Here is a 57,333-nt window from a genome sequence, read left to right on the forward strand (position 1 = left end):
CTTCCATATGCTGTTGAATCTTGCGATAGGCGGGAATTTCGATGGTGAACCGACGGAAGAGACGATGTTCCCTCAATCCATGGATGTGGATTATGTACGTGTGTATGATTTGACGGGAAGACCGTATCAAACGCCGGAACTGCCGGAATTTGAACAAGCTCCACTGCCTGACGATGCGAAGCAGCCACTCGAAGACGGAAACCTCATGTACAATACCGGATTTGATCAGGAATGGGAAGACGTTGACGGGATTCCGGGAGTGGAAAATACGGATTATTGGTATTTCTTGACCGTCCCTGATTTTGGAGGGAAGGCCAATGTAGCCCTTGATCAGATCGAGGGAAGAAATTTTGCCAAAGTGGATGTGGAAGAACCGGGAAGCCAGCCTTATTCCGTTCAGCTCATCCAGGACGTATCACTCGGAAAGGGCCGTTACTACCGGGTATCCTTCGATGCAAAATCGAGCGGATCACGGAAGGTCAATGTGAAAGTCGGCGGGGGTGAAAAGAGGGGATACAGTGCCTATTCAAACAGTGAATCTTTTTCACTGAAAGATGGGGTGGAATCCTATGAAATGGTGTTCCAGATGACCGAGGAAAATGATTTGGAAGCCCGTGTGGAATTTAATCTCGGATTGTCCAAGCTACCTGTGTGGCTCGGAAATATCCGGGTGGAAGAGATCCCGCCTGTCGAAGTGGATCCGGATGCTTCCAAACCTGAACTGCCGACGGGGAACCTTATTTATAATGGGACGTTCGACCAGGGATTCCCTGACCGCCTTCTTTATTGGCATCTGGCAGGTTCCGGGAAAACCTTGGGAGTGGATCCTGACGAGCGGGTATTCTCAGCAAAGCCTTCCAGCGAAACGGAAGAGGCCGGGCTGGTGCAAAAAGGCATCCAGCTTAAGGAATTGAATGAATATGAATTGATGTTTGACGGAGTGGCAGAAAGTGGTCGTGATATTCAGGTCGAGATGAGAAGCAAGGATGGGGAAAAGGTGTACGCAACGGAAACGATCCCTCTCACCGCTGATTGGGAGAAGCATGCCATGACGTTCACGATGCCGGATGTGACGGATATGGAGTCACAGCTGGTGATTGATCTGGGTGGCAGTACGGATGAAGCGAAGATCGATAACCTCTCGTTAAAGAAGAAAGCGGGACCTCCTGGTGCAAACGTCATCCAGAACGGATCGTTTGATTCCGATTTAGAATTCTGGGCAAATTACATCCATTACGATGCTTCTGCAGGTATTTCTTCTGAAGACGGACAGGCAAAAATCTCGATTGGAAACGAAGGAAACGAAATATGGGGTGTTCAGCTATTCCAGGAAGGACTGAAGCTTAAGCCGGGAGTGGAATACACCCTTTCCTTCGATGTGAGTTCGTCAGTCGACCGGACGATGGAAGTGACGATTGAAAATGCTGCGTATACGCGCTATTTATCAGAAGTCGCTCAGCTGGGTGGAGAGATGACGCATTATGAGTATACATTTACGCCACCGGTGGGCGAGGACACGAGTCTTAAATTCCTGATTGGGAAGAGTAGTGGGTCGCCGATTGGTGCTCATGATGTAGTGATTGATAATGTGGAATTGAAGTAGGAGTGGGGGCACGGCGTCTTGTTTTGGGGGCGCTGTGTTTTTTTGTGGATAAACTTGACTGAGCGCTCGGTCTGGACGGGGCGGGGCGGGTTTTGTCGGCAATGGAGAACGGTCAAGATCCACTCCCTTCACCTCCAAAAAAAGAAGCAGCCGAGTCGGCTGCTTCTTTCCCTTAGGACATCGCTTTTTCCGGCTTGATCGGATGCAATCGTCCGTCTTCATCCCGGAACACGATGTGCTCACGCCCGAATCTTGTCGGTGTATCGATTCCCGCGGCTGCGGCCAGGTTGTACAGGCCTTCGCGAAGGGAGATGATGTAGTTGCAGACGCGAAATGATTTTTCTTCGACGATCAGTGCCCGCTGCAGTTTCTTGTCAGTGGTGGCAACGCCGACGGGACAGTTGTTCGTGTGGCATACTTGAGCCTGGATGCAGCCTACGGAGAACATCAGTCCCCGGGCTATGTTGACAAAGTCTGCACCGAGGGCGAGTGCAAAGGCAATCTTGTCGGGTGTTAACAATTTTCCGGAAGCGAAGATTTTCACTTTATCCCTGACGCCGTATTTCACCAGGGTGTCGTGAAGGAAGGGAAGGGCGGATTTGATTGGGACCCCTGCAGAAGCCGCTAGTTCCTGATACGATGCACCTGTTCCTCCTTCTCCGCCATCCACGGTGATGAAGTCGGGGTGTTTTCCGGAAGTGGCCATGTAGGAAGCGAGGCTTTCAATATCATTCGTGTTTCCGACGACCAGTTTGATCCCGACGGGTTTGCCGCCGACTTCCCTGAGCTGTTCGATGAAATCCAGCATCTGTTCGTTGTTGCTGAACTCTTTGAAGCGGTTGGGGCTGTCGATGGATTTCCATGGCTCGACGTTACGGATGTTGGCAATCTCCTGTGTCACTTTTTTTCCGTCAACGTGACCGCCGCGCGTCTTTGCGCCCTGGGCAAGTTTCAATTCGAAGGCTTTCACCTCTTTGAGATCACTCTTTTTCTTGAATTCTTCCCATGAAAATTCGCCGTCCTTCGTTCTGACGCCGAATAAGCCCGGACCGATCTGGCAGATGATGTCGACTCCGCCTTTCAGGTGATGCTTGGATAATCCGCCTTCACCGGTGTTCATCCACGACCCGGAAGCAAGGTTTAACCCGGTTGAAAGAGCGGTGATGGCCTGCTCACCGAGGGAGCCGTAGCTCATGGCGGACTGACCGACGAGTCCTTTCACTTTAAAGGGATGCCTGCACGTACGTTCACCGATGACAGGGGCATCTTCGTCTTTCAGGAGAAAGGGATCGGCTTCAGTTTCTTCACGGTGTTCCCTGCGGCTGAGCAGATTATCTTTATCGATTTTGTAGATTTTGGTGTTTATTTTTTGTGAGTTGTCGATGCGGAGTTCGTCCCGTTGGACAGGGAAAAGGGTGTTTCGTATGTAGTAGCCTTCCTTTTCGAAGTCCCGCTCGGAACCAAAGCCGAGCATCCGGGATTTGTATTTACCCGCCATGACGGTATTCGTGTATTCAAGTCTCGAGAAGGGCTTTCCTTCGTTGTCATTATGAAAGAGGTATTGTCTCAGTTCTGGACCGATCTTCTCGAGGATGTACCTCATTTTTCCGAGAACCGGAAAGTTCCTCAATACCGCATGCTCCTTCTGTTTTTCATCGGTCATCCATAAATAAAAAATAAGGGCAGCTGGGATAAGCAGTGCGAGTACGATGATGATAAGGAGAATCCACTGAATGATGGATATGCTGTTCATTTTCATTCCTCCAATAGGGAAAAGGAGCCCTTTTACAGGCTCACTTCTTTGTTAAAATAGTCGTTTCATGGCCTTGCGTAACGGTGGCATCTCGGCTTCATGCTTCTTGAAGAATTTCTTCATGACATGCTTTGAATAACCGGCTGCCTGTTCGAAGTTGATCTTACCGGGTAGAGGTGGCTGATCTTCGATGACACAATCGATGATGACCGGCTTATTGGATTTCGCTGCCATTTCAAAGGCAGGCTGAAGATCCTCATGTTTGATGACACGATAGCCTTCCCCTCCACATGCTTTGGCGAACTGGGCGAAATCGATGTCCTGAAGATCCGTTTCATATTCCAGGTGGCCGATGGATTCCTGTTCGTACTTAATCATGCCGATTTTACTGTTGTTCATGATGACGACGATGATCGGCAGCTTATATTTGACCGCCGTGACGAAATCATGCATCACCATGGTGAACCCGCCGTCTCCGCAGACGGCGATGGACTGGCGCTCAGGCTCTGCCAGACCACTTGCGATCGCCCCTGGTAGTCCGCATCCCATGGTCGCCATCCAGCTGGAAATAATCATTTTCTGGTTGGTCATCTTGAAGTGTCTGGCGGTCCAGACGGTCACATTGCCGACATCGACGGACAGGACCGCATCGTCGTCTGCAATCTTCTGGAGGGCCGCAATGACTTGAGGAGCCTTCATGGGCATCGTCGCTTCGACTTCGTCTTTTTCAACATGCTTCCACCAGTTCTTCATATTGTTCTGGCATTCTTCCAAAAAGGATCGGTTCTCTTTGAGGGGAAGCTGTTGATTCCATCGTTTCAACACAAGGTTCGAATCTCCGACGATCCCGACGCTAACGGGATATCTCTTTCCTATTTGTGCCGGATCCGCATCGATCTGAACGGCGGGCGTATCATCGGGAAGAAAATCACGATACGGGAACGACGTACCGATCATGATGAGAAGATCTGCTTCCTCCATGGCTTCATATGCAGGTTTCGTCCCGATTTGACCGAGCTGTCCGAGATTATGGGGATGCTTGTCAGGGAATATTCCTTTAGCCGGAAGCGTAAAGATGACCGGAGCCGCGATCTTTTCAGCGAAAGCTTCAAGTTCACGGGCGGCATGCCTGGATCCCGTCCCTGCAAGGATGACCGGACGCTGTGCTTTATGTACATATTCCATTCCGGTCTTCATATCTTGTTCAAGGGGAGCGGCGATGGTCGCAGCCGGGATACTGGACGTGTCTTTTATGGTGTCCTTGATTTTTTGCCCGGGGATGTCGTCGGGGATGATCAGAACGGATACCCCTTTTTTTGCATAAGCGGTCCTGATGGCCTGATTCATGAGATCGGGAAGTGATTCAGGTGATGAGACCCGTTCACAGTAGACGGAAACGTCCGCAAACACCCGGTCCAGATGAACTTCCTGGAAGGAATCCATTCCAAGCTCTTCTGTCGCGACCTGTCCGGCCAAAACCAATACGGGTGCTCCGTCGGCCTTTGCGTCATACAAGCCATTTAACAGGTGGATAGCACCGGGTCCGCCAATGGATAAACATACCCCGATATTTCCCGTGAGTTTTGCATATGACGAGGCGGCGAGTGCCCCGACTTCCTCATGTCTGACCTGGATGAACTCGATTTCCTCTTTTTCACTTCGCAGTACGTCGACAAAGTGATTGATGGAATCACCGGGAAGACCGAATACATGCTTGATCTTCCATTGTTCCATGATGTCGGCAGCTGCCTGCCCTGCGAGTTTATGTCCCATAGTTGAACCTCCTTTTAGTGTATAGTGATTTTTTACCACTGATGGGGATTTATTAAACGTGAGGGGAGAGGGTGGTTGCGGAATTTGTCTAGAGATGTAGAAAGGTCGATATCCTCCAGCGAGATCTTTCCGAACGCAAAAAAAGCAACCGATCCACGATCAGTTGTTGCTTTCTGCTAACACCACTTCCACTCCGAAATGATCCGATACGACAGGTTTATTACCATCGTTAAAGATGACCTGGGATGAAGTGACATCTATTTTTGTACTGGAGAGGATAAGATCGAGCCGTAAATCGACTGTATTCTCATCCCAACCGGCAATGTTTCCACGGACGGTGATGCCGCTGTCCCGTTCAAGAGCTTCCCCGAATGTATCTGTGAGTCCTTTGGAAAGGAGATAATCGTACCCTTCATCACGAACCAGGGCATTGTTATTGAAATCGCCCATAAGGAAGAAAGGGGATTCCGGGGTGACCTGTTCCATTAAGGAGTCTACCTGGTACTTGAATGGTTCTTCCTCGTCCGTCCACCAGCCGAGGTGGCAGGAGTAGAAGGTAAGGGGCTTATCATGATAAGAAATGGTGGCCCCTAAGATTTTTCGGGTTTTCCAATAGGATTGATCATGGCTTTTCGAGACGAAGAAGCGATGTTCCTCCACGATGGGGTGCTTTGTCAAAATGGCGACGCCCTCTTCGTAGACATCGTAGCCGATATGAGCGAAGTCCCAGACGAGTGTATAATCTGTCACGCCTCGCTTATCCAGTTCCCCAAGGAGGACAAGGGCGAAATTGTCTTTTTTGACCAAGCCATGGACGATTTCGCTTTCGATCAGCTGACTGACTTCCTGAAGGGCGATGACATCGTAGGATTCCTCTGCGATGTCATCGGCTAGAATTGAGATCTTATCGAGCTGGTTGTCTTCCTGCCAGGAGTGACAATTAAGCGTCAGTAATTTCATGTCTTACGCTCCCAGCAGATCTTGAATGTCCGACTTGATGACGTCTGCTTTCGGACCGTATATGGCCTGGACGCCTTTATCTTTCAGGATGAGGCCGAGTGCCCCGTTTTTCTTCCATTCCTGTTCCGTGCCGACAAGGCTTGTGTCTTTTACCGTTACACGAAGACGGGTCATGCAGGCATCGACGTCTACGATGTTTTCTTTCCCGCCAAGCATGGCAACGACTTTTGGCGCGATGGAATCGGCACTGACCGACCCTCCGCCTGTTGAAGCTTCATCTTCAATATAATTTCCATTACGACCCGGTGTCGGGAAGTTGAACTTCTTGATCAGGAAGTTGGCAACGGCAAAGTTCAGACCAAAGAATACGAGGCAGGCAATGACAAAGTTTACAAGATCTACCCACAGACCTGCTTTGATGATCATCGGTACACGGGTAAGAAGCTCGATGGATCCGAAAGAGTGAACGCGGATGTGAACGATATCCACAATCGCAAAAGCAAGTCCCGTCATGATCGCATACACAACATATAGAAGCGGGGCAGCGAACATGAACATGAATTCGATCGGCTCGGTAACACCTGTCAGGAATACAGCTAAACCAGCTGAGAAGAACATGGATTTATATTTTTTCTTCTTATCTTTATCCACATTGCGGTACATGGCATAAGCGATACCGATCAGGGCAGCTGTGGATAAAATCATTTGACCGACTTTAAAACGTGCCGGTGTCACATCGTTTAACAATTGTTTGTAGCTTGCCGTGTCTCCTGCAGCCAGGAAGTTGTTTAAGTCGGCGATCCAGGCAAGCCATAATGGATCTTGTCCCGCAACCGTCGATCCTGCGCTTGAACCTGTCAGGATTGTATATGTTCCGCCAAGTTCTGTGTAGTTGATCGGAACCGTCAGCATATGATGCAGACCGAATGGCAGTAACAGACGCTCCAATGCACCGAATACGAATGGCGCGATGATGGGCGCCGTGTTACGTGATGTGGCGATCCATTGACCGAAGTCATTCAGTAACCCTTGAATGAACGGCCATACAATTGACATGATGACGGCGATAATGACAGAGCCGACGATCACGACGAATGGTACGAAACGTTTTCCATTAAAGAAGGAAAGGGCATCAGGCAATTTGCTGTAGTTGTAATACTTGTTGAAAAGATTCGCTCCAAGGAAACCGGAAATGATTCCGACGAATACCCCCATGTTAAGGGCAGGCGCACCAAGGACCGAAGTGAAATAATCTGAGACGACCAGCGTTTGGCCGAATAGGGAAGAGACCGTTGCTTCCGGGTCAGAAAGCATATCCCCGCTCACTCCGAAGATCGCTCCTGTAATACGGTTGATCAGGATGAAGGCGATCAGGGCAGCGAAGGCTCCGCCTGCACGTTCTTTCGCCCAAGAGCCCCCGATGGCTACGGCGAAGAGGATGTGAAGATTCGTGATGACTCCCCAACCAATATCCTCCATTACTCTTGCAATCGTTTGCACTAATGTGATGTCTCCACCCATCATGGCAATCAACTTACCGAGGGAAATCATGATCCCTGCAGCTGGCATGACGGCCACGACTACAAGCAATGCTTTCCCGAACTTCTGCCAAAAATCAAATGACAATACATTCTTCATAAACCCGTTTCCTCCTTTAATATCAATCTATTGAACTATTTTTCTTACATTGGATGACATGTGTGCGTTTACATTTCAGCTTAAAGTGAAATGAGTGTCGCTGTGTCTTCATAGCTGGGTGCTATGTACATGAAAAAGAATGCATAATAGATGCAACCGTTTGCACTAGCTAAACACATTTTATGATATCCCTTTCAAGAAAGCAATAACAAAATATTATTTTAGTAAAATAATAGTGGTGTGAGGGACGGACCTTGGTAGGAGAAGGGTTGAAGGAAGGACCGGGGAGATGAAAGGTGGTTGTTTAGTAGTGGGCGAGAGGTTGTGGATAGTATTTGAAGGTTTCGAAAGTTATTCACATGTGGATAAAAGAGATTATTCCCATACAAAAAGAGCACCCGGCCGGATGCTCTCCATCATTATTTCAGTAAACGTAATCCATTTAAAATAACCAATATCGTACTTCCTTCATGTCCGATGACTCCATAGGGGAGGTCGAGGATCTGCAGGAAGTTGGAGGCGATCAACAGCATGATGACCGCAATGGAGAAAACGACGTTTTGCTGGACGATGCGCTTCATCTTTTTCGATAGTTTGATGGCTTCAGCGATACGTGTCAGATCGTTTTTCATCAAGACGACATCGGCTGTCTCCAAGGCGACGTCGGTTCCTTCTCCCATGGCGATTCCGACGTTGGCCGTTGCGAGGGCCGGTGCGTCATTGATGCCGTCTCCGACCATACCGACCGTGCCGAATTGATCCTTCAACGTTTTCAGTTCTTCAACTTTCGTTTCCGGCAGGCATTCGGCAATGAAGGAAGCGACGCCCGCTTCTTCTGCGATGGCACGGGCCGTTTTTTCATTGTCGCCTGTCAGCATGATCGTCTGGACGCCTTCTTTTTCCAGAAGCTTCAGTGCTTCGATGGTTTCATTCCGGACGACGTCCTTCAGGGCGATCAGTGCGACGATTTCATTTTCTTTTGCCACAAAAACGGTCGTCTTTCCTTCAGAGGCGATTCTTCCGTATGCTCCATTCATAAACGTTTCTGCCAAACGTTTATTCACAAAGTCGGCTTTCCCGATTTTCCATTCGGACCCGTCCACAAGGGCTTTGACTCCCCATCCGGATACATCCTCCAGGGAATCTGGCTGGAATAGTTGTACGTCGAACTCGCGGGTTGCGTGACCGACGATGGCCTGTGCGAGTGGATGGTTCGACTGATTCTCTATGGAAGCAACTGCGCTTATTACGTCACGTTCATTCATCGTATCTGCAATCAGGATATCCGTCACTACGGGTTTTCCTTTCGTCAACGTTCCTGTTTTATCAAAGGCAATCGCTTTGATATTACTCAAATTCTCCAAGTGGGCGCCGCCTTTGAAAAGGATCCCGTGGCGGGCACCGTTTGAGATGGCCGAAAGACTGGCCGGCATGATGGCTGCGACCAGGGCACACGGGGATGCGACCACCAGGAGGACCATGGCACGGTAGAATGTTTCCGTCCAGCTCCATCCGAGGATGAAGTGAGGGAGAAACATCATCAGGAACACGACGGCGAGGACGATTTTTACATAGGTCCCTTCGAAGCGTTCGATGAACTGCTGTGAAGGCGATTTTTCGCTTTGCGCCGATTGAACCAGGTCAATGATTTTTTGGAAAAGGGTTTCGCTGCTCGGTTTGGTCATTTCCACCGTGATGGCACCGTTGATGTTGACCGTTCCCGCGAACACTTCATCTCTTTGCCCTTTTGTGACAGGGACGGCTTCACCGGAAATCGCTGCTTCATCGATGGACGTTGTTCCTTTTACGACCACACCGTCCGTCGGTACCCGTTCACCCGGTTTGATCAGGATGTGATCGCCGATTTCGAGGCTTGAAACATTGACTTTCTTTTCGCCTGAACCTGTGACAAGCCATGCTTCTTCCGGCTGTAGCTGCATGAGGGCGGAGATTTCCTTCTGGCTTTTGTTCATCGTATACGTTTCAAGGGCTCCGCTGACAGCGAAGATGAAGATTAGGATCGCCCCTTCCGTCCAGTACCCGATGATGGCGGATCCGACAGCGGCAAAGATCATCAGCATTTCGACATTCAGTTCTTTGTTTTCGATGGTTTCTTCGATTCCTTCTTTCGCTTTCGCAAAACCGCCTATGGCAAAGGCAAGGAGGTAGAAGATGATGCTCATGCTTGAGTCATCATCAGATGTCAGCCATCCGAGTAATATGAACACACCGCTGATAAGGGCAGCGATCAATTCGGCATGAGGCTTTATTTTTTCAAGGAAGTGCATGGTGTTTTTCGGTGACCCCATGGATAGTGCTTTGGATTGTGAGCTCATAGGTATTCCTCCTTTTAGTAAATGAAAATGGGGGATTCTCATTGAGAATAATAATCAACGTCATTACCCCTATAAAACGACGAAAGCTGCCACCAGTGAAAGGTGACAGCAAAACGGCACGTGCTCTTAGCTGAAACTATATGAAGTTTGTAATTTGTAATGATTATAATCTAATCCTACCACATGTATATGAGGATGGGAAGGATTTTGTGCTAGTTATTCTGGGTTATTTCTCCACGCCTATTTTGCAGGGAAAAGACAAGGAGACTGACAAATATCATCAGCATCATGCAGGCGATCAAATAGAAGAAGCTTGATCCTTTAAACCAGTCGATGGTGATACCGCCGATGAATGGACCGATCATACTGCCGAAGCTGAAGAAGATCCCGCACATGATGTTTCCGGCAGGGAGTAATTCCTTTGGCAGGAGGTCCGTCATGTAGCTGATGCCGAGTGAAAACGTCGATCCGACGGCCATACCGGCCAGTGTGAAGCAAATGAACAGTCCGACCGTGGACTCAGAAACGATTCCGGCAGCCGAGAAACAGAGGAAGCCGATCATCATGACGATGAGGAGGACATTCTGTCTCCCGTATTTATCGCTCAGGATGCCAAGGGGCACCTGTGAGATGATGCTTCCCACTGCAAACCCAGGGAGGAGGATGGCCACGGCTTCAATGGAGAGACCGTTTCTCAGGGCGAAAACAGGGAAGTTCCCATTCAATGAAGCTTCCAGGAAGCCATACCCGAGGGGCGGAAGCAAGGCGACCCAGGCATATTGAAGGACCTTTCCGAACCGGTGGAATGATCCGAGGAAAGAGGCGCTGCCGATGTTCTGCTCTTCGGGGAATTCATTTTGCAAGCGAAACACGAACATCCATACCGTCAGGCTCAATAAGGAAGAAATGATGAACGGTAAGGCTTGATGCATCGTGATCAGTTGCGTCATCATCGGCCCGACGGCGAATCCGATACCAAAGGATACTCCGTAAATGGAAATGTTGCGTCCCCTGCGTTCTTTCGGTGAAAACGACGTGATCCACGTCTGGGTCGCGAAGTGGAGCATGTGGTCGCCGATCCCGATGAGAAGGCGAAGGGCGAACCAGAACCAGAAGGACTTCCAGACCGGGAATAGTAAGAGCGAGACGGCGACGATGATCCCGCCGATGATGATCATCGGTTTATAGCCGATTTTCTGCAGTGGTCTTTCCATTAATGGCGAGGCGAGCAGGATTCCGATATAGAGGGCCGTTGCGTTCAACCCGTTGAGGGAAGAGGACAGTCCATCCTGTTCGAAAATGATGGCGATGAGGGGAAGGAGCATTCCCTGTGAGAAACCGGAAATGGCGACGATCCCGACCAACACCCTGAAACGGAAAGCTAATGTTTGATTCATTTTGTCAAAACTCCCAATCGTAGTAAATATCTTCTTTGATGGTACCCTCAATTTCAATGTTTGGCAATACGGTGGGAATAGAGTAAAATCAAAACATCTACTAGCATATTAAGGAAGGAATGATGAAGAAATGGAATATAAAATGCAAGAAGGCGGATTTTACAGTGATTTAGGGTTTGGGAAGCTGGAGGTATCGGGTAACGAAGAGTATGGTTTCCGACCATTTCAATTATTAGTGTCATCAGTTGCAGTATGCAGCGGTGGCGTACTACGCAAAGTACTGGAAAAAATGCGTATTCAATTTGATGACATCCACATCAAAGCCGACGTCACCCGCAACGAAGACGAAGCCAACCGCGTGGAAGCCATTTCCCTCCACTTTACGATCCGAGGGACGGACCTTGATGAAGCCAAAATCGAGAAAGCCATGAAGCTCACACGTAAAAACTGCTCCATGGTGCAATCGGTGCAGGACAGCATCAAGATTGAAGAAACGTTTGAGTTGGTGGGGTAAAGAACGGTGAGGGACGGACCTCAGAAATTTTTGCTCTGGTTGAGGTCCGTCCCTATAAGTGAAGTGGGTGAAGAGAAGAGGGACGGACCTCTAAATGGAAAGAACACGTGCATGCGTCTGCCCATTTAAAGGTCCGTCCCTCAAGAAATCCCTACAGCTCCTGGGGCTCGCTGCCGGGTTTTGAGTAGTAGAGGATGGTTTTGGGAGTCAGTTTGAGGAGCAGGTATTCGGGATCATTGGGGCTTGCGATCCAGTGTTTGAGCTCCTCTTTCCAGAATTTCGCCTTCAGGTCCGGTGAGTCTTCGACGGACGCCTCAGCTTCGATTTCTACATAATGTTCATGATCGGAATCGCGGTCATAGCCGAGGAGGATGTGCACATGAGGATTCTGTGCAATGTCTTCCGCCTTATGGGCATGTTCGTTGGTTGCCGTATACAGAGTAAGATCGTCGTGATCGAACATCATAAACCGTGAGTACGGTTTGTTGTCACGGATGGTGGCAAGAGTGCCGATTTTATGATGGGAAAACAGCTCTGTTATTTTATCTTTTAAGGTTTGTGCCATGGATATCCCTCCTAATTGGGTTCTATCTATAATGTGTCTAAACAGGCCTTTTTTAATCAAATTTATTATAAAGGATGGATCGTAAACGTGAATAAAGTATTTACGCTGCTTGTATTTGCAGGGGTCCCGATTTCGGTGATCGGTTCTCTGCTTCATTGGCCGAGTGTCATTATGTTCGTCATTTATTGCGTCACGATCATTGCCCTTGCGGCGTTTATGGGTAGGGCGACGGAAAGCCTGGCGGTTGTGTCGGGCCCCCGTATCGGCGGACTCCTGAATGCCACATTCGGGAACGCCGTGGAACTGATCATATCCATTTTTGCGCTGAAGGCCGGTTTGATCGGGGTGGTACTGGCTTCTCTGACCGGGTCCGTCCTCGGGAATCTTCTCCTGGTGGCAGGATTGTCCTTCTTTGTCGGAGGAGTGAAGTTCAAACGGCAAAAGTTCAATGTGTTCGATGCACGCCACAATTCAGGGCTCCTCATGTTCGCCATCATCGTGGCCTTCGTGATTCCGGAAGTGTTCTCCATGGATATGAATGAAGGGAGGACGATGAGCCTTTCCATCGGGATATCGATCATTTTGATCCTCCTTTATCTCTTCGCCCTGTTCTTCAAACTCGTGACGCACCGCGGTGTGTATCAGAGTGAAAACAGCGAAGCAGCTCACGGTCATGATGAGGAACCGGAATGGACCAAGGGGAAAGCGTTACTTATCCTCTTTCTCTCGACTCTTGCCGTCGCCTATGTATCGGAACGCCTTGTCCATACGTTTGAAGAAGTGGGGGAAGCGTTCGGTTGGAGCGAGCTCTTCATCGGGGTCATTATCGTCGCCATCGTAGGAAATGCGGCGGAACACGCTTCAGCAGTGATCATGGCGTATAAGAACAAGATGGATGTTGCCGTTGAAATCGCCGTCGGTTCCACCCTGCAGGTCGCCATGTTCGTGGCACCAGTGCTCGTGCTGGTTTCATTATTGTTTGAAAAGAGCATGTCACTCGTGTTTACATTACCTGAACTTGTGGCAATGGTCTCAGCGGTCCTCCTCACAGTGATCATCTCCAATGATGGGGAAACGAATTGGTTTGAAGGACTGACCCTTCTGGCCGCTTACTTCATCATGGGGATCGGGTTTTATTTACTATAGGTGTCAAGATAAGACCCGGCAGGATGTCTGCCGGGTCTTTTTGTGGGAAAATCAATTCCGAGAGAACCGCCTACTCATTCTTGAATAAGATAACAGGAGAGTTTTTGTGCAAAGGAATGAGTAGCGTGAGAAAAAAGAAAAAACCGACGAACGGTAAAGTCATTGATTGTAAAATCGATTTACCTCCGAGAGGATGTCCAGGGATTTTTCCTTTGGAAGGATGCACGAATCCAACCATCCAATTGGATGATATCGGCATCATCAGCTGCGAAGGCATCATCAGTGGAAGGGTCCTGTGCGATTATCAGCCCCTTCAGGGTGTGACGGTTACGCTAAAATCCTCGTTTCCGGGTCTCATCTTTGAGGATATGACACCTGTAACCGACAGTACGGGCCGGTTTTCCACGAGGGTGACCGTGCCTCCCGGGACTCCGATTACACCGAATGTCACAATCACAGCAACGGCGGTCGTGATCGGAAAGACCATCAGTGATACGATTTTTGTCAGGGTGGATTGTATCCTTTGTAAAAAGCCAGTGCTTACACTCGAGCCGATTCCTTGTCCTGTCGGCTGCAAAGGCACACAGATCAGGGGCAGACTCGTTTGCGACGGCCAGGCAATCGGGAATGCAGCCATATCATTTATCATCGAATCCGTATCCAACCGCGTCGTCATCACCCCTAATCCCGCGATTACACAGAGTGACGGGAGATACATGGCGACACTGGTTCCTTTTCCCGATGTGGATGAAACGATCCGCATCACAGCCGTGACAAAAATCGGGGGATTAAAGGTCGTTTCGAAAACGAGGGAAGTGGCTGTGCGATGTGTGAAATGTAAGAATCCGGCCATTAAGCTGAACAATTTGAAGAAAATCGACTGCCGCTCAACCATTTCAGGGAAAGTCACATGTGATGGTGTTCCGCAGGCGAATGTGCCGGTCACATTATCAGGTTCATCCATCCTGATGTTTCAGACACCGAATCCTGTCACGGATGAGAACGGAAGATTTTCTTCCCTTGTCACCGTGAAAAAAGGGACACCGTTTCAGACCGCTTCCTATACAGCGACAGCCGTGATCGATGGGAAGACCATCAGTGCCACGGATACCGTCATAGCAGGATGCAAAAAATGCCGTAAGCCTAAGTTGACCCTTGAAGTCCCATGTGAGACCGTCACCTGCGAAGGAACGAAATTGACGGGAAGGCTGACATGCGACGGGGCGCCTGTTAAGCATGCCAGGATTTCGTTTACGGTCACGGCGTCGGAGCCCGATGCAGTGGAGGTCAATCCGAATCCGGCGTTTACGGATGAAGAAGGCAGATATGTCACGGAGCTCTGCCCACGACTTGGAGTCCATGAAACGATCATGATCAAAGCGTCTGCCACCGTGGAAGGGGAGCAGGTCGTCGCGTCCCGGGAAGTCACCATCGATTGTCGATGCAAGCATCCAAAGATTCATATAAAAGAGAACAAAAAGCTGAATTGTAAGGGGATCATTTCAGGCTGTCTTTCCTGTGAAGGATTTCCGCTGGCGAATAAAGAGGTCTCGTTTTCAAGTCCAGTGCTAACCTTTAAGCCACAGGATGTCACTACTGATGAGAACGGGGAATTTTCAACCCTTGCCTTTGTTCCCCCGAATACCCCATTCCGGGAGGTCCCATTCACGGCGACGGCTGTAGTAGGTGGAAAAGCGGTATCGGAAATGGTGTTTGTCTATGCCGGGTGCCTCTTATGCGAGAAGCCTAAGCTGACCTTATGTGTACCTGAGTGTGTGGAATGTGAAGGAGCAGCGGTTACCGGGAAATTCACCTGCAATGGAAGGCCGGTCGCCAATGTGGAGATCAAGTTGAACGTCACCCCGGAAGTTGCAACCATTACGCCTGATAAGATCAACACGAATGCAAAAGGGGAATATGAAGTGGTGCTTACCCCGGATTCACATGTATCCAAAGAAGTGATGATTCAGGCAACTGCCTTGATCGAGGGAAAGGAAATAATCGTTGAGAAGAAAACGATCAAGATTCATTGCACATGTCCGCATCCTGAGAACGATGTGGTGGATGAAATGGAACCGATCGACTGCTGTGAAGAAGGTAGCGGGGATGGAGAGTGTGACAGCGGTGCCCGGGAAGACGGTAAAGGTGAATTGCACCCGCCGCTTCCTGAAAAAAGAGCGGATGAGGCAAGCTGTTCAAATGACTTCACAATGACTTCAAAAGCAGAAGCTGAAAATATTCCTGCAGAACCGGAAAGCATTTCAGTTGAATCCAAGGAACACGTGAAGCCGAGTGTGTCCCTGAAAGTTCCGGTGATTGTAAGCTGCAAGGGAGGCTGCCTCACAGGGAAAGTTCAGTGTGAAGATATGAAACAGATCGAGGTATACTTCGAAGTATTGGAAGAACATTTGAAACATACCATCAAACCGAATCCTGCGATCCCCGATGAAGACGGGAATTACTCAGCAGACATCATCCCAAAACACGGTATGACCGAGTGCATTACGATCCGGGCCTTCATCTTTTGGAAGGGAAAGAGGATCGTTTCGCATCCGGGTTGCACGATTCTGGCATGTTCTTCTAAAAATAAGGATGACGATTAAAAAAGCCATGGAATCTTAGGAGATTCCATGGCTTTTTTTAGGGAATGCAGGAATGATCGGAAACGCCGATTTGCTTTGTAGGAGAAGCTCGGACGTTCCCGCTTCAATAAAGATAGTATAAAATAAAATGAGAATTTTGTAAATATTCTTTCTAATGAAGTTTTTTGGATAAGCTTCACCTTCTAGGAAAAACTAACGGCAAACCCTTATATGCTTGAAAGGAGTCAAATACATGAAACTAATGCGCACTGCTCTTATGGTCATACTCGCATTTTTCGTTGCAACTACAGGGATTCACGCTGCAAATAATCCCAAAAAAGAAAGTAAACCAAAAACGGAGAAAACTCCACAGTCAGTCGAGGATACTTCTATAAAGGTCCCGAACTCAGTATTGAATATCGCCAAGGAAAATACGTATCCGAACTCCACACAGGATCAGCCGTATCTTCAACCGAGCGAATGGTCTCAGGAATTAATTGAAACCTCCAATGTGAGAATCGAAAATCCGAACCTGATCCGCATGCTGAACGAGTCAACGGTCAATAAAGCACCGACGATCGGACTTCGTGCCACAATCTATCTCGGGGAATGGCCCCTGAACTATGCATCAACGGAAACGTCCCCGAATTGGGAGTACCAAAAGGTGAATACGAATTACTTCGATAACCGCGGAGGGAAAAACAATTACCAAATTCACTACGTCCAGGAAGCACAGAAGGTCGTGAAAGGTGGTCTCACCGCAAAGGTTCCCCATGCTGATGATGTTGAAAAAATGATGCTCATCAAAGCCATGGATAAGTCCAAACTGCCTCTTGCCTTCCAGACCATCGTAGGAGCAGGGACGAAGAAGGATCAGGTGTACAATATTTCACCTAAACGTCTCGGTTACCTTTATGCCTATGCTCCTGCCATCAATGAAAAAGGAAAGGTGACGTATGGTGAAGTCTACCTTGTCATGAAAGGAACCAAACGCTCCATCGTTGTCAAAAACGTAACGTCTCAAGGAGTCGGTGCCTGGATTCCGGTTCAGGATCACGTCCATTTCGGCTTTATGGCAAGTGAAACACCAAGATAAATGTTTATCAAAGAGTGAAATCGGGTAAAACCTTATTTCACTCTTTTATTATTTTCTGTGATATGTTATAATAATTAGAATATTCTGAATTGAAGGAGGGATAACATGGAGTACCTATTAATCTTTGGCGGTCTATTAGTCGCTTTCATCACATTACGCGTGTGGTTCGGAGCAAGAAGAGCCAAGGTCTATGCAGAAATCAAAAAACAAAAATACAACGTCATAGATCCGGCAATCGACAAAATCGTCCAAACCAACGACGACCGCAAACCCATAGGATAAAAAGCACATCGGATGAATATCCGTTGTGTTTTTTTTGTGGGTTGGAGGGACGGACCTTCAATGGCGGTTCTTCATTATTTGGAATGTCAAAGTATGAATACGGAACTCCACGCTCCTGGCACTGAATTCATCTAAAAAAGCCCAAATCCATCACAGATTTGAGCTTTCAATTCATTTTATCTGGAAATCTTCGCTTCACGCTTCGAAAAGTCTACATCTTTATAGTACATCGACTTCACGAGTACGTTCGGGCCGAGGCAGCGGGCCATGGGACAGTGACAGTTCAGTTCTTTTGCGAGTGGCTGCTCTTTCCACTTTTCAAAAATATCAGGAAGCGTATCGTTCATGATATTCCCGAGTGGCGGAGTGTCACCAAAGTCGGTGACGATGACGTCTCCAGTAAAGATGTTAACGTTCAGACGGGAACGGCCGTCCGGGTCATTTCGAACACTCACATTTTTGGCTGAATAAAGTTCCTTCAGGAAATCCAAGTCTTCCTGTGAAGAGCTGCATGGATAAAATGGCAGAGTGCCGAATAGCATCCACACATTCTCGTCGCGGAACCTAAGGATATCCCGGATCGCTTCACGTGTTTCTTCCAAAGATAGAGTCTCAAGGCTTGATGCAAAGTCGGAAGGATACATCGGATGAATTTCGTGACGTCCGCATTTCATTTCATCGACAACCTGGCGATGGATCTTTTCCAGGTACGGCAGGGTGTTTTTATTTAACATGGTTTCTGCCGATACGAGCACTCCGTGTTCAGATAGGGCACGGCTGTTTTCAATCATACGATCAAACAGTTTTCTGCGCTGATCCCTTGTTGGTTTGCGCTCCATATTGGCAAAGCCGACATCGATGAATTCATCGATCGTTCCCCAGTTATGGGAGATGTGCAGGACATCGAGGTACGGGGCGATCATCAAGTAGCGGTCAAGGTCCAGGGTCAGGTTCGAGTTGATTTGGGTATGTACGCCCCTGGAATGTGCATACTTGAGTAATGGAAGTACATAATGTTCTACGGATTTCTTGGACATCATGGGCTCTCCGCCGGTAATACTAAGGGAACGGAGCGTTTTGATATCGTCGAGTTTCCCCAGGATTAGTTCAATGGGCAGGGCACTCGGGTCCTTCGGTGACAATGTATATCCGACGGCGCAGTGCTCGCATCTCATATTGCAGAGGGTCGTGGTCGTGAATTCGATATTGGAAAGCGTAATGTCACCATGCTCATCCACATCTAAATAAGCCTCCCAAGGATCATGGTCAATCGACATTTTCTTGGAGAGAGTGTCAGTTTTCATTTTGTACAAGCTCCTTTATGATTCGGTCATCTATCCATTATTGAGAAAGGGCCAGCCCTTGTCAATCGCAAAGTTATTGGTTACCATAGTAAACGTATTGAAAGGAGAGAGAACTCTTGGGTAAAGCTATCAATGATAAAGACTCACAAGTAAGCTATTTGAAACAACGCCTGAACCTGTTCGTCGACGTACTGGATTCAATCGACCCGGAACAAGCGGACATTGACGATATCGATCGCCTGATCGCCATGATCGATGACATAGAAGTGAAATGCGAACAATTTAAGAAAAGTGAGTAGGAGTCCTTTGTAGGGCTCTTATTTTTTTGAGGGACGGACCTTGGGGCTGACGGTTGCTGGTTGCTGAGTGCGGAATTTGTCGTGTTTTGTAGAACGGTCTATTTCCCCATCCCATCACATGCCCTCCGAATCCACAAGCAGGAATTCCCCGCGGAAACGTCAAACTTTAATACAAACCATCTATTAAAGGAGCGACCCCCCATGATCATCACACCTATTCAAAGACAACAAAGCGAGCAGGCAAAAAACGTGATCCTCTCCGGATTCCTTGAACGGTTCGGGTTCATCGATCACTCGCTGAATCCCGATATTCATGATATTTCCAAAGAGTATGACGGCACGCAGCATCATTTTTTTGTAGGGAAAGAGAATGAGAACATCATCTGTACCGGAGCGATCCGGAAAGAATCAGAAGACACTTATCAGATCGTCAGGATGTCTGTGCTGTCCCCATTTAGGAAACGTGGACTCGGCCGCATCATGCTTGAACATCTGGAAGGGAAAGCTCACTCCCTCGGTGCACAACGACTCGTCCTCGAAACAAACAAACAGTGGGCGGACGCCATCAATTTTTATAAAAATAATGGGTTTACTTATATGGAAGAAGACGAGGTTTCGTGTTATTTCGAGAAGGAAATTCCATTGTGAAATCCCTTTCAATCTCATTCTTATAGGAGTATAATGATGTATGAAAATTACGACTGTTATTGAGATCTTTAGAGGGGGAGAACGATGAATAAAGAGACATTACAGCAAAGTATGTACGAGTTGATTGTGGAGACGTCCACGAATCTGCCTAAGGATGTGCGGCGTGCGATCCGCTCGGCGAAAGCCCGTGAGAACGCAGGGACCCGTGCGGCGATGAGCCTGGACACCATTTCAAACAACGTAAAGATGGCGGATGACAATGTATCCCCGATTTGTCAGGATACAGGTCTTCCTACTTTTAAAATAAAAACACCGGTCGGCGTGAATCAGCTCCAGATCAAGGAAGCGATCTATGCGGCCATGGTACAAGCGACAAAGGACGGAAAGCTCCGTCCAAACTCTGTAGATTCCTTGACAGGTGCCAACTCAGGGGACAATCTTGGTCTTGGGACGCCTGTCATTAAGTTCGAACAGTGGGAAAAGGATTATATCGATGCGCGCCTGATCTTAAAGGGCGGCGGTTGTGAAAATAAAAACATCCAGTACAGCCTTCCGTGTGAGCTTGAAGGTCTGGGCCGTGCAGGACGTGACCTTGACGGAATCCGTAAATGTGTGATGCATTCGGTGTATCAGGCGCAGGGACAAGGCTGCAGTGCCGGGTTTATCGGAGTCGGAATCGGTGGGGACCGTTCTTCCGGTTATGATCTGGCGAAAGAACAATTATTCCGTTCCGTCGATGACGTGAATCCGCATGAAGATCTTCGTAAGCTGGAAGAGTATGTGATGGACCATGCCAACGAGCTTGGAATCGGCACGATGGGATTCGGCGGGGAAACGACGCTTCTTGGTTGTAAAGTGGGCGTCATGAACCGGATTCCGGCAAGCTTCTTTGTATCCGTTGCGTATAATTGCTGGGCGTTCCGTCGTCTGGGTGTGAAGCTTGATCCGGCAACAGGTGGAGTCGATGAGTGGTTCTATCAGGAAGGCGATAAGATTGACCTGACAGAAGGGTCAGTTGCTGAGCTTGAAACGGCAGCGGCTTCAACAGGCGAACAACCGAATGTGGTGGTCTTGGAAGCTCCTATCACGGAAGAAAAAATCCGTGAGCTGAAAGTGGGAGACGTCGTTCACATCAACGGCCGCATGTACACGGGCCGTGACGCGATCCACAAGCATCTGAGCGAAAACGATGCACCGGTTGATCTTGACGGACAGATCATTTATCACTGTGGACCGGTCATGCTGAAGGATGATGAAGGGAACTGGCACGTGAAAGCGGCCGGACCGACAACGTCCATCCGAGAGGAGCCTTATCAAGGCGATATCATGAAGCGCTTCGGTATCCGTGCCGTCATCGGTAAAGGCGGAATGGGTCCGAAAACCCTTGCCGCCCTGAAGGATCATGGCGGAGTGTACTTGAATGCCATCGGTGGAGCGGCTCAGTACTACGCAGACTGCATCAAAGGGGTAGACGGCGTCGATCTGATGCAGTTCGGTATCCCGGAAGCGATGTGGCACTTGAACGTAGAAGGCTTCACGGCCGTTGTGACAATGGATTCACACGGAAACAGTCTGCACGCGGAAGTCGACAAATCTTCTTTGGAAAAGCTGGCTCAGTTCAAGGAAAAGGTGTTTAAATAAGAAATTGGTACCATCCCGTACGTGCTGCGGGGTGGTTTTTTTATTGGTTATTTATGTTAAAATCAGGATGAAACTTTCACGAGTGTTCATTCGTATGTCATACAAACAGGAGTTGGAGGGCGAGTATGATTTTTAATAAATTATTTGGCATGTTGATTCTTACCTTGATGATTTTCTTAACAGGATGTGCGGCCAATCCTGAAAAAGAAGCGGATATCACGTCCATTGAGGATGTGAATGTGGATATGTTAAAAGAAAATAGCGGAACCTATGTAGGAGATAACTCGAAAGTACAGGCGATCCTGCAAGAGCTGCCCGGTGGGGAAACCATCAAAGAAATCGATCTTTCCGGTGAAATGGTGAAGGTGACATACAGCTATGAAAAAGAAGGGAAGCTATCTGAAAGCGATGTGAATGAGTTCTGGTTTGACGGCAGCAACGTCAACCGGAAAAACTTTTATTACAACGCCATTTATCTGACGCTTCTTGTACCGAATGCAAAGGAGTATCACTTCACCGTCGATGAATCCATGGTATCGGTCTCCAGGGATAAAATGGTCGCAGGGTTATCCAAAGAATTCAGCGACTTCCCGAAAGGCGACGACATCTGGGACAATAAAACCGTCTCTACCTTCATCAAAGAACACGAAGGCAAACTGACCGAAATGGCAACGAAGTATCAGACTTTTTTTGAGTAGAGGGACGGACCTTGGGGTTTGGATAAGGAATGGCAACCCAAAAAAACCCGTATTCCGGTCCCAAACCAAAATCATCACATGAACACCCATTTCTGGATACTATTAGTACACATGAATCCTTCCACTTCTCAAAAACTAAAGGAAACGGAAGTGAAAGAAGGGTTCAACTTGCGAAAATCACTAAAAGTGTTCATAATAGCGGCAATCTTAGTATTGCTCATACCGGCCGAGGCTTATGCAGTATCCAATAATCCGATCGGCTGGGGATTCAAAAAGAGTCAAAATGAAGAACAGCCGGAAGCAGGCGCTGCCTATGATCAGCTCCTCGATAAATACGATGCCTTCTATAAAGGCTCACCGGATAAAAAAGTGCTCTACGTCACATTCGACAACGGGTACGAAAACGGCTATACAGAAAAGATTCTCAATGTACTGAAGCAGGAGAAAGTCCCAGCCACCTTCTTCGTGACAGGTCACTATCTGCTCAGTGCAGAAGACCTCGTGAAGCGCATGGCGAAAGAGGGGCATATCATCGGGAACCATTCGTGGCATCACCCGGACTTCACGGCAAGCTCCGATCAAAAGATCAGGGAAGAGCTCGAGAAGGTGAAAGTGAAAACGAAAGAATTGACCGGGCAGAAAGAAATGAAGTATCTGCGTCCGCCAAGGGGCGTCTTCTCGGAACGTACGCTTCAAATCGCAAAAGAAGAAGGCTACACACACGTCTTTTGGTCACTTGCCTTCATCGATTGGAAGACCGACCAGCAAAGAGGATGGAAATACTCCTATGATAACATCATGGCCCAGGCGCACCCAGGGGCGATCATCCTTCTGCATTCCGTATCCAAAGACAATGCAGACGCACTCGAAAAAGCGATCCAGGACCTCAAAAAACGTGGCTACACATTCAAAAGCCTCGATGAGCATCCGATGATGAAATAAGAAGCTGAATAAGAGGGACGGACCTTCATTCCTAGGACTTGGTCCTAGGAATGAAGGTCCGTCCCTCTTCTGTTTATGCTATAATACACATACAAGTTTTGAGCGGAAGGGTGAGGACAATGGCAGGTAGGAATGTAAAAGTTGAAGGTCCGTATGATTTTGACCGGGTGCTGGACAGGCTGGCTTTAGATCCGTTGAATGCCGTGGATCAGGAGAATCGGAGCGTGAAGGTCCCGTATTATCTGGACGGGGAAAATGGTGAGGTGATCGAGATTCAGGCAACGGGAACAACGGATGAGCCGGAATTCATGATTACGTTTGAAAATGGAGATAATCTGGAAGCGAAACAAAACCGCATCTCAGATATTTTCCAATGGCAAACCGGTCTCCACGACATGCACGCGCATTTCCTGGAAACCGACCTGAAGCCGATCTTTGAAGAGCATGTCGGAACACCGCTCGTCCTTGAGTTCGATCCCTTCGCAACCATTGTCAAAAGCATCATCCATCAGCAGCTGAATCTGAAGTTCGCCTTCACCCTGACCCATCGATTCGTCACCACATATGGCTGGGAAAAGGATGGCGTCTGGTTCTACCCGTCACCGGAAAAAGTAGCGGGACTCACAGTGGAAGAACTCAGGGAGCTCCAATTCAGTCAGCGGAAAGCGGAGTATGTGATCGGAATTGGACAGAAGGTATCAACCGGCGAACTCGACCTGAATCAACTGGCGGAACAAACAGACGAAGAGGTCATCAAGGAGCTCACAAAAATCCGCGGCATCGGACCATGGACGGCACAGAGCTTCCTCTTATTCGGGCTCGGAAGGCCGAACCTTTTCCCGAAAGCGGACATCGGCATCCAAAACGCCATCAAACAATTATTCCAAATGGAACAGAAGCCGACCATGGACGAGCTGGATGAATTCAGCGCGGCCTGGCATCCTTATTTAAGCTATGCATCACTGTATTTATGGAGAAGTATCGAATAGAACGGACGTGAACCAATGAAAAAGCAATACGCAAAAAAACCACAACACAATGAAGTGAAAATCGAGCTGAAACAGCAGTTTCCTCTGACTATAAAAAAGATCGGTATCAACGGGGAAGGAGTTGGTTTCTTCAAGCGTAAGATCGTCTTCGTACCGGGAGCACTTGCCGGTGAAGAAGTGGTCGTAGAAGTGACGAAGGTCCACCCGAAATTCACCGAAGCCCGTATCAAGAAGATCCGGAAAAAGTCACCACAGCGTGTGAAAGCGCCATGCCCGGTCTATGAGCTATGCGGAGGCTGCCAGCTTCAGCATCTGTCTTACGAAGGGCAGCTAGATGCCAAACGCGACATCCTTCTTCAATCCCTTGAGCGCCACACGAAGCTGAAGCTTGAAGACATGGATATCCGTCCGACCATCGGCATGGATAACCCGTGGCACTACCGGAACAAAAGCCAGTTCCAGGTCGGGACGCAAAACGGCAAGGCCATTGCAGGCTTGTACAGCATGAATTCCAACAAGCTGATCGATATCGATGAGTGCATCGTGCAGCACCCGCTCACGAACAAAGTGACAAACGAAATCAAACGGATCATCAACGACTTCAACATCCCTGTCTTCGATGATAAAAAGAAAAAGCCGATCCTGAAAACGATCGTGACGCGTGTTGGGTTCGAAACAGGGGAAGTTCAGGTCGTTCTAGTCACGTCCGAGAAAAAAATCCCCCGCAAGGAATTGCTGATTTCGGAAATCGAGAAACGTCTTCCTGAAGTCGTTTCCATTGCCCAAAACATCAATCCGCAGAAAACAGCCCTCGTCTTCGGGGACGAAACGATCCATCTGTCGGGAAGAGAAAGCATCGAAGAACGTCTGGAAGAGTTCACCTATGAACTGTCCGCACGTGCCTTCTTCCAGCTGAACCCGATCCAGACGAGCAAGCTGTATAACGAAGCGAAGAGAGCAGCAGCCCTTACTGGTGAAGAAAAAGTCGTCGATGCCTACTGTGGAGTCGGGACGATCGGATTATGGCTTGCAGACGGAGCGAAAGAAATTCGTGGCATGGACGTCATCAAGGAAGGAATCGATGACGCGAAGAAGAACGCGAAGAAATTCGGAGTCGGGCATGCCGAATACTTTGTCGGCGGTGCTGAAACCCTCATGCCAAAATGGAAAAACGAAGGTTGGCGTCCCGATGTCGTCGTGGTGGATCCGCCGAGGACGGGCTGCGACAACAAGCTTCTGGATACGCTGAAAGAAGTGAAGCCGAAGACATTCGTATATGTATCGTGCAACCCGTCGACCCTTGCAAAGGATATCGACTATTTGAAGAAGCAGTACCGTGTGGACTATTTGCAGCCGGTGGATATGTTCCCGCAGACAGCGCATGTGGAGGTTGTCGCGAAGCTGGTACTTAAGTGAAAAGAAGATTCACTGTGACACCCTTTATTTTACTGGTTACGATCACACTTTAATGCAAATACTAGGGCATCCCTCCATCATCGAGGGATGCCCATTTTAGATCATACCGGCACATCCTTCAAGCAGATGTCTGTTCAAATAGTTAAACATCTATTAAGATTTCCTTTGAACAACCACAAGGAGGCAAAATCATGAACAGCAAATATAAAGAGTTATTAACACCCTATACATTTAAAAACGGAGTCGAATTAAAAAACCGGATCATCATGGCACCGATGACGAACTTTTCATCGGATGAGGATGGAAACGTCACGGATGCCGAGGTTACTTATTATGCGAGACGTTCCAAGGATGTCAGCATGGTGATTACGGCCTGCACATACGTAACGCCTGATGGGAAGGGGTTCCCCGGTGAGTTTGGCGGGGATTCCGATGAAATGATTCCAAGCCTGGAACGATTGGCGAAAGGAATCAAGGATCAAGGCGCTAAAGCGGTCCTCCAGATTTTCCACGGAGGTGTACAATGCCCACCTGACCTGGTTCCTGATGGGGATGTTGTCAGTGCCAGTGACGTAATGGATGAAAATGGGGAGAAGAAAGCGAGAGGCTTATCTGAAGCAGAAATCGACAATATCATTGAAGCTTTCGGTGAGACGACCCGCCGCGCGATTGAAGCAGGCTATGATGGCGTCGAGATTCACGGAGCGAACGGGTACCTGATTCATCAGTTCTTTTCACCGATGACCAATCAGAGACAAGACCGTTTTGGCGGCAGCATTGAAAATCGCATGACGTTCCCACTGGCCATTGTGGATAAAGTGAAGAGTGTGGTCGCGGAGCATGCGGATCCATCTTTCCTCGTTGGATACCGTTTCTCACCAGAAGAGCCTGAAGACAATGGGTTCACGATGGGGGATACCCTTACTCTCGTGGATGCACTGGCAGATAAGGACCTTGATTACCTTCATGTTTCCCTGTTCGATTTCTTCTCGAAGCCAAGAAAAGGCGTGGAGGATCTCGAGAAAACAAGAATGGACTATCTGTTGGAAACGATCGGTGACCGCACGCCATTGATCGGGGTAGGTTCGATCTACTCTGCAGACGATGCCCATGAAGCGTTCGGTTCAGGCGTGCCGTTACTGGCTCTCGGCCGCGAACTTATCATCGATCCAGATTGGCTGAAGAAAATAAAAGAAGGAAAAGAAGATGAGATTGTGACGGAGATCGACAAAGGAAAGCAGGAAGAATTGGTCGTTCCTGATCAGTTATGGAATGCGATTGTGAATACTCCTGGCTGGTTCCCTGGAGTATAAGGTTTCGATTAAAATATCCTTGAAAGAAAATGGCGTGCCATCTGACACGTCATTTTCTTTTTTTATTGAACGGAAGGTAATTTAATAAAATCCGCACAAAACAGATTACAAAATGTCATTTATAATTGACATTTTGTAATCTATTTAATAGTATATATATGGAAGGAGATGAATTTCCTTGAAAAACAAACGGATGAAGATAGCCCGCGTTGAATCTGATGTATCTCAAGAACAATTGGCAAGGATTGTCGGAGTGACCAGGCAAACCATTAATTTAATCGAAGCAGGTAAATACAACCCTAGTCTGAAACTATGCATTGACATTAGCAAAGCACTGAATAAGACGTTGAATGATTTATTCTGGGAGGAATGAAGAATGAATGCTGAAAAAATTGTGAAAGAAATTAAATTGACCATTCTTGTATCGTTGCTTGTCAGCATGGCCCTTTTAGTCACGTGGTTCATCTTCGAAATATCGGATATTCCATTCACCAACAAATCCCTCTTAGCCCTATCCCTAATTCCCTTTAGCGCAGCCCTGGCTTCTTTCCTAAAACTATTGAAAATAAAAAAGGATCCTAATGTGATGGTGTCCGAGACAGATGAACGATTGGTAGCAGAGAAAAATGAAGCCGATTCGAAAGCCCTGAAGTTACTTCAAAGTGTCTTGTTTTTATCGTATTTAGGATACACATTTATCATTCCAGAGGATATCTTTAGATCGACCGGCTGGTGGATCTCGTTGGGGACCCTGCTTTTATCCTTGTTCGCTCCATTGATGTTTCGACGTATCACGAAAGAAATGTAAGTGAATCAGATGGTATTCCTTATGGTCATGTGGAAGTAATTCATGAAGAGAGGTGGAGGTAAATATGGCAAAGGGTATGTTTTTACTCATTATTGTATTAACCGTAGTCATTATTATAAGAAGAAAAAAGAAATAGATCTTCAAAAAAAGGCGTAGTCATATGACCACGCCATTTTCTCTTTTTATCCCACATTTTGCTCAGAACCCTTATTACCGGGAGCAAACCAGCCCAACAAGGCAATCCCCACCAGTACTCCGTAGAATATCAGGGTCCATACGGTACTATGCGGAAAATCATGATCGAGCACCCCGATATCCTCATGGGCTAGGGTGATGACGGCAAGCTTCACTCCGACCCAGGCAACAATGGCATAAGCTGTCGTTTCCAGAGCAGGGCGCTTTTCCAGAAGCTGAACGAACCAGGTGGCTGCATATTTGATGAGGATCAATCCTGCAATCCCGCCAAGGACGACCACGATGAATTGTCCGCCATCCATGCCGCCGAAATCTCCAAGGGGAGAGTCAGGCAGGCCAAGGGCAAGGGCGACAGCGGCAAGGATGGAATCGATGGCAAAAGCAAGGTCTGCCAGGGCGATTTTTCCAACCGTCGGCCAGAATCCTTTGCCGGCTGCTTCTTCTTCCGTTTCTTCCTGATTCTTCTCATTATCTTTCCCGAACTTTGCTTTGATGACATGTTTGAGCCCCAGATACAGCAGGTAAGCTGCACCGATCGCCTGGATCTGCCAGACGTTTGCGATGAAGGAAATCGCAAAGAGGGCCACAAACCGGAAGGCGAATGCCAGAAAAATCCCGTATTTTATCGCTCGTTTCTTTTCATCTTCTGGTAAATGCTTCGCGATGACTGCGAGCACGAGGGCGTTATCTGCTGACAATAAGCCCTCTAGGCCGATCAAGATTAATAAAGTCCATCCATATTCTAACCAAATTGATTCCAAATGTATCGCTCCCATCAAAAATGATAGCCTTAAAGAACTCTTTAGCTTATCTTACCACTTATTTTCCATCTAATACGAATCTAAAATGGTTTTGCACGATAGGAGGTTTTCGTGGTATAGTAAATTTACTAAATATGACAGGAGTGATGGGTGGACGATGAAGCACTAATCTTATTTTCGAGACGTTTGAAATTCCATATTTCAAATCAACCTAAATAGGATTAGTCTGCCCATTTTTATATGCGTTTTTAGCTATTGAAAGATGAATAGCTTTCTTTGTGTACGTGACCGGTACGGCTAATCCTTCCAGAACCATTGGGAGGATTTTTTTGTTCTCCCTTTTTTTGAAGAGAGGGGAAGATGGTATGAGAGAATTGATGAAATTATTGAATATAAGCTATGAAGTGATGAACGGGAAGATTTTTGAAGAGGTGAATGCCGGCGTGCAGGAAGGGGAGGTCATCGGGATCATCGGACATAACGGTGCCGGAAAGTCGACGCTGCTGCAACTGATCGCAGGTGAACGGATCCCAACGGAGGGGCAGATTCAATGGCTTCGGGATGCAACGATCACCATGGTGGAGCAGGAAACGGAGACCCATTCTTCGGAAGGACTGACCCCTTCTGAAAGTAAGCTGCGGGAGAAATGGCAGGTGCCAACGCATGAATTTCAGCAGTTGAGCGGGGGAGAGAAGCTGAAGGCGAGACTCGCCAACGGGTTCTCTCAAAAGGCTGACCTCCTGTTATTGGATGAGCCGACGAATCATCTTGATCAAGAAAGCCTGAAATTCCTGACCACACAGATCAGGGACTACAAAGGGACCATCCTTCTCGTTTCCCACGACCGCTATTTCCTGGATGAGGCTGTGACGAAGATCTGGTCCATCGAAGGTAAGAAGCTTATTGAGCATAACGGGAATTATTCCAGTTATATGGAGGCGCGGAAGCAGCGGAGGCTGACGCAGCAGCGGGAATATGAAAAGCAGCAGAAAATGGTAGAGCGGATCGAGAGTCAGATGAAAGAACTCACCTCCTGGTCGAAAAAAGCCCACGCGGAGTCCACGAAACAGGAAGGGTATAAAGAACATTACCGCGTCAAAGCAAAACGCATGGACACCCAGGTCAAATCCAAGCAAAAACGCCTGGAGAAGGAACTAGAGAAAGCAAAGGTGACAGAGGTAGAAGAAGAACATAACGTCCGCTTCAGCATCCAACCCACACACAAAACAGGGAAACGGTTCCTTGAAGTGAAGAATCTAAAAAAATCCTTTGAGGGACGGACCTTATTCAAGAACGTCCATTTTACCATCCAACATGGGGAAAAGGTTGCGGTCACAGGACAGAACGGATGCGGGAAAACGACACTGCTGAAGATCATCCTGGGAGCGGAAGCGGCAGAAGGAGATGTATGGATGTCGCCGTCTGCCACGATCGGCTACCTGACCCAGGAAGTGTTCGATCTGCCCCTTGACGAGCCACCGGGAGAGCTTTTTCATAAAGAAACTTTCGCAGAAAGAGGGAAAGTCCAGACGTTAATGAAGCATCTTGGATTCCTGACGTCTCATTGGAAGGAACCGATCCGAAATATGAGCATGGGAGAACGGGTGAAGATCAAGCTGATGAAATATATCCTGGAGGAAAAGGATGTCTTAATACTGGATGAACCGACGAACCACTTGGATCTCGCTTCACGTGAACAGCTGGAGGAGACACTTTCCCAGTACAATGGGACTCTGATCATCGTCACCCATGACCGCTATTTCCTTGAGAAAACGACGAACATCAAGCTTATGGTCGAAAACGGGACGATCAAGAAGGAGCTGGATGAGCCGGCATCTGAGCGGGATGACAAAGAAGAACAGCGGATGAAACTCGAGACGGAGAGGCAGGAAGTGCTGGGGCGCCTCAGTTTTATGGTGCCGGGAGATGAGGGATATGCAGAACTCGACAGGAAGTTTATCGAATTGACTAAGCGGATGAATGAGCTGAAGTAAGAGGAGGAATCCGGCAGTGGCCGGGTGCTTGTATTTTATTACTATCTTCATAATTTGCGACGAAACCACTTGGAAATAGAAGCTCATGTCAAGGAAAATTGGAAGGAAACTCATGAAACAGATTTACACCTATTTTCCAAATCAACTATACTCAAATAAATGAATGTGATGGGAGATGGGGAAATCGTGCGAAGAATGACTTTTATGTTCCTAACGGGCTCTTTACTCTTTGCAGGGTGTTCGAATACAGAACAAGCTGATGCATACACCGTGAAGGAAGCGACTGACAATGGTGACACGATCGTGGATGAAGAAGGGGAAGTAACCAATCTGGACAAATTATTGCGTTTCGTAGACGGAGTAGAGGAGAAAAAAGAATCTGAAGTGACGGTATCCAACTTTTTCAACAACCAGATAAGTGTGAATGAAATAGCGTACGATGGAAGTAAAGTGAATTATGTATTGAAGACCGGGGCCGGGGAAGAAAAGAGGAGTGCGGTTTGCGACGGAATCGAAGAAAGGAGCGGGTTCATCTCTTTGAAAGGGTGTGACGGAGAAGAGGATTCCATCGGGCTCGTTCAGGTCTCGGAATATAAAATAAATAAGGCCAAGGCTTCGATGAAAGAATGAACAAAAGCATCCAGAACCGGATGCTTTTTTTGCGTATTTGGAAGGGATTTCTATATTGATAGCCGAATGAAGAAGAGAGTCATCGGTTTGGAGGTGAAGGCAGGTGCAGGAAGGCAGGATTGGGGTGCAGATCAAGGAACTGCGAAATCATTTCGGGATATCCCAGCAGGAGCTCTGCAAGAATATTTGCAGTCAATCGTTTATAAGCAGGATTGAAAGCGGCGATCTTTCTCCGTCGGCGGGCCTATTGTATCGATTATCCATGAGGCTTGGGGTGGATATGAATTATTTCCTTGAAAGCGTCTATGTTCCCCGCATAGACTATGTACAGGAGGTTCTCCTGCAATTAAGCGAGTCCTTAAAGAAGAAGAACTATGAGCAGATTAAAGAATTGGTCAATCATGAGCGGGGCAACCCTCTTTTTGTACATGGTGGGAACAGGCAGCAGCTGCTTTGGTATGAAGCGATCTATTTTTATAAAATTCACGATGACTTCCATGGGGCCTTAATGCTTCTGGATGAGGCACTCTCCATGAGGCATACCACTTTAAAGAGTCACTCCGAGAAGGAAATCGAAATCTATTTAACGAAGGCGAATATACATACTGAACGAAAGGATCTGAATAAAGCACATTCCATGTATAAAGACATCCTGACTTATATCAATCGGCTGCCTGTCATCCGGGATAAGGAATTATTGATCAAGGTGTATTACAACTATTCCCGTTCCTTGTATATGAATGGAGAGTTGGAGGAATCACTTCTATTTGCTCAAAACGGAATCAGGGAGTGCCGTGAAAATAGAATCCTCTACGGTATGGGAGAGTTATATTTTCAAATGGGGAGGGTGTATAGGGATCATTCAGAGAATGAACTTTCCACAGGCTATTTTGAAAAAGCAAGAATGGTGTCTCAATTGATGGAAGATGAAGACCTGGAGAGAATGTCTGAATCACAGATGGAGCTTGTAAGGGAGAGGGAGTTGTGTCTACGGGAGGTTCCATTCCGATATCATAAATAGGAGGGGATCTGATGAATGCAAGAAAAGAAGTACAGACGATAAACTGGACCCTGTTTGGAGTGATGACATTAGCTGGTCTCGTTTCTGCCGGGAGCACCCTCACCAAATTAAAAAACTTAACACCGGAACAAGAAACAGAGGGACAATCGAGATTTCGAGTTCAGTGGGAACAGCCAGAGACCATCTTCGCTTTGATTCTGGGGTGCATTACCCTTCTCCTTATTCTCGGATGGAAGAAGCTGTTTCCTTTTAATGTTCCACTTGCGATGATAGTGGGTGGGGTATGGTATGCCTTTTTATTTCAAGTGACGACCGTTGGATGGGTTGGTCTGATCGGGTTCGTGGGCTTACTCATTGCCATGGTGGCAGGGTTATTGATGATCATTATTTATGCGTTCGGTGCACGAAAGTGGGGATTGAGGCGTCGCGAAGAATGAACCAAAAAAAGGGCCTGATCACAGCCCAAAAGTAACCATTTTATCACTACCGTCCCCCCGTCCAAAACTTCAAATGATTGGACTGCCCACGACAATACGCCTCATACCCTTCGTTTTTATGGGTATCATAGCAATCCCCTGTTAAGTACCCTTGTGAAAAATATCTCTCCTTAATACTGCCCACGATGACAACTCCCATCATGAACGAAAAGGGAATCAAAACGAATAACCAAACCATCAGTAGAACCTCCTTTTTTAATAGGAAAAGCAGGTGAACTTCCAACTCTTGTCATATCTATTACTATCGTATCATATATGATATGGAAAAATATAGATAATCATTCTGGGTAAGGCATTCCTTTTGTCCTCCGCATACCTCAAGATATTACCGAATATGATTTTTAACAGGACGGTCCTATCCGCAGGCCATCTGGTATATAATGAATCTATCACCTTCAGGAGGTACATATGAAACAGCAAAACTATGAAAATCACAGCAAGGTCGATCCGGTGTTTCATGTAGGGATCGCCCTGTCAGCCCTTGTCACCCTTATTTTGACGATTATATTTTTCGTGAAGAATGTGGGCACGGAGACATTGCTTAGCTTTATCGTTCTCCTAGTCGTGATCACATTGATCCTGGTCGGGGTGAGGCTCCGGACGTATGCCCTTCAGGTGCAGGATCGTGTTATCCGTACGGAAGAGCAATTCCGTTATTATCGGTTAACAAGTAAAGACCTTGACGGTCGACTATCCCTGAAGCAGATCATCGCACTCAGGTTTGCTCCGGATGAAGAATTTCCGGTGCTGGTCGAACGGACACTGGCGGAAAACTTAACACCCAATGAGATTAAAAAAGCTGTGCAGAACTGGCGTGCAGATCATCATCGCGTATAAACAACAAGGATTGGACCGCTCATTCATGGGCGGTTACGTTTTTTTAGAAGGAGGCTCGTTATGCCGAACGAAATCATGGTGGATGTGAAAGAGTTAGTGAAAAGATATGGTTCCTTTACGGCGGTGAAGGGAGTCCGCTTTCAGGTGGAGAAGGGGGAAATCTTCGGATTGCTCGGGCCGAACGGGGCCGGGAAGACGACGACGATCGAGATGCTCGTGGGACTCCGGAAGCCGGACGCGGGGACGGCAAGCTTAGCCGGATTTGACGTGAAAAAAGATGTGAATAAAGTGAAGGAAGTGATCGGGGTCCAGCTTCAGTCCACCTCGCTGTTTGAACTGCTCAAGGTGGAGGAGATCCTCCATTTATATGCGAGCTTTTATCCGAAGAATGTGGACATCAATCAATTGATTGAGGACATGCTGCTGACGGAGAAGCGGAAGGACCGGATCAAGGGACTGTCAGGTGGCCAGAAGCAGCGTCTGGCGATTGCCCTGGCCCTGATTCATGACCCAAATATTGTGTTCCTCGATGAACCGACAACGGGATTGGATCCTCAGGCAAGGAGGACGCTTTGGGATATTGTGCTTCGACTCAAGGAGCGGGGAAAGACGGTGATCCTATCGACTCACTATATGGATGAAGCCCATGTTCTCTGCGACCGTATCGGCATCATGGACCAGGGGGAGCTGATCGCCCTCGATACGCCGACGAATCTTGTGAAAACGTTGCAGTCAACGAGTACGATCGAATTCCATCTGGAGAATCCTCCTGAGCAAGTTTGGTTCATGAAGATGGATGGAGTGGAAGATGTCGCCATCAAGGATACATTCGTCCAGCTTTACACCGATGAGCTGCAAAGGGCGTTGACTTCCCTGATTACCTTGTCGACAGAGCATGATTTGAAGATCGAGGACCTCCAGACGCGTCAGGCGACGCTCGAGGATGTCTTCATTCATATGACAGGAAGGAGGCTGAGGGAATCATGAGAGCGTATTGGCAGCTGACACTGGCACAATTACGGATTTTTGCACGAAACAAGCAAGTATTATTCTTTACCCTGCTTTTCCCGGTCATCCTGATGGTTGCCCTCGGTTCATTCGCAGGGGGAGGGGACTCGGTTTCGCTCTCGGTAGGGATGGTCGACAATGATCAAACCGATTCCTCAAAGGATTTAAAGGACTTATTCTTAAAAAATGATGGAATCGAAACAGCAAAATTTGATGACATCAAAACGGGGAAAAAAGCCGTGAAAAATGGCGATATCCAGCTTCTGATCACAATCCCGAAAGGATACGGTGAAAACGTGACGGCAAGGGAAGAACCATTTTCGATTCCCGTTTACTATAACGAAAAGAACCTGGCGACCGCTGAGCTTGGACTTACAGTTGTGAATGGGATCATCGATCAATACAGTAAGGACCTTGTCGATTACAAGCCTGTCGTGACGGTGGAAAAAGTCGGGATCGAAGCATTGAACATTCGCTATGTCGACTTCCTTGTTCCCGGGATTGTCGCCATGATGATCATGAGCAACAATATGAACGGGGTGGCCGGTCAGATCTCAGCGTGGCGGGAGCGTGGAATCCTCCGCCGTATGCAGGGGACGAGACTGAAGGCCTCTACCTTCATCGCGGCTCAGATCACGGCCCGCCTGATGCTGAACGGGACGCAGGCACTCCTGGTCGTATTGATTGCCGATCTTATTTTTGACATCAACGTGGCCGGCTCGTGGTTTGCAATGATTTTCTTCATCATCCTCGGGACCCTGGCGTTTATGTCCCTCGGCTTCATCATTGCGGGGATGGCAAAGAATCCGGAAAGTGCGGGGCCGATTGCGGGCTTCGTGACGTTCCCTATGCTGTTTCTAGGCGGGGTGTTCTTCCCGATCAACGATATGCCGGACATCATCCAGCCTATCGTGAAGGTCTTGCCGATCGCTCACCTCAGTTCCGCACTGCGGGAGACGATGAATCTCGGGACACCGTTCCTGGAGCTTGGGACGGAAACCTTGATTCTTGGAGCGTGGCTCGTTGGTGGGTTTGCTTTAGCCAGTTATGTGTTTAAGTGGGAATAGAAAAAAAGTCCAATCGGACCAACCCGATTGGACTTTTTTCATGCCCTTTTCTCCAAATCCTTCGCCGTCTCACTCATCTCCACGTCGCTTCCTTCTTTATAGGTTCCGAACAACACATCGACAAATGGGGTGGAGACCCCGTACCAATAGTTCTCATTCTTATAATGATGGAGGATATGGGTCTTTTTAAGCCAGCGGCCGAATCGCGTCTTCGGCATCATTGGACGGTGAGCGATATAGTGCTTCCATTCGTATACAAAGAACATGAAGAGAATCCCGGTGGTGAAAGCAAGGGTGAATGACATCGAACCGGTCAGGAAATAAAATAACAGACACAGGACAAAGAGGTTGGGTGCGCTGTACCAGATTGGCAGAAAGAGGAGCTTCAAGTCATTCGGCTTCTTATGGTGATCATAGTGCAGGCGCTTGATTAAATACAGTAGAAAAGGATTCTTCGGTGCCTTGATATGAAAGAGGAAGCGGTGGGTGAGGTATTCGCTGAACATGTAGGTGACGATCCCGACAGCGAAAAATAAGAGACTGAATAACGAAAGCTTCATCGTGACCAAAAATCCTAGCACCACTAAAAAAATGCACGCCATCACTAAAATATCAAAGTGTAAAAAGAAATCCCGATACAATCGATTCTCCTTCATTTCTCCGTGCCTCCATTCATTTTTTGATTCCAAAGCGTAATGCTTGTTTCCATCATGTCCCGGATGGTTTGCCCGGCTTGTTGGATGTCCCCGGCCAATATCCATTCCAGAAGTCTGTTGTAATAGTCACGTGAAGCGGTCCTGTGTTCGGATTCTGAGAAGTACTTCTCTGCCATCCTGATATAAATATCCTTAAAGCTGTTCAGGATCAAGAGATAAATGGGGTTCGGCGACAGCATGGCGGCCCCGTGCTGGATCTGCCAGTCGAATTCCGCATAGGCATTGGCTTCGTCCGGGATATCCTCGAACGAGGCAAAGAGGGAAACAACTTTCAGCCTGCTGTTCTCCAAGGCATCCTTGAAATAAGCAGGTGTTATCGAGACCCGCAGCTGTAGCATATGGACGATGAATTCATCCGGAATCTCCTCCTCGTGCTGCAGGATGGTGACAATCGTCATCAAGTTCCCCTGCTCCCAGTAATCATTCACGATAGCAGGCATCCCTTTGCGTCCGGTGATCCAACCGTCCCTTTCCAGTCGCTGCAGGGCTTCGCGGATGGTGGGGCGGCCGACTTTGTATTGAGCAGCCAATTCCCTCTCAGATTGAAGAGGTTCCTGCACCTCAAGAGATCCTGCCAAAATGGATCGTGTAATGTCCCGAGCGATGAGATCCGAAGAACGTTCTTTCATGTAGGTACCTCCTAATTGGTAAGACCAATTTTTATTATGGTAATACCATTATATGATTTTAGTAGATGTATTTGTCAATAAATTCTGAAATTTAAAATTAATTTTCAACACCTTATTTCTTGACTACAAGTAGTTGACCCCCTAAACTATAAAATAGAATAATTAGTTTAGGGGGTCAACTAGTTGGATAAGCGGTTAATTGAAGCAGTCGAGCTGTTCGAGGATGTGATGGTATTCGGAACAGATCGGGTGTTGAAGAATGTAAAGGCTGATGTGTGGCAGGAATATTCACCTGAACAGATTCAGGTGCTGAAGCTTGTTAATAAAAACGGCCCGCTTGCAGGGGGTGTGATCGCCGAGCTCCAGGGGGTTCATAAAAGTGCGATTTCGAACCGTTTGAAGAGGCTTGAAGAGAAAGGGCTCATCGAAATTGTAAAGGCAGAAGGAGATCAGCGAAGCAAGCTTGTATGCCTCACGGAGGATGGGCAGAGGGTCGTAACCGAGTCCGATCAAGCGGTCTATGCCTATATCGAAGACTTATTCGCCGATCACGTGAAGGACGAGGAGCTGGATCAATTCCTGACGATGTTCAGGAAAATCAGATCGATTTTGAAATTGGAGGGTGAAAAAGGATGAAATCCATCATCAAATTCAAGTGGCCGGTTACCATCGGCCTTCTTATTATAACGGTTTTATTGTTTATGATTTCGCCCAACCTGTCGAAGCAGGCAGAAGATGCTGGGACGTTCCAACTCCCTGAAGATGCCGCGTCAAAGAAAGCGATGGAAATGCTGAATGACGCCGGGGCAGGGGAGGAAACGATATCCCTTGTGTATTCACTGGACGAAAAATTGACGGATTCAGCGAAGAAAGACATTGCGTCAAATGTAGATGAACTGAAAGAGCTTGGGGACCCGGTCAGTTCCGTCCTCGATCCGTTTGAAAGCGAGGAACTGGAAGCCCAGCTTGTCTCAAAAGACAAAAAGACCGTCCTTGTTCCGATCACCGTTGACGGAACACAGGAGGAAGTGGTGGAGCTTGCTGATTCCATTAAATCAGACATCCTGAAAGGCGAGTCATCCGTTTACCTGACGGGGGAAGCCATCATCAATAATGATGTCAACCTAAGCGCGCAGGAAGGATTGAAACGGACGGAAATCATTACGGTCGTGCTGATCTTTGCCCTGTTATTAGCCGTATTCCGTTCGATTGTCACCCCATTGATTCCGTTAGTGGCCGTTGGGATCACCTATTTACTCAGTCAATCAATCGTCGCATTTTTCATCGATTGGTTCGGCTTTCCCGTATCAAACTACACGCAGATCTTCCTTGTGGCCATTCTGTTCGGGATCGGGACGGATTATTGCATCCTGTTACTGAGCCGGTTCAAGGAAGAGCTGGGTGCAGGTCAGCCCATCAATGAGGCGATCATCCGCACGTATAAGACCGCGGGACGTACGCTTTACATAAGCGGTCTCGCCGTGTTCATCGGGTTCTTCGCCATCGGGTTTGCCGATTTCCCAATCTTTAAATCAGCTGTAGCCGTGGCGGTGGGGATCGCGGTTCTGTTATTGGTGTTAAGCACCGTCATGCCGTTCTTTATGGCGACCTTAAAGGAAAAATTGTTCTGGCCTTCGAAGAAATCCGTTTCTCACAATGACAGTAAGTTATGGGCATGGATGGGCAAGCTTTCCGTCAATCGTCCACTGTTGTCCATGGCAGTGGTGGCGGTTATCACCGTTCCACTTTTATTCACATACGACGATGCCCTGTCCTTCAATACGGTGGATGAAATCGGGGACAGCTATGATTCAGTAAAAGGTCTACAGGCGATTGAAGATGGATTCGGTCAAGGGGATTCCCTTCCTGTCCAGGTTCTGCTTTCAAGCGAGGAGAAGCTTGTGACCGAGGATGCCGTCCCTTATGTAGAAAAATTGAGCCGTGAGCTTGCAAAAGTCGACGGGGTGAAGAGTGTACGTTCCATCACACGTCCTGCCGGGGATGCGATAGAAGAATTCAATGCGGACTACCAGCTTGGAAAGATTGCTGAAGGTGTGAACGGAGCGGCTGACGGGCTCGACCAGGCCGTAAAAGGACTCAGCCAGCAGGCAGCCTTAGCAGGTCAGGGTCAGGCGCCTCAACAGGGAGCACCAAATCCACTGGATGGATTGAACCAGATCACAGGTGGATTGAAGCAGGCCGGAGATCAACTTCAGGGGATGAGTGACAGCGAGACTATCCGCGATACCGGGTTATACTTACCACCGGGTACATTGGAAAATAAAGAATTTGCCCAAGTGATCGACCGGTATTCTTTTGGAGAAGAAAAAGGGTTGAAGCTTGAAGTCATCCTGTCCGATAATCCGTATTCACCGGAAGCCATCGACACCGTGGACCGCATCAATGAAACGACGGAACGGGTCATCAAGGATACGCCTCTTGAAGATACCGAGGTCGCCATCGGAGGAGTCTCAAGCATCAACCGGGATCTGAGTGATATCTCGACGAGTGACTTCACCCAGACGGTGACGATCATGCTCATCAGTTTGTTTGTGGTCCTGGCAATCCTGTTCCGATCCTTCATCATGCCGCTTTACATGATCGGATCCCTGCTACTGACGTACTTCACGTCTGTTGCCGTAGCTGAGTGGATCTTCGTAGAGGGACTTGGATATGACGGCATCAGCTGGGCCGTTCCGTTCTTCGGATTCGTTATGCTCGTGGCCCTCGGGGTCGACTATTCGATCTTCCTCATGGATCGTTTCCGTGAACAGTCGGCAGGAGGCATGACGGTGACCGATGCCATCAAAGCATCGATGGCGAAGATGGGAACCGTCATCATCACCGCGGCCATCATCCTCGCAGGTACATTTGGGGCCATGGTGCCGTCAGGGGTACTCAGTCTCGTGCAGATCGCGACAATCGTCATAACCGGACTGCTTCTGTATGGACTGATCGTCCTGCCACTATTGATACCAGCGATGGCCGTGTCCTTCGGTAATGGAGTGTGGTGGCCGTTCCGACCGAAGAAGGAAAAGTAGATGGAGAGCAGCCCGTTCTATTAGTGAACGGGCTGTCTTTTGAGTAAAAGACTAGTTTTGGTAAAAAACAGGCGGAATACTCTGAATTTTAGTTCGATTAATAGGAAAAAATATTTTTCTGGAAAACTAATCAGAATCTCTACTGATGTTGTCGGGTTTCCCTTTGACATATAAGGGTTCAGAGGGTGTGGAGGTACTTCCAAACCTTTATCACCAAGCATTCATGACACTATTTTCACTTTTGTTTTTTCACAAAATAGTTTATAATAATCAGATAATACTAGATATTTTACCCTATGAATCATTATAATAGAAGATGGTATGGTTTTTTTTAGACACATGAAGGTGCTGGATTGAAAGCGCCTGCAAATATAGTGGATGAGGAAGGTTATAATGAGCAGCTTACAGAAGAAAACAGATGTTATCTTAATTGGTGCTGGTGTCATGAGTGCGACTTTAGGAGTGATCCTGAAAGAGTTGGCGCCGGAATGGGAAATCACAGTGTTTGAAAAGCTCGCGAAGCCTGGGGAAGAAAGCTCGAACGAATGGAATAATGCCGGAACCGGACATTCTGCACTATGCGAGCTCAACTATACATCCGAAAAGCCCGATGGATCTATAGACATTACGAAAGCAATCAAAGTCAATGAACAGTTCCAACTTTCAAGACAATTCTGGTCTTATCTCGTCAACCGCAATCTGATTGGTCAACCACAGGACTTCATCATGCCGATCCCGCATATGAGCATGGTTCAAGGTGAAGAAAATGTGGAATTTCTGAAAAAACGTTTGGAAGCGCTATCAGCGAGTCCTCTCTTCGAAGGCATGGAATTCTCTGATAATCCGGAAAAATTGATGGAATGGATTCCTCTGATCATGGATGGCCGCGAATCGGATGAACCGATCGCAGCGACAAAGATCGATTCAGGGACGGACGTCAATTTCGGGGCGCTGACCCGCAAAATGTTCGACTATTTGAGTAATAAAGGCGTCGAGATCAACTACAACCATAGTGTGGAAGATATCAAACGCAAATCCGACGGGTCATGGGAAGTAAAGGTCCATGATATCGACGGCATCAAGATGGAATATCATACGGCGAAGTTCGTCTTCATAGGCGGCGGTGGCGGAAGTCTTCCGTTACTCCAGAAAACAGGTATCCCTGAGTCGAAGCAGATCGGTGGATTCCCGGTATCAGGACTCTTCATGGTGTGTAATAACCCTGAAGTCATCGAAAAGCATCACGGGAAAGTGTACGGGAAAGCCAAGGTCGGAGCTCCTCCGATGTCGGTTCCTCATCTTGACACCCGATACATCGATAACAAGAAATCCCTTCTGTTCGGACCATTTGCCGGATTCTCACCGAAGTTCCTGAAGACGGGTTCGAATATGGATTTGATCACATCGGTCAAACCGAATAACCTTTTCACCATGCTTGCTGCAGGCGTAAAGGAAATGGGATTGACCAAATACTTGATCCAGCAGGTTCTCCTGTCCAATGAAAAACGCATGGAAGAATTGCGCGAATTCATCCCGAACGCCAAGAGCGAAGACTGGGATATCGTCGTAGCCGGCCAGCGTGTGCAGGTCATCAAGGACACCGAAGCAGGCAAAGGAACCCTTCAGTTCGGTACGGAAGTGGTCAGCTCCGCTGATGGCTCAGTCGCAGCCCTGCTTGGTGCGTCTCCGGGTGCTTCCACAGCCGTTCACGTCATGCTGGAGGTATTGGACAAATGCTTCCCGCAGCACATGAAAGAGTGGGAGCCGAAGATCAAGGAAATGATTCCTTCCTATGGAGTGGCATTGGGTGAAAATCCTGAGCTCTTCAGGGAAATCCATACGTCAACTGCGAAGGCGTTGGGTTTGAGGGATAAAGAGGTTGCGTATAGTTAAGTGAATGAATGGAATGCCCTGTGGATGCAGGGCATTTTTTTATCGAAATATTGTTTTAAGGAGAAATACATCATGATCGTAATTGGAATTCTAGCACTCATCACCCTTTTCTCCATTGAACTACAGGTGAGGAGAATGAATAAATCAAATGAACGGGTTGTTGAGTTGTTGGAGGAAATGAAGGAAAAGAACATGTAGAAAAGGAAAAGGGGTGCAATGTTGAAAACGAATCTAATTATCGTCGAAGGAATACCAGGGTCAGGCAAGTCGACCACGGCCCATTATATTAAAGAGCATTTGGAGAAAGAAGGGGTAAAGGTCAAGCTCTTTCAAGAAGGAGACACCAGTCATCCTGCTGATTATGAATCGACCGCCTGTTTAAATGAGGGGCAGTTTAATACCATTCTTGAAAAATTTCCTGAACATGAGGAGAGTATCAAAGGGGATGCCCAGAAGAAAGGCGATCACTATTTTATTTCGTACCGTCATTTTCTAGATACGGATCCTGCTCTTGTTGAATACCTGGCTTCTTATGATGTCTACGAGTTGGATTTGGATACGTTCGAAGACGTCTCCTATCATTATTGGAAGGAATTCGTGGAAGAAGCGGCATTCGGCGATGACGTGTACATATTTGAATGCTGTTTCCTGCAAAATCCGTTTACCAAGTTCATCGCCATGCATAATGCGGAACCAGAGAGGCTTGAGAACCATTTAAAGAAAATCAGTTCGTTGATCTCACCATTGAATCCTCTGCTGATTTATTTTTATCAGGAAAACCTGGATCAATCCTTCCATCATGTATATGAAGAGCGCAGTCAGGAGTGGCGTGAGTTCTTCACGGATTATCATGTGAATCAAGGGTATGGAAAAGAGAATCGGTTGAAGGGATATCGAGGGCTTGTGGAGTTTCTTGAGATGCGCAGGGATTTGGAGTTGCGGATTCTTGAGGCGTTGCCGGTTATGCATATGCTTATTGAGAATGGAGAAAAGGACTGGGATCTTTATTATGAAAAAATGAAGGAAGCGATCAAGTAGCTGGAGGGAAAGGTTTGTTCTTATTATTCTTAATTGTGACAGCCTCCATCATCGGATTCTTTTTGATTCCATTGCACGTATTTGGGCTTGTTATTGGTTTTGGGATCATCACGGGTTGTCTGGTGAGAGGGTTGTACCTATTGCATGAGATTAATAGTAAGTTAGATAAATAGAACAATGAAGGACAGTAGGCGGCTCGAATGGGGGCTGTCTTTATTTGTGTTCTTACCATTAATTTGAAATAATTACATTATAAGGTCGTTAAAGGAGGGATGGATATGAATCATATAGTCGACAGGTTGAGGGGGATGAATGTGGAATTTCTGGGCATGAAGGAAATCAGCGGTGTCCACGCGGGGAATATTTTTAGAATCGATGCTTTAAGTGAAGATGAAAGAGTCCAATACATCTACAAAGAATTTGCGGATGAACGAAATCAGGAAGTAGAGATTCATAGAAACATAACAGACATTGTCGATTCCTTCAGTAAGGTCGTTCGCGTATGGGGTGATCCGCCACAAGCGATGCTGATGTGGGATTTGGGGTCTCCGATAAAAGAAGGATTTGATGTATTGTCTTTAGAGGAAAAAAAGAGAACAATGGGTCATATTGTCACAAGATTAACTTCTCTTCATTGTGTGGAACCCGTTCAAACCAAGCTTCCTGACCACCAATTAAGCTCAGAATGGAAGAATTGGTGCTTAGATCAGCTGGGCAAGTTATGCTCAAGAAAATCGTGGGCCAGTCCACGATGGGAGAGAACAATCCAGGAAGCATATGAGCGACTGGATATCCCACATTATCAATCGAAATGTCCATCCGTCATAACCCACGGGGACCCCCATCTCGAAAATGTTTTTTATAAGGATAACGAGGTCTGGTTCATCGATTGGGAATGGGCAGCCATCGGGTCTCCCTTAAGGGACGTGACGATCTTGATGCAGGATATATATGACGATGCCCTGATTGCCTATGTCCCTGAATACTACCTGCAATGCATGAGGGAACGGGGGGGAACTTGGGATAATGAGGATTTTTGGAGTGATCTGAGCCATCTATACATAGACCATTTGACGATGATGCTTGCTTGGGAAGTGGAGAAGTTTTTTCAGGGGCATCTGTCCGAAAAGAAGATTCGCGGAATCATAGAGTGGAAGATTGGGGAGATTGAACGGGTAAGAAAAGAGTTAGAGATGAAGGGGTTGAATGGAAGGATATGAATAAAAAGCCAAAAGTAATGGTGCTCGGAACATTCCATATGCGCTATACACCCGATCTTCAAAGGGTGGAGCTCGATGATGTATTGATGAATGATAGACAAAAGGAAATCAGGGAAGTCGTCAACAGTTTGAAAGAGTTCAAGCCTACCAAAATAGCATTGGAAGTTGAGAAGGAGAAGGATGAATCCCTTAATGAAGAGTATCAAAAGTATTTGAACGATCATTTGTCGTTAGAGGTAGATGAGATTCATCAGTTTGGGTTTAGGACCGCATCTGAATTGGGACATGAGCGACTATATGCCATCGACTGGATGGAGAGTGTCGGCAACATGGGATTGGGACAGGTCATGGAGTGGGCGAAGGAAGAGCAGCCGGAAATGTATGAGTACATTAATGAAACATACCGTCCGAAACTTCACTTAAACATCGATCCCCCCGATATTTATGAAATGGTCAAGAAATGCAATTCAGAATCGAGGATCAAGCTCGACCACGAAATGTATATGGCAATCGCCCGTATCGGGAAAGGAGACGAATTATGTTGGGATCGATTGGGTGAGATGGTGGTACCAACGGAATTTAATCATATACTCGAACCTCGCTGAGATTACCTCTTCACCTGATGACCGGACACTGTTGATCATCGGGGCGGGGCATGTTCACTTAGTGACTCAGTTTTTGGAGGAGAGCGGGTTGGTGGACGTGGTTTCTCCTAATGGTTATATGCGCTAGCTGAAAATAAAAAAGAGGTGAAACGGATGAATGATCAATTCAATAAACACTTCATGCTAGAAAAGGTAAGGGATGGGATTTATGCCGCAATTTCAAAACCAGGTGGCGGGGCAGTTGCCAATGCAGGGTTTGTAAATTTAGGCGATGGAGTAATCGTGTTTGATACGTTTAACACGCAGCAGGCGTCAAAGGCGTTGAGAGAAGCCGCTGAAAGAATCACGAAACAGAGTATCACGTGGGTTGTAAATAGCCATTATCACGGAGATCATATCCGCGGCAATCAAACGTTTAAGGACATTTCTATTCTTTCAAGCGAGACCACCTTAGAAAAAATGAAGGAAATCCATCCTTCCCGAATAGAGAAACAGAAAGCGGATATTGACGGACTCTCTAAATATATTGAATCTCTGGAAAAGCAGCTTCATGAATCAGGAGACTCAACCCTTCAAGATCAAGTGAGCTTTTTACATGAAATGAAACGGTCTTTACCTGACCTTGAGTTGACTTTGCCCAACGAAACATTTATGGAAGAGAAGAATATACAGGGAACAACGAGAACCGCAAAACTATTTACGCTGGGAGGGGGGCACTCCTTTTGTGATAGCATGCTTTATCTTCCGGAAGATAAAGTGATCTTTATGGGGGATTTGGTATTTGTTCAATGTCACCCAACATTTTTTGATGAAACCGATTCAAGAAAATGGATGGATATTTTACGAGAAGTAAAGAAGTTGGATATTGAAACAGTCATTCCGGGACACGGCAAAATAGGGACGAAAGAGGATATTGATACAATGATTCTTTATTTGACACACCTCTTATCTGTTCAACATAAAGAAAGTGCTGAAATCCCTCCTCTTTATAAAAATTGGGCTTCTCCAGGGGTATACTTTCAGAATATTAAACGTGTGAAGAGCAAAAAGGGGACTTCCGTACATGAATAGAGAAATGATGGTACCGATTAATAACTTCAAACTATACGCCAAACTAACAGGTAAGAAAAACAATAAACCGACGGTGGTGATGGATGCCGGCTACGGGGATTATTCGAAAGTCTGGGATTCAGTGATCGGGGAGCTATCAGAAATAACAGAAGTGCTGGTATACGATCGTGCAGGGCTTGGGAGGAGCGAGAAGAGTCCAAATCGGAGGACGAGCCTCGAGATGGTAAAAGAGATGAAGGAACTTCTAAGCATCCTGGACATCAAACCTCCATATCTTTTTGTTGGCCACTCTTTCGGTGGAGTGAATGTGAGTGTATATGCTCATGAATATCCTGAAGAGGTGGCGGGCTTGGTGCTGGTTGACTCAACTCCAGTGAATTATAGGGAACGCTTCCTTCCTACGATGACGAGTGATTTCCAGGAAGCATATCGCAAGCAATTTGTACGAGAAGGCAATTACGAAGAATTTATGGAAAGCCTGGGGATATTAAAAGAATATGAGGAGACTTTAAGTATGCCGGTTCTAGTACTTTCCGCTGGTAAAAAAGATCATTATTCAGAAGCATCCCAGGAATTGTGGAATGACATGCAGAGGGAATTGGCGTTGATTTCTTCTAAGGGTGAATATGTGCTTGCCAAGAATAGCGCTCATTATATTCAAAGGGATGAACCACAGGTGGTGATAAAGGCGGTTGAAAAGCTGATAGAACTTCATTCTGACGAAAAAGTTGAAACCATCTCTGCCATAAATACGTAAAGTAAGAAAAACCAACGGAGGTGCAACCATGTACGAATACACATACGTCCAAACCAGTCTGGGCGGATTTTTCTCCGAGCCTAAGCATAGGGAAATCATCGAGGAGTATGCCTCTGACGGGTGGCGACTCGTCCAAGTGCTTCCACTCAGGTACAACGGAAACGGAAAACCGACGGATTATGAGATCATTTTTGAAAGATCGTTGTCTTAACAAAAGCGGATTTCTCACTTAGAGAGATCCGCTTTTGATTAGGGTGAGATTTTCGAATTGACGGATTTGATCGCTTGATTTAGTTCCGTCAGATCGACTTCTCCTGATTGGGTATCTTTCAGATGGTACTTTTGTTTCAGGTTGATGATTCTTGTTACGCTTTCATCGATTCGCTCCTCTGAGATTTCTCCATTTTTAACGGCCGATTTCAGTGCTTCCATGGCTGTCACTGCCTTTTGAGCATCGTGGGCGATGAGGATCAGGTCGCTGCCGGCTTTGACGGATAGCACCGCAGCTTCTCCCATTCCGTAGTTGTCCGCCACGGCTTTCATGGTCATATCATCGGTGATGACGACACCCTTGTAGTTTAGTCTCTTTCGTAAAAGATCCGTCACGATGGCCTCCGATAGTGATGAAGGATAGGTGTCATCGAGTTTGGGAAGCAGGATATGTGCGACCATGATGAGGTCGGCTCCGTCATCGATGGCTCGCTTGAAGGGGATCAGTTCCAGAGACTCGAGTTCTTGCCGGCTCTTGTTGACTACGGGAAGTGCCAGATGTGAATCGACGGATGTGTCTCCGTGGCCAGGGAAGTGTTTGATCGATGAGAGGATATTCTGGGATTGAATCCCTTTCATCGTCTGGATCCCCAGTTCGCTGACGATATCAGGGTCCGGGCTGAAGGAGCGGTCGCCGATGATCGGATTATCCGGATTGCTGTTCACGTCAAGGACAGGTGCGAAGTCCAAATTGAACCCGAACTCTTTCAGTCCTTTACCGAGAATGGTGCCGACCTCATAGGAAACGTCGGGGTCGTTCGCGTTCCCGATTTTTTGATTGGTAGGGAAGTGCTCGAGTCCTCCGGGGAGTCGCGTCACATTCCCGCCTTCCTCATCGACGCTCAACAGGAGAGGGAGGGGGTTATCGGCGTTTGCTTCTTTCAATTGATTCAGAAATTGGACGGTTTGCTCCGGTTCCTTCAAATGGTCAGAGAAGAAGATGAATCCGCCGACCTTGTACTTCTGGATCAGATTTTTCGTCGGCTCATCCATTTGGGTTCCATTGACGCCGGCTACGAGCATCTGACCGATTTTTTCATCAAGGGTCATATCTGAGATCAGGGAACCGGCGTCACCCTCTCGATCTTTGCCCCCGATCGGATTAATGGCGAAATAGGATAGAATGAATACAAGGATCATGACGATCAAAAGGGAATAACCAATCTTATTTTTCGACATATCATTTGTTCCTTTCAATGTTGGATACTTGGTATCATTCTGTTCGTATCTGACGTACGGTAAACGGAAAAATAGAAAAAGACCCGGTGTGAACGGGTCTTTTCTATGATTATTTAATTCAATTTGTCGAAAAATCTTTGCGACCTACACATCATCACACCTGAAACACCCACACCACAATCGGCCCAAACACCGAACCTAACAGGGCACTCAGCGTCATGGATACGGAGCTCATGGAGACGGTCAACTCCCCATATTCCATCGCTTTCGACGTACCGAGGGCGTGGGATGCGCTGCCTAAGGCGATCCCGCGTCCGAGTGAGCTGTGGATGCGGACCATTTTCAGAATCATCGGTCCGAGGATCACGCCTGAGAATCCGGCGATCATGACGAAGACGACGGTCATGGCGGGGACGCCACCAAGACCGGATGCAATCTGGATAGCAACGGGTGTCGTGATCGATTTCGGCACGATGGACAGGATCAATTCATGGTCGACGCCGAGAACCCGTGCAAACAGGAGTCCGCTCACCATTCCGGTCAAGAGTCCAGCGAAGACGCCTCCGATGATCGGTAAGCGATACTTCATCAGGATCTTCCGCTGTTTATATAGGGGATAGGCCAAAGCGACGACGGCGGGACCAAGCAGGGAGTGAATCCATTTCCCTCCGATCATGTATTCATCATATGGAATATGCATAGAAATCAGCAGTCCGACGATCACAATCGTGGTGGTGAGGACAGGAATCAATACGGGATACGAGAACCGTTGATACACCTTCACCATGGCAAAATAAAGGACGGCGGTGAGGGTGATGATCAGGATTGCGATCAGTGCTTGCTGCATGCTTGTTCCCTTCTTTCAGATCGTTTTTCTAAGTGCTGACTGGCAAAACCGGATACGGCCATGGTCACAACCGTGCTTACAACGACAATGAGAAAGAGCATGGCACCGGTTCCTGATAAAAGAGCGGGGTAGTTCATGACCCCGGTCATGGCCGGGATGAATAACAAAGGCAGGATGGCGAGTAAAAAACTTGCTCCGTCCTCCACGATGATCACGGGGACCACTTTCAACGACAGGCATGCAAGAAGCAGGATCAGGCCGATGATGCTTCCGGGTATCGGAAGGTGGAGGAGATGCTCTACGGCTCCGCCTATAAATGAAAAGGCATAAAGAATGCCAATTTGGATGATGATTCGAATGATTTTCATAACGCAGGACCTCCCGACAGGAAGCCCTTTTTCCCACCTTTCAATGAAAACGCTTTACTTTTCCTGGGATTACTTGTACGATACAACTATATACTTGTATTATACAAGTACCTGCAGTGTTGTCAATGAATCTGTCAGGTTGATTGACGTAAGAAGGAGGGATTCCTATGTCCAAAGAGAACGCAGTTGAACGGATTGAATATGAATTGACCACCCTAATTCGAAAGGCGGTCTTCCGGGATCAGTCTGAGCGGAAAATCGGGATATTGGAGAGGGCGGCCTATCTTTTGATGAGACAGTTAGATGAAGGTGGGCCATCACGGCTGAAGGAATTGGCCGAAGCGTTCCAACTTGATATTTCAACATTATCCAGACAGGCGGCTGCCCTTGAATCAAAGGGGCTCATCCAGCGGTTTTCAGACCCTGGTGACGGACGTGTAAGCTTATTTGATCTTACTGAGCTGGGCAAGGAAAAGCTCGCTCTCGACAGCCACATGAGACTCGAATGGTATGAGGGACTCCTTGAAGGCTGGTCCGAAGAAGAGAAGAGAATGTTCGGGGAACTGTTGGTCCGGATGAACGGTGCGTTTGACGAATAAAATAGGTCCGCTTTCTGTTGTTTTCACACATAGGAAGGCGGATTTTTTTGTCGAAAAATAATCGTTGACCTTGGAAATATCTAACAGTAAAATAAAAATTGATCAATCAATCATTTTTGAGTAAAGAAGGGAGAACAACATGTCACGAGAGGAAAAGATGATGAAAAAGAGAGCGGCGATCCTGGGAGCAGCCGTGAAAACATACAGCGAAAACGGATTTGCCGAAACGACCATTTCGGCCATTGCGAAGGAGGCGGGGGTCAGCTTCGGATCCGTGTTCACATACTTTGCTACAAAGGAAGTGCTCTTTGAAGCGGCGATCCTTGAGCCTCTGGAGGAGATTAAGCCCTATTTCAGTGAAATAGAGGAACGGTACAGTGGGAATCCGATGGAGATGGTCAGGAACATGATCGACTGTCAGCTGGATGTGTTTGCGAGGAATAAGGATTTCCTTCGCCTTTCCCAGCAGGTATTGGCGAGACCGGACCGGTATCCCGTCTTGTTCGCAGAATTGAGTGCCTTTGTCGATGTGTTTGCAGAACGCATTTATCCTGTCATTGAAAGGGGACAGAAGGAGGGATGCTTCTATGAAGGGTCGCCGGTGCTGATGGCTCAATCGTATATTTCTTTATTGAATGGGCTGAGATTGACCTTCATCGATGACCATACGAATCTGATCTGGAGCAATATGAAGATACAGGCACTGCGGTTATTCGGCCCTGTGACGGAAGGGTGGGAGTCTTGATGAGGATACGCGATATTCATCCGAACCTGAAATTACGGCTTGCCATGCAGTTCCTCGGGGGACTTGTGTCCATGGCCGTCATTCCGTTCATGGCTATTTATTTCGCCCAGAAGATCGGCGCGACCCAAACCGGGATCATCTTGGTCCTGATTGTCATCAGCGGAATCATCGGCGGCTTTATTGGCGGGCATATTTCCGATAAGATCGGACGCAGGAAGATTATGATTTTGGCCGAAATCGGAATCATGGTGACGTACTTCTTCATTGCCCTGTGCAATTCACCGTGGTTCGATTTGCCGTATGTAACAGCGGCGTTCTTCGTTCTCAATATGTTTGCCGGCGGGATGTTCCAGCCTGCCGCACAGGCGATGATCATCGATGTGACGGATTCGGATTCACGGAAGCTTGTTTTCACTGTCAGCTACTGGCTCGGAAATCTCGCGACGGCCATCGGAGGCATCATCGGAGCGTTTCTATTTAAAGCCTATCTGTTTGAATTATTCCTTGGGATCACAGGAATCACACTCCTGTCCGTACTGATCACCATTTTCTTCATCTCAGAAACCTACACACCTGAACCCGCCACCAATGAAACCACTTCTTCATCCAACAGGATGGTTCAAAGCTATTCAACCGTTTTGAAAGATAAACTATTCATGATGTATATCCTCGGGGCTGTTTTCATTCTCACCTTGGAGCAATCCCTGACCAATTACGTGGGAATTCGCCTTGAGAGGGATATCCCCGAGCAGCAAACTTCTCTCTTAGGCTTTGACTTCACGCTTGACGGGACGAGGATGCTCGGATTCCTGCGGACGGAAAATACGTTGATTGTCGTACTCTTATCCGCGGTCGTCCTCATTCTGTTCAAAAAGTGGAGGGACCGCTGGACGCTTGTGATGGGAATGTTCATCTTTACCCTTTGTTTCAGTGCCTTTGCTTTTACGAATAATATAGTATTCCTTTTTATCCTTGGCTTTGTCGGGACGTTCGGGGAGCTCATGTATGTGCCGATCAAGCAGGCGATGATTGGGGACTTGGCTCCGTCCAATGCCCGCAGTACGTACATGGCCTTTTACAGCCTGACCTTTTATGGCGCCATGATCATTGCTTCCTTGCTTATCATTGTAGGGGAATGGGTGAGTCCGCTGATGATGGGAGGCATTCTGTTGCTCCTCGGGATGATCGGGACTTTCATGTATCATCTGATCATGAAAACATTGGAAGCGAAAGCGGTGCCGGAAGTCGAAGTGAAGGCATCGGTTTCTTCTTGATAACGAGTGAAGACCCTGATCCCAGGGCCTTCTTTACTTTCTGATGAAAATCGTATGTTTCTCCAACTGGCTTTCTCCATAAGCCTCTGCGATGCCCATCTTCCGGATCGAAGCCTTGTCCACTTTCTTATAAGGAAGCGTCACTTGAAAATCCGTTTCAAAAGGATAATCCTCCAATGTCACCTCATGCTCATTCACCCACCTGGCTTCAAGCTTTTGATTCCCGGAATGAAAACTTTCCGTATTCTTAAATCCGTCCTTGAACCACGGATGCTCGTTTTCTTTCTCAACCCCCGGCTCGTTCAAACAAAAGTAGAGTGATAGATTGTCTGAAAGTTGAAGGAGCTGAAAGTGCTGGGTGAGCAGTGCTTCATCGAGTTCTGGTAGCTGCTTTCGGATGTTCTGTTGCCTATTTGCTTCATCCTGTAAAAATGTCAGGCAGTCCGGATCCTTCGATTTGGCAAAGAATGAACAGAAATGAAGGCTGCATAGGAGCGTCGCATAGAGGTTGGCCTCCTCGATTTCATTCAGCCCGATTTGATAGAATGCAAGCTTTGGGAGAAGGGGATAATCTGAGAAGGTAAAGGGAATCTGCTTCCCGTCGTTCCAGACCGGTGTGTCGTCAAGGCCGATCCAGCTCCGGTCATGCTGGTGGGATGCGTATACGAAGTCATCGAAAAACTGATTGGATTTTAATAGATTGCGATTGATATGCTTGATCGTTTCGCCGGATACATAGGCGTGGTCGTGCTGTTTGATCATGATGAAAGAATCGTCGATTTCTCGGATAATCATAGAATCAACATCCCCTTTTTATGACCATTATAGCAAACTAGACATCTCTTGTTTTGTCAAAAAAAGATCGAAAGCGGCATGGGCTTTCGATCTTTGGATGTTAATGGTGCTGACTGTGATCTCCACTCTCAGCAGGAGCATGATCATTTAAGGCTTCGACGTCTGCTTTGGAGAGTTCACCAACGGCAAATGGCAGAGTCGGCATGATGGTGGATCCGTTGTTTCCTGCGTGGACTTTGATGTAATAAAGTCCGTCTTCCGTCAGGTTCTTATTGAATGTGTACATGCCTTCTCCTGCATTCTCGGCTCCTTCCATTCCATCATGGAAGGAACCGTCGCCTTTCCAGATTTCCACATGAACAAAGTCGGCATCATCCACTGTTTTTCCGTCTTGTGTGAGCTCGATCTTAATCGGGTCACCGCTTCCTGAAAATTCGTCCGGCATCGTAATATCAGCCTGAAGGGGAGACTCCTGAATGTACAATTCCGCTGCATCTTCTTTCGGGGTGCAGGCACCAAGAAGCGTGCAAAGGAAAAGGATACTCACATATTTTAAGGTTGTTTTCATGTCCCATCGTCCTTTCTTATGCCGCACCAAAGAATTTTTTCGTGGCAGGGATTTTTTTGATCAATAACCGGTCAAGAAGCAGGATGACAATCAGGGAAGCCCCGACAAGTGGGAACAGGATCCCGAGTGCAATCATGACAAGCAAGAAGTACTTCAACTTCAGGATGCCCGGTGATTTTGGTGCACCCATTTCTTTCTTTGGTTTGCGTTTCAGCCACAGATAAAATCCGCTGACTGCGACCAGCATGATACCAAGACAGATGAGCAGGCTGATCAGCTGATTAATGAAGCCGAACTGTGTGCCTGTGTGGAGGGTGATCCCCATGGCGACGATCTTGCCACCGATTCCGTAGTTGTCGAAACGGTAATCGGCGAGAACGGCTCCTGTATACTGATCAAGGTGCATCGTGACTTCATTTTGAGCTTTGGCCGGGAAGGCGGATAGAGTATAGACGCCGTTTTCATCCTGAGGGATGTAGACGGTGTAACTTGGATCGATTCCTTCTCGTTTGGCAATGGATACAACATCATTCATGGAAAGTGGTGTGTACCCTTCAAGGGCTGATACGGGAACTTCCAAATTCTCAGCGGCCCAGGGGACGTCGGCGATTTCCTTTGTTTTCACGACGGATTGAGGTGCTTCCCCTGTCCAGATGGATGGAGGATAACCGGCACCTGCGTTGGTCATGAGATTCTGAAAGTTGGTTCCCCAGAATCCGGACCAGGGAAGTCCCGTCATGATCAGAAACAGCATTCCTGCTGTGACCCAGAACGCAGGGACAGCGTGAAGATCCCTTCTGAAGATCTTCTTCCCTTTAGTGAAGCGGGGAAGGAACACGCCTGAGAGCTTGTCTTTTTTACGGGGAAACCATAGGAATAATCCCGTGACAATCAGGACAATGGCCCAGCAGGCAACAAGTTCGACAATGCGGTCGCCGAGGGTACCCGCCATCAGTTCCCCGTGAATTTCTTCGACTTTATTCATGATCCGGTCTTCAGGCTTCAATTCACCCAGTGACTTTCCAGTGTAGGGGTTCAAGAAGACAGTAGCAGAGCCGTCTTCTGTACTGATGCCGATTTCACTTGAGCGGTCGGCGACCTCCCCGGGACGGAAGCTTGTGATCTGTGCATCGGGGTGAAGCGTTTTCACTTTATCGATGAGTTCAGTGGCTTGAAGCTTCTCCCCTTCTGGATTGACTTCGTAATACTTTTGATAGAGATTCTGTTCGATCTGGGGCTTGAACAGGTAAATCGACCCCGTCACAGCGAGGATCAGCAGAAACGGGGCAATGATGAGGCCCGCATAGAAATGCCATCTCCAAATCGTTTGATATGATTTTTTATCCATCGTATTTTCCTCTTTTCCTAGTCGTGGCAGCAGCCCGATCCTTGCATGTCATTTGAAATCGCCGTGATGGCTTGTGGAAGCGTGCAAATTTTACCCCCGAATCCGGTCTGGAATTGTTCCGCCTGCTTCCTCGACTCAAAGGAAATGACCTGTGGCTGACAGCAGTTCAGGTTCAGATCCGCATCAATCAGGTATGTGGCGGTTTTTCCGCTGATCGTCATATCCGTCAGGAAGTCACGACAGAGGATCTGCATCACATCCTCCTTGATGTCTTCATAACGAAGTAATCCACAGTGCGGACAGCAGGTTTGTTCGATGGTGTGATCCTTCTTGATGAGTTGGACCGATCTTCTTGAAGTGGTCGGTTTCAGGCAATATACACAGGAGTCAGATGGGATACCCTCGGGTTCCATGGCAGAAATGCCGTTTGAAGTCTTGTGGACTTTGTTCGCTTCCATCAATGGCTTCAGGTCCCGGTAGACCGTCATTTCCGACACCTCTAGACGGGAGCTTATGTCTGATACACGCAGTGTTCCTTCTTCTTTTATCCAGGTTAAAATCTGTTGTTGTCGATCAATCGGCAGCATGATACCCTTCCTTTCTTCTTTGTTTACTAGATTCATAATAGTTAAGCTTCAACCTTTGTTCAATAGATTGTGTGTGAAAAAAAGTGAAGAAATGTTGAAGTGTAACATAAACGACATAGAAACTTTTAAATCTCCTCACAAATGTTATATAGGAAGAATACGTAATGGCAGTCGGATTGGATCATAAAATATATCTTATTTGCCCATTTATTTCTGTTTGTTTTTGTTAATCTTTTGTGAGTTTATCCTTGGGATTGGTCATGTATTGTGTCAGAAAGCAAGTCCACTAGAATGAACCGCATTTAATAAAAATAAAAGAAGGTTTTCTCCTCTTAATAACGAAATCATTATAATGAAAGACAGTATATGGGAGGTATGAACAATGGGAAGAATGGTACATTTCGAAGTGCATGTGGATGATATGGAACGGGCCAAGACGTTTTACGGGGAAGTATTCGGCTGGAAGTTCGAGGACTGGAGCGAATACGCCGGAATGCCTTATGTGGGGGCTGTGACAGGGGACGAGAATGAGATGGGGATCAATGGTGCTCTGATGCAGCGTCAAAGTCCTCCACCTCAGCCGAATCAGCCGATGAACGGGTATTCGTGTACGATGGGCGTCGGTAATTATGATGAAACCGAGAAACTGATTCTTGAGCACGGCGGCAAGGTCGCCATGCCGAAGTATGCTTTGCCAGGAATGGCGTGGCAGGGATATTACATAGACACGGAAGGCAATGTGTTCGGGATTCATCAGCCGGATAAGGACGCGAAGTAGTGTTGGGATGTCTGACCTGAATCGGGGGTCAGGCATTTTTTTGTTACTCAAAAGATCAATGATTGTGTGGTAAAATAAGGATGTGAAAGAAAACGAAATGAGGAAATAACTATGCTGGGAAAAATGAGAAAAACGATCAGCCTGATTGTACTGGCAATAGCCATCTATGGACTTGTGTCGGGTAATAATGGTTTGCTTCCATTTACAATGGCGGGGTTGGGGATTCTAATGGTGATAATGGGATTGGAAGAATACCAAAAGAATCGGAAGTCGTATAGAAGCTATCTGCTGTTTGCCGTATCGATCTTCATGTTATTTGTCTTTATTCAACTCCTGATCTATAAATCAAGTATATAAAAAAGGGATGAAGCATCGATTGCCTCATCCCTTTTTTCTTGTCATCACGTTGATGAAATCTTCGATGAACATTTGATAGTCAATCTCCAGATAGATGTTGATATTCTTTTCAGCAGGTTTCGAACTGACCCTGAAATCAGCGATGGAGGTACCTTGGCCGAGGCCTGTGGTCAGTACTTCGACGTCCCTTCTGATCGTTTTCCCCATGTCCGGGTTTACCATCAGGGAGAGGGTGACGACATCGTGGAGTGGGGCACCGTTTATCCCTGGGATGAGTTTCTTATATGCATCGATATAGTAGGTCATGACGTCATCCAAAATCTGAACGAGGGGGTTACCGTTCACCTCCTGAATGGTTTTGATGTGTTCGAGGGTGACGATCGCTTTGTTGGTGACATTCAAAGGAGCGATGTACAGATTGTCGAGATTCTTGACCACGAGTTCTGATGCAATCGGATCTCCGTAGAAGTTGGCTTCTGCTGACGGTGTGACGTTTCCTGGTACGAAAAAGGCCCCTCCCATGATATAAAACTCTTTAACGTCGTTGGCAATATTTTCTCCCAGGATAAAAAGGGTGGCGAGTGATGTGTTCCTCCCAACGTCCACGATGGTGACGTCTTTATTTTCTTTTATGATGGTGTAGAGTTTAGAAAAGTTGGTGAGTTCACCGGAGAAATTTTCGGGAGGGCGGATCGGACCCAGCCCATCACTACCATGGATTTCGGGATAGTAGGTGGGTATTTTCCCCGATGATGGGCTGTTGGAACCCCCGATGATCGGAATATCCGTCCTCCCGGCAAGCTTGAGAAGATAGGCGATGTTATCGGTGGCCTGCTTCTTTTCGACATTTCCGTAACTGGATACGATGCCGAGTATGTTAATGTCCGGATTCAAGAGGGCGTACATGATGGCCACTGAATCATCTATACCCGGAT

General features: G+C 47.4%; 58 protein-coding genes and 1 pseudogene (2 of these 59 cut by a window edge). 39 read left to right on the plus strand and 20 right to left on the minus strand.

Annotation, left to right across the window (positions count from 1 at the left end):
* Positions 1-1,603, plus strand: the 3' portion of a protein-coding gene (locus tag M1J35_RS05720; RefSeq protein ID WP_254652976.1) for a carbohydrate binding domain-containing protein. 1,358 nt of this gene lie to the left of the window's left edge; only the last 1,603 of its 2,961 coding nucleotides appear in the window; its start codon lies beyond the left edge, outside the window; it ends in the stop codon at positions 1,601-1,603.
* A 172-nt stretch (positions 1,604-1,775) separates the two neighbouring features.
* Here M1J35_RS05720 and M1J35_RS05725 read toward each other — a convergent pair whose 3' ends face one another.
* The 6 genes from M1J35_RS05725 to M1J35_RS05750 form a co-directional block, all read right to left on the minus strand.
* Positions 1,776-3,356 carry an FMN-binding glutamate synthase family protein gene (locus tag M1J35_RS05725; RefSeq protein WP_254652977.1) on the minus strand — a complete coding sequence of 527 codons (1,581 nt, stop codon included), beginning with the start codon at positions 3,354-3,356 and terminating at the stop codon, positions 1,776-1,778.
* Positions 3,357-3,407: 51 nt separating this feature from the next.
* Positions 3,408-5,129 (minus strand): pyruvate oxidase, encoded by a 1,722-nt coding sequence (locus M1J35_RS05730; RefSeq protein WP_254652978.1) that lies wholly within the window; start codon positions 5,127-5,129, stop codon positions 3,408-3,410.
* Between the two features lie 159 nt (positions 5,130-5,288).
* Positions 5,289-6,089, minus strand: coding sequence for an endonuclease/exonuclease/phosphatase family protein (locus tag M1J35_RS05735; protein ID WP_254652979.1), 801 nt, complete (start codon positions 6,087-6,089; stop codon positions 5,289-5,291).
* A gap of 3 nt (positions 6,090-6,092) precedes the next feature.
* Positions 6,093-7,727 carry a PTS transporter subunit IIBC gene (locus M1J35_RS05740; protein WP_224521394.1) on the minus strand — a complete coding sequence of 545 codons (1,635 nt, stop codon included), beginning with the start codon at positions 7,725-7,727 and terminating at the stop codon, positions 6,093-6,095.
* A 419-nt stretch (positions 7,728-8,146) separates the two neighbouring features.
* A complete protein-coding gene (locus tag M1J35_RS05745) occupies positions 8,147-10,063 on the minus strand; it encodes a heavy metal translocating P-type ATPase (protein WP_279725827.1) in 1,917 nt (638 codons plus the stop codon).
* 212 nt (positions 10,064-10,275) lie between these two features.
* Positions 10,276-11,460 carry an MFS transporter gene (locus M1J35_RS05750; protein WP_254652980.1) on the minus strand — a complete coding sequence of 395 codons (1,185 nt, stop codon included), beginning with the start codon at positions 11,458-11,460 and terminating at the stop codon, positions 10,276-10,278.
* A gap of 130 nt (positions 11,461-11,590) precedes the next feature.
* On the opposite strand from M1J35_RS05750, the gene M1J35_RS05755 reads away from it, so the two are divergent.
* Complete coding sequence (locus tag M1J35_RS05755) at positions 11,591-11,974, plus strand: OsmC family protein (RefSeq protein WP_224521392.1); 384 nt, start codon at positions 11,591-11,593, stop codon at positions 11,972-11,974.
* A 151-nt stretch (positions 11,975-12,125) separates the two neighbouring features.
* On the opposite strand, the gene M1J35_RS05760 is transcribed toward M1J35_RS05755, so the two are convergent.
* Positions 12,126-12,539 (minus strand): pyridoxamine 5'-phosphate oxidase family protein, encoded by a 414-nt coding sequence (locus tag M1J35_RS05760; protein WP_224521391.1) that lies wholly within the window; start codon positions 12,537-12,539, stop codon positions 12,126-12,128.
* Between the two features lie 87 nt (positions 12,540-12,626).
* Between M1J35_RS05760 and cax the strand changes: the two genes are divergently transcribed.
* From cax to M1J35_RS05780, 4 genes are all read left to right on the plus strand, one after another.
* Positions 12,627-13,685, plus strand: a complete 1,059-nt coding sequence (cax, locus tag M1J35_RS05765; protein WP_159361210.1) for a calcium/proton exchanger — start codon at positions 12,627-12,629, stop codon at positions 13,683-13,685.
* Between the two features lie 125 nt (positions 13,686-13,810).
* Positions 13,811-16,288 (plus strand): transthyretin-like family protein, encoded by a 2,478-nt coding sequence (locus M1J35_RS05770; protein WP_254652981.1) that lies wholly within the window; start codon positions 13,811-13,813, stop codon positions 16,286-16,288.
* A 232-nt stretch (positions 16,289-16,520) separates the two neighbouring features.
* A complete protein-coding gene (locus M1J35_RS05775; protein WP_224521388.1) occupies positions 16,521-17,363 on the plus strand; it encodes a YfkD famly protein in 843 nt (280 codons plus the stop codon).
* 105 nt (positions 17,364-17,468) lie between these two features.
* Positions 17,469-17,645, plus strand: a complete 177-nt coding sequence (locus tag M1J35_RS05780) for a hypothetical protein (protein WP_254652982.1) — start codon at positions 17,469-17,471, stop codon at positions 17,643-17,645.
* Between the two features lie 176 nt (positions 17,646-17,821).
* Here the strand turns inward: M1J35_RS05780 and yfkAB are convergent, their stop codons facing one another.
* On the minus strand, positions 17,822-18,949 hold the full coding sequence (yfkAB, locus tag M1J35_RS05785; protein ID WP_254652983.1) for a radical SAM/CxCxxxxC motif protein YfkAB: 1,128 nt from the start codon (positions 18,947-18,949) through the stop codon (positions 17,822-17,824).
* Positions 18,950-19,065: 116 nt separating this feature from the next.
* Here yfkAB and M1J35_RS05790 point away from each other — a divergent pair, with 116 nt between their 5' ends.
* The 10 genes from M1J35_RS05790 to M1J35_RS05835 all read left to right on the plus strand — a co-directional run bounded on the left by M1J35_RS05790 (position 19,066) and on the right by M1J35_RS05835 (position 27,703).
* A complete protein-coding gene (locus M1J35_RS05790; protein WP_034761313.1) occupies positions 19,066-19,248 on the plus strand; it encodes an SE1561 family protein in 183 nt (60 codons plus the stop codon).
* A gap of 201 nt (positions 19,249-19,449) precedes the next feature.
* Positions 19,450-19,896, plus strand: coding sequence for a GNAT family N-acetyltransferase (locus M1J35_RS05795; protein WP_254652984.1), 447 nt, complete (start codon positions 19,450-19,452; stop codon positions 19,894-19,896).
* Positions 19,897-19,980: 84 nt separating this feature from the next.
* A complete protein-coding gene (locus M1J35_RS05800) occupies positions 19,981-21,537 on the plus strand; it encodes a fumarate hydratase (RefSeq protein WP_254652985.1) in 1,557 nt (518 codons plus the stop codon).
* A gap of 125 nt (positions 21,538-21,662) precedes the next feature.
* The gene (locus tag M1J35_RS05805) at positions 21,663-22,235 is read left to right on the plus strand and encodes a DUF4825 domain-containing protein (RefSeq protein WP_224521383.1); all 573 of its coding nucleotides are present in this window, start codon (positions 21,663-21,665) and stop codon (positions 22,233-22,235) included.
* Between the two features lie 168 nt (positions 22,236-22,403).
* On the plus strand, positions 22,404-23,177 hold the full coding sequence (gene pdaA / locus M1J35_RS05810; RefSeq protein ID WP_254652986.1) for a delta-lactam-biosynthetic de-N-acetylase: 774 nt from the start codon (positions 22,404-22,406) through the stop codon (positions 23,175-23,177).
* A gap of 119 nt (positions 23,178-23,296) precedes the next feature.
* Positions 23,297-24,166, plus strand: coding sequence for a DNA-3-methyladenine glycosylase family protein (locus tag M1J35_RS05815; protein WP_254652987.1), 870 nt, complete (start codon positions 23,297-23,299; stop codon positions 24,164-24,166).
* Between the two features lie 15 nt (positions 24,167-24,181).
* Positions 24,182-25,582 carry a 23S rRNA (uracil(1939)-C(5))-methyltransferase RlmD gene (gene rlmD, locus M1J35_RS05820; RefSeq protein WP_254652988.1) on the plus strand — a complete coding sequence of 467 codons (1,401 nt, stop codon included), beginning with the start codon at positions 24,182-24,184 and terminating at the stop codon, positions 25,580-25,582.
* A 191-nt stretch (positions 25,583-25,773) separates the two neighbouring features.
* Positions 25,774-26,895, plus strand: a complete 1,122-nt coding sequence (locus M1J35_RS05825) for an NADH-dependent flavin oxidoreductase (protein WP_254652989.1) — start codon at positions 25,774-25,776, stop codon at positions 26,893-26,895.
* Positions 26,896-27,073: 178 nt separating this feature from the next.
* Positions 27,074-27,268: a helix-turn-helix transcriptional regulator gene (locus tag M1J35_RS05830; protein ID WP_219167645.1), complete on the plus strand. Its 195-nt coding sequence runs from the start codon at positions 27,074-27,076 to the stop codon at positions 27,266-27,268.
* A 3-nt stretch (positions 27,269-27,271) separates the two neighbouring features.
* Complete coding sequence (locus tag M1J35_RS05835) at positions 27,272-27,703, plus strand: hypothetical protein (RefSeq protein WP_254652990.1); 432 nt, start codon at positions 27,272-27,274, stop codon at positions 27,701-27,703.
* 182 nt (positions 27,704-27,885) lie between these two features.
* Here the strand turns inward: M1J35_RS05835 and M1J35_RS05840 are convergent, their stop codons facing one another.
* Positions 27,886-28,659, minus strand: a complete 774-nt coding sequence (locus tag M1J35_RS05840; RefSeq protein WP_061809164.1) for a TerC family protein — start codon at positions 28,657-28,659, stop codon at positions 27,886-27,888.
* 365 nt (positions 28,660-29,024) lie between these two features.
* On the opposite strand from M1J35_RS05840, the gene abc-f reads away from it, so the two are divergent.
* From abc-f to M1J35_RS05865, 5 genes are all read left to right on the plus strand, one after another.
* Complete coding sequence (gene abc-f, locus M1J35_RS05845; protein ID WP_254652991.1) at positions 29,025-30,653, plus strand: ribosomal protection-like ABC-F family protein; 1,629 nt, start codon at positions 29,025-29,027, stop codon at positions 30,651-30,653.
* A 195-nt stretch (positions 30,654-30,848) separates the two neighbouring features.
* Entirely contained in the window at positions 30,849-31,283 is a 435-nt protein-coding gene (locus M1J35_RS05850) for a hypothetical protein (RefSeq protein ID WP_254652992.1), read from the plus strand.
* A gap of 66 nt (positions 31,284-31,349) precedes the next feature.
* Positions 31,350-31,499: a hypothetical protein gene (locus M1J35_RS05855; RefSeq protein ID WP_254652993.1), complete on the plus strand. Its 150-nt coding sequence runs from the start codon at positions 31,350-31,352 to the stop codon at positions 31,497-31,499.
* A complete protein-coding gene (locus M1J35_RS05860; protein ID WP_371928742.1) occupies positions 31,468-32,304 on the plus strand; it encodes a helix-turn-helix domain-containing protein in 837 nt (278 codons plus the stop codon). Before M1J35_RS05855 ends, M1J35_RS05860 begins: the two co-directional genes overlap by 32 nt.
* An 11-nt stretch (positions 32,305-32,315) precedes the next feature.
* Positions 32,316-32,741 (plus strand): RND transporter, encoded by a 426-nt coding sequence (locus tag M1J35_RS05865; protein ID WP_254652995.1) that lies wholly within the window; start codon positions 32,316-32,318, stop codon positions 32,739-32,741.
* 46 nt (positions 32,742-32,787) lie between these two features.
* Here M1J35_RS05865 and M1J35_RS05870 read toward each other — a convergent pair whose 3' ends face one another.
* Positions 32,788-32,979 carry a hypothetical protein gene (locus M1J35_RS05870; protein WP_224521373.1) on the minus strand — a complete coding sequence of 64 codons (192 nt, stop codon included), beginning with the start codon at positions 32,977-32,979 and terminating at the stop codon, positions 32,788-32,790.
* A 230-nt stretch (positions 32,980-33,209) separates the two neighbouring features.
* On the opposite strand from M1J35_RS05870, the gene M1J35_RS05875 reads away from it, so the two are divergent.
* From M1J35_RS05875 to M1J35_RS05885, 3 genes are read left to right on the plus strand one after another with little or no spacing between them, the layout of a single operon-like run.
* Positions 33,210-33,638, plus strand: coding sequence for a DUF6526 family protein (locus M1J35_RS05875; RefSeq protein ID WP_254652996.1), 429 nt, complete (start codon positions 33,210-33,212; stop codon positions 33,636-33,638).
* A 60-nt stretch (positions 33,639-33,698) separates the two neighbouring features.
* Positions 33,699-34,625: an ABC transporter ATP-binding protein gene (locus M1J35_RS05880; RefSeq protein ID WP_254652997.1), complete on the plus strand. Its 927-nt coding sequence runs from the start codon at positions 33,699-33,701 to the stop codon at positions 34,623-34,625.
* Entirely contained in the window at positions 34,622-35,713 is a 1,092-nt protein-coding gene (locus tag M1J35_RS05885) for an ABC transporter permease (protein WP_254652998.1), read from the plus strand. The genes M1J35_RS05880 and M1J35_RS05885 overlap by 4 nt, the downstream gene beginning before the upstream one ends.
* Positions 35,714-35,751: 38 nt before the next feature.
* On the opposite strand, the gene M1J35_RS05890 is transcribed toward M1J35_RS05885, so the two are convergent.
* Positions 35,752-36,369, minus strand: coding sequence for a sterol desaturase family protein (locus M1J35_RS05890; protein WP_254652999.1), 618 nt, complete (start codon positions 36,367-36,369; stop codon positions 35,752-35,754).
* Complete coding sequence (locus tag M1J35_RS05895; RefSeq protein WP_254653000.1) at positions 36,366-37,058, minus strand: GntR family transcriptional regulator; 693 nt, start codon at positions 37,056-37,058, stop codon at positions 36,366-36,368. Before M1J35_RS05895 ends, M1J35_RS05890 begins: the two co-directional genes overlap by 4 nt.
* Positions 37,059-37,241: 183 nt before the next feature.
* Here M1J35_RS05895 and M1J35_RS05900 point away from each other — a divergent pair, with 183 nt between their 5' ends.
* From M1J35_RS05900 to M1J35_RS05940, 10 genes and pseudogenes are all read left to right on the plus strand, one after another.
* Entirely contained in the window at positions 37,242-37,694 is a 453-nt protein-coding gene (locus M1J35_RS05900) for a MarR family winged helix-turn-helix transcriptional regulator (protein ID WP_060671363.1), read from the plus strand.
* On the plus strand, positions 37,691-40,099 hold the full coding sequence (locus M1J35_RS05905) for an MMPL family transporter (RefSeq protein ID WP_254653001.1): 2,409 nt from the start codon (positions 37,691-37,693) through the stop codon (positions 40,097-40,099). Before M1J35_RS05900 ends, M1J35_RS05905 begins: the two co-directional genes overlap by 4 nt.
* A 393-nt stretch (positions 40,100-40,492) precedes the next feature.
* Positions 40,493-41,992 (plus strand): malate:quinone oxidoreductase, encoded by a 1,500-nt coding sequence (locus tag M1J35_RS05910; RefSeq protein WP_224521366.1) that lies wholly within the window; start codon positions 40,493-40,495, stop codon positions 41,990-41,992.
* Positions 41,993-42,064: 72 nt separating this feature from the next.
* The gene (locus M1J35_RS22680; protein WP_256503986.1) at positions 42,065-42,190 is read left to right on the plus strand and encodes a hypothetical protein; all 126 of its coding nucleotides are present in this window, start codon (positions 42,065-42,067) and stop codon (positions 42,188-42,190) included.
* An 18-nt stretch (positions 42,191-42,208) separates the two neighbouring features.
* Entirely contained in the window at positions 42,209-43,030 is an 822-nt protein-coding gene (locus M1J35_RS05915) for a P-loop NTPase family protein (protein ID WP_254653002.1), read from the plus strand.
* A gap of 278 nt (positions 43,031-43,308) precedes the next feature.
* Positions 43,309-44,250, plus strand: coding sequence for a phosphotransferase family protein (locus M1J35_RS05920; protein WP_254653003.1), 942 nt, complete (start codon positions 43,309-43,311; stop codon positions 44,248-44,250).
* 86 nt (positions 44,251-44,336) lie between these two features.
* Positions 44,337-44,982, plus strand: a pseudogene (locus M1J35_RS05925) (DUF5694 domain-containing protein).
* Positions 44,983-45,008: 26 nt separating this feature from the next.
* Complete coding sequence (locus tag M1J35_RS05930; protein ID WP_254653004.1) at positions 45,009-45,926, plus strand: MBL fold metallo-hydrolase; 918 nt, start codon at positions 45,009-45,011, stop codon at positions 45,924-45,926.
* The gene (locus M1J35_RS05935) at positions 45,919-46,683 is read left to right on the plus strand and encodes an alpha/beta fold hydrolase (RefSeq protein ID WP_254653005.1); all 765 of its coding nucleotides are present in this window, start codon (positions 45,919-45,921) and stop codon (positions 46,681-46,683) included. Before M1J35_RS05930 ends, M1J35_RS05935 begins: the two co-directional genes overlap by 8 nt.
* Before the next feature lie 28 nt (positions 46,684-46,711).
* Positions 46,712-46,894: a DUF4177 domain-containing protein gene (locus M1J35_RS05940; RefSeq protein ID WP_254653006.1), complete on the plus strand. Its 183-nt coding sequence runs from the start codon at positions 46,712-46,714 to the stop codon at positions 46,892-46,894.
* A 38-nt stretch (positions 46,895-46,932) separates the two neighbouring features.
* On the opposite strand, the gene nagZ is transcribed toward M1J35_RS05940, so the two are convergent.
* From nagZ to M1J35_RS05955, 3 genes are all read right to left on the minus strand, one after another.
* Entirely contained in the window at positions 46,933-48,132 is a 1,200-nt protein-coding gene (nagZ, locus tag M1J35_RS05945; protein ID WP_371928712.1) for a beta-N-acetylhexosaminidase, read from the minus strand.
* A gap of 154 nt (positions 48,133-48,286) precedes the next feature.
* Entirely contained in the window at positions 48,287-48,979 is a 693-nt protein-coding gene (locus M1J35_RS05950; protein WP_254653007.1) for an LrgB family protein, read from the minus strand.
* A complete protein-coding gene (locus M1J35_RS05955; RefSeq protein ID WP_254653008.1) occupies positions 48,964-49,347 on the minus strand; it encodes a CidA/LrgA family protein in 384 nt (127 codons plus the stop codon). The genes M1J35_RS05950 and M1J35_RS05955 overlap by 16 nt, the downstream gene beginning before the upstream one ends.
* Positions 49,348-49,514: 167 nt before the next feature.
* Here M1J35_RS05955 and M1J35_RS05960 point away from each other — a divergent pair, with 167 nt between their 5' ends.
* From M1J35_RS05960 to M1J35_RS05970, 3 genes are all read left to right on the plus strand, one after another.
* The gene (locus M1J35_RS05960) at positions 49,515-49,946 is read left to right on the plus strand and encodes a MarR family winged helix-turn-helix transcriptional regulator (protein WP_254653009.1); all 432 of its coding nucleotides are present in this window, start codon (positions 49,515-49,517) and stop codon (positions 49,944-49,946) included.
* Between the two features lie 139 nt (positions 49,947-50,085).
* Positions 50,086-50,691 carry a TetR/AcrR family transcriptional regulator gene (locus M1J35_RS05965; RefSeq protein ID WP_254653010.1) on the plus strand — a complete coding sequence of 202 codons (606 nt, stop codon included), beginning with the start codon at positions 50,086-50,088 and terminating at the stop codon, positions 50,689-50,691.
* Positions 50,691-51,965 (plus strand): MFS transporter, encoded by a 1,275-nt coding sequence (locus M1J35_RS05970; RefSeq protein WP_254653011.1) that lies wholly within the window; start codon positions 50,691-50,693, stop codon positions 51,963-51,965. Before M1J35_RS05965 ends, M1J35_RS05970 begins: the two co-directional genes overlap by 1 nt.
* Positions 51,966-51,998: 33 nt before the next feature.
* On the opposite strand, the gene M1J35_RS05975 is transcribed toward M1J35_RS05970, so the two are convergent.
* The 4 genes from M1J35_RS05975 to M1J35_RS05990 form a co-directional block, all read right to left on the minus strand.
* On the minus strand, positions 51,999-52,760 hold the full coding sequence (locus M1J35_RS05975) for a DUF3891 family protein (RefSeq protein WP_254653012.1): 762 nt from the start codon (positions 52,758-52,760) through the stop codon (positions 51,999-52,001).
* A gap of 100 nt (positions 52,761-52,860) precedes the next feature.
* Positions 52,861-53,328 carry a FixH family protein gene (locus M1J35_RS05980; protein ID WP_254653013.1) on the minus strand — a complete coding sequence of 156 codons (468 nt, stop codon included), beginning with the start codon at positions 53,326-53,328 and terminating at the stop codon, positions 52,861-52,863.
* Positions 53,329-53,344: 16 nt separating this feature from the next.
* Positions 53,345-54,676 (minus strand): PepSY-associated TM helix domain-containing protein, encoded by a 1,332-nt coding sequence (locus M1J35_RS05985; protein WP_254653014.1) that lies wholly within the window; start codon positions 54,674-54,676, stop codon positions 53,345-53,347.
* A 17-nt stretch (positions 54,677-54,693) separates the two neighbouring features.
* Entirely contained in the window at positions 54,694-55,263 is a 570-nt protein-coding gene (locus tag M1J35_RS05990; protein ID WP_098437890.1) for a DeoR family transcriptional regulator, read from the minus strand.
* A 382-nt stretch (positions 55,264-55,645) separates the two neighbouring features.
* On the opposite strand from M1J35_RS05990, the gene M1J35_RS05995 reads away from it, so the two are divergent.
* Entirely contained in the window at positions 55,646-56,041 is a 396-nt protein-coding gene (locus M1J35_RS05995) for a VOC family protein (RefSeq protein WP_060673648.1), read from the plus strand.
* 111 nt (positions 56,042-56,152) lie between these two features.
* Entirely contained in the window at positions 56,153-56,398 is a 246-nt protein-coding gene (locus tag M1J35_RS06000) for a DUF3953 domain-containing protein (protein WP_254653015.1), read from the plus strand.
* A gap of 24 nt (positions 56,399-56,422) precedes the next feature.
* Here the strand turns inward: M1J35_RS06000 and M1J35_RS06005 are convergent, their stop codons facing one another.
* On the minus strand, positions 56,423-57,333 hold the 3' portion of the coding sequence (locus M1J35_RS06005) for a nucleoside hydrolase (protein WP_254653016.1). Its footprint extends 25 nt past the window's final position; the window shows 911 of its 936 coding nt (coding positions 26-936); the start codon falls outside the window, past its right edge; its stop codon occupies positions 56,423-56,425.

Origin of the sequence: Rossellomorea sp. KS-H15a (assembly GCF_024195245.1) — a bacterium.
Lineage (GTDB): Bacteria > Bacillota > Bacilli > Bacillales > Bacillaceae_B > Rossellomorea > Rossellomorea vietnamensis.

What these genes read in the sequence shown, in the direction of transcription:
- M1J35_RS05915 (WP_254653002.1), top strand. Translation starts at nt 42,209, where the DNA reads ATGTTGAAAACGAATCTAATTATCGTCGAAGGAATACCAGGGTCAGGC.
- M1J35_RS05880 (WP_254652997.1), top strand. Translation starts at nt 33,699, where the DNA reads ATGCCGAACGAAATCATGGTGGATGTGAAAGAGTTAGTGAAAAGATAT.
- M1J35_RS05725 (WP_254652977.1), bottom strand. Translation starts at nt 3,356, where the DNA reads ATGAACAGCATATCCATCATTCAGTGGATTCTCCTTATCATCATCGTA.
- M1J35_RS05815 (WP_254652987.1), top strand. Translation starts at nt 23,297, where the DNA reads ATGGCAGGTAGGAATGTAAAAGTTGAAGGTCCGTATGATTTTGACCGG.
- M1J35_RS05755 (WP_224521392.1), top strand. Translation starts at nt 11,591, where the DNA reads ATGGAATATAAAATGCAAGAAGGCGGATTTTACAGTGATTTAGGGTTT.
- M1J35_RS05730 (WP_254652978.1), bottom strand. Translation starts at nt 5,129, where the DNA reads ATGGGACATAAACTCGCAGGGCAGGCAGCTGCCGACATCATGGAACAA.
- M1J35_RS05885 (WP_254652998.1), top strand. Translation starts at nt 34,622, where the DNA reads ATGAGAGCGTATTGGCAGCTGACACTGGCACAATTACGGATTTTTGCA.
- rlmD (WP_254652988.1), top strand. Translation starts at nt 24,182, where the DNA reads ATGAAAAAGCAATACGCAAAAAAACCACAACACAATGAAGTGAAAATC.
- M1J35_RS05905 (WP_254653001.1), top strand. Translation starts at nt 37,691, where the DNA reads ATGAAATCCATCATCAAATTCAAGTGGCCGGTTACCATCGGCCTTCTT.
- M1J35_RS05970 (WP_254653011.1), top strand. Translation starts at nt 50,691, where the DNA reads ATGAGGATACGCGATATTCATCCGAACCTGAAATTACGGCTTGCCATG.
- M1J35_RS05955 (WP_254653008.1), bottom strand. Translation starts at nt 49,347, where the DNA reads ATGAAAATCATTCGAATCATCATCCAAATTGGCATTCTTTATGCCTTT.
- M1J35_RS05960 (WP_254653009.1), top strand. Translation starts at nt 49,515, where the DNA reads ATGTCCAAAGAGAACGCAGTTGAACGGATTGAATATGAATTGACCACC.
- M1J35_RS05895 (WP_254653000.1), bottom strand. Translation starts at nt 37,058, where the DNA reads ATGAAAGAACGTTCTTCGGATCTCATCGCTCGGGACATTACACGATCC.
- M1J35_RS05965 (WP_254653010.1), top strand. Translation starts at nt 50,086, where the DNA reads ATGTCACGAGAGGAAAAGATGATGAAAAAGAGAGCGGCGATCCTGGGA.
- M1J35_RS05855 (WP_254652993.1), top strand. Translation starts at nt 31,350, where the DNA reads ATGAAGAAGAGAGTCATCGGTTTGGAGGTGAAGGCAGGTGCAGGAAGG.
- M1J35_RS05980 (WP_254653013.1), bottom strand. Translation starts at nt 53,328, where the DNA reads ATGAAAACAACCTTAAAATATGTGAGTATCCTTTTCCTTTGCACGCTT.
- yfkAB (WP_254652983.1), bottom strand. Translation starts at nt 18,949, where the DNA reads ATGAAAACTGACACTCTCTCCAAGAAAATGTCGATTGACCATGATCCT.
- M1J35_RS05750 (WP_254652980.1), bottom strand. Translation starts at nt 11,460, where the DNA reads ATGAATCAAACATTAGCTTTCCGTTTCAGGGTGTTGGTCGGGATCGTC.
- M1J35_RS05870 (WP_224521373.1), bottom strand. Translation starts at nt 32,979, where the DNA reads ATGGTTTGGTTATTCGTTTTGATTCCCTTTTCGTTCATGATGGGAGTT.
- M1J35_RS05780 (WP_254652982.1), top strand. Translation starts at nt 17,469, where the DNA reads ATGGAGTACCTATTAATCTTTGGCGGTCTATTAGTCGCTTTCATCACA.
- M1J35_RS05735 (WP_254652979.1), bottom strand. Translation starts at nt 6,089, where the DNA reads ATGAAATTACTGACGCTTAATTGTCACTCCTGGCAGGAAGACAACCAG.
- M1J35_RS05760 (WP_224521391.1), bottom strand. Translation starts at nt 12,539, where the DNA reads ATGGCACAAACCTTAAAAGATAAAATAACAGAGCTGTTTTCCCATCAT.
- abc-f (WP_254652991.1), top strand. Translation starts at nt 29,025, where the DNA reads ATGAGAGAATTGATGAAATTATTGAATATAAGCTATGAAGTGATGAAC.
- M1J35_RS05990 (WP_098437890.1), bottom strand. Translation starts at nt 55,263, where the DNA reads ATGCTGCCGATTGATCGACAACAACAGATTTTAACCTGGATAAAAGAA.
- M1J35_RS22680 (WP_256503986.1), top strand. Translation starts at nt 42,065, where the DNA reads ATGATCGTAATTGGAATTCTAGCACTCATCACCCTTTTCTCCATTGAA.
- M1J35_RS05985 (WP_254653014.1), bottom strand. Translation starts at nt 54,676, where the DNA reads ATGGATAAAAAATCATATCAAACGATTTGGAGATGGCATTTCTATGCG.
- M1J35_RS05850 (WP_254652992.1), top strand. Translation starts at nt 30,849, where the DNA reads ATGACTTTTATGTTCCTAACGGGCTCTTTACTCTTTGCAGGGTGTTCG.
- M1J35_RS05800 (WP_254652985.1), top strand. Translation starts at nt 19,981, where the DNA reads ATGAATAAAGAGACATTACAGCAAAGTATGTACGAGTTGATTGTGGAG.
- M1J35_RS05805 (WP_224521383.1), top strand. Translation starts at nt 21,663, where the DNA reads ATGATTTTTAATAAATTATTTGGCATGTTGATTCTTACCTTGATGATT.
- M1J35_RS05950 (WP_254653007.1), bottom strand. Translation starts at nt 48,979, where the DNA reads ATGCAGCAAGCACTGATCGCAATCCTGATCATCACCCTCACCGCCGTC.
- M1J35_RS05935 (WP_254653005.1), top strand. Translation starts at nt 45,919, where the DNA reads ATGAATAGAGAAATGATGGTACCGATTAATAACTTCAAACTATACGCC.
- M1J35_RS05995 (WP_060673648.1), top strand. Translation starts at nt 55,646, where the DNA reads ATGGGAAGAATGGTACATTTCGAAGTGCATGTGGATGATATGGAACGG.
- M1J35_RS05740 (WP_224521394.1), bottom strand. Translation starts at nt 7,727, where the DNA reads ATGAAGAATGTATTGTCATTTGATTTTTGGCAGAAGTTCGGGAAAGCA.
- M1J35_RS05920 (WP_254653003.1), top strand. Translation starts at nt 43,309, where the DNA reads ATGAATCATATAGTCGACAGGTTGAGGGGGATGAATGTGGAATTTCTG.
- M1J35_RS05835 (WP_254652990.1), top strand. Translation starts at nt 27,272, where the DNA reads ATGAATGCTGAAAAAATTGTGAAAGAAATTAAATTGACCATTCTTGTA.
- M1J35_RS05940 (WP_254653006.1), top strand. Translation starts at nt 46,712, where the DNA reads ATGTACGAATACACATACGTCCAAACCAGTCTGGGCGGATTTTTCTCC.
- M1J35_RS05975 (WP_254653012.1), bottom strand. Translation starts at nt 52,760, where the DNA reads ATGATTATCCGAGAAATCGACGATTCTTTCATCATGATCAAACAGCAC.
- M1J35_RS05865 (WP_254652995.1), top strand. Translation starts at nt 32,316, where the DNA reads ATGAATGCAAGAAAAGAAGTACAGACGATAAACTGGACCCTGTTTGGA.
- nagZ (WP_371928712.1), bottom strand. Translation starts at nt 48,132, where the DNA reads ATGTCGAAAAATAAGATTGGTTATTCCCTTTTGATCGTCATGATCCTT.
- M1J35_RS05910 (WP_224521366.1), top strand. Translation starts at nt 40,493, where the DNA reads ATGAGCAGCTTACAGAAGAAAACAGATGTTATCTTAATTGGTGCTGGT.
- M1J35_RS05775 (WP_224521388.1), top strand. Translation starts at nt 16,521, where the DNA reads ATGAAACTAATGCGCACTGCTCTTATGGTCATACTCGCATTTTTCGTT.
- M1J35_RS06000 (WP_254653015.1), top strand. Translation starts at nt 56,153, where the DNA reads ATGCTGGGAAAAATGAGAAAAACGATCAGCCTGATTGTACTGGCAATA.
- M1J35_RS05795 (WP_254652984.1), top strand. Translation starts at nt 19,450, where the DNA reads ATGATCATCACACCTATTCAAAGACAACAAAGCGAGCAGGCAAAAAAC.
- M1J35_RS05890 (WP_254652999.1), bottom strand. Translation starts at nt 36,369, where the DNA reads ATGAAGGAGAATCGATTGTATCGGGATTTCTTTTTACACTTTGATATT.
- M1J35_RS05745 (WP_279725827.1), bottom strand. Translation starts at nt 10,063, where the DNA reads ATGAGCTCACAATCCAAAGCACTATCCATGGGGTCACCGAAAAACACC.
- M1J35_RS05825 (WP_254652989.1), top strand. Translation starts at nt 25,774, where the DNA reads ATGAACAGCAAATATAAAGAGTTATTAACACCCTATACATTTAAAAAC.
- M1J35_RS05930 (WP_254653004.1), top strand. Translation starts at nt 45,009, where the DNA reads ATGAATGATCAATTCAATAAACACTTCATGCTAGAAAAGGTAAGGGAT.
- M1J35_RS05875 (WP_254652996.1), top strand. Translation starts at nt 33,210, where the DNA reads ATGAAACAGCAAAACTATGAAAATCACAGCAAGGTCGATCCGGTGTTT.